The organism is Streptomyces deccanensis (assembly GCF_022385335.1).
Lineage (GTDB): Bacteria > Actinomycetota > Actinomycetes > Streptomycetales > Streptomycetaceae > Streptomyces > Streptomyces deccanensis.
The window spans coordinates 8,132,872-8,190,542 of sequence record NZ_CP092431.1 but is presented as its reverse complement, the minus strand read 5'-3'; the positions used below and the strand labels follow the sequence as shown (position 1 = coordinate 8,190,542).

Here is a 57,671-nt window from a genome sequence, read left to right as displayed (position 1 = left end):
TCGAGGACGGCTGCCTGGCGGGCGCCCTCGCCTGGTACTCCACGGTGCACACCCCGCTCACCGAACTCCCTTCGCTATTACGCGAGTTCCATCGGGTACTCGCTCCCGGGGGGCTCCTCGCGATGGCGTACAAGGTGGGCGACGAGTCCGTCCACCTGACGCACGCCTACGGTCACCCCCTCGATCTCGACGTCCACCGCTTCCCGCCGGACCGGGTCGCCGAGCTGCTGGGGGACGCCGGGTTCGTGGAGTCGGCGCGGCTGGTGCGGGAAGCGGACGGGCCCGGCACCACGGCCAACACCCCACAGGCGTACGTGCTGGCGCGCAAGCCGGCGTGAACCGCCGGCGGGTCAGGACGGGCCCGGGTCTCCGTGGCGGGTGGTGGACAGGCCGTCGCGGCGGTCCCGGTCACCGTCGCCGGTGGTGCTGAGGAGGGTGTCACAGATCTCGCGGAGCTTGTCGGTGGCCTGCTTGGAGAAGAGCCCGCAGAGCCCGGCGATGCCGGAGAAGCCGTACGGGTTGGTCGCCCCGGCGCCGGAGCTGCCGGCGAACAGGCCGCCGCGCAGCAGGAGATAGACCAGGAGCGCGAGGGCCACGCCGATGCCGGCCCGCAGGAGGTACCACCACAGCCAGCTCGCGTAGAGCCGCCGGTTGCCGACATACGTCGCGAAGGACGTGGCCGCGTGGACGAAGCTGCCGAGCGCGCTGCACACGACCACGGCCAGCAGCATCGCCGTGTCGGCGGTCAGTGACCAGTCCCCCAGGCCGAACGGCGACCACCGCGCGGTGGCCGTGGGCTCCGCCCCCGGCTCGACCGTGGCCAACACCACCGGCCAGAGCGTCACGAGGGCTCCGCAGACGAAGACGACGTCGGCGAGGAGGAAGAGGCCCAGGATCGCCGTCGAGACGGTCGACAGTCGGCGCTCGTCAGCGGTGCCGTCGCTTCCGGGGGCGGCCGCGTCGGCGACACCACCCGAGCCGCCGTCACCTGAATTGTCGTCATGCGAGCCGTCGTCGCCACCCGAGCCGCCCTCACCCGAGCCGTCGTCGCCCTCCGAGCTTCCGCTCTCCGAGCCTCCGGCACCCGCGCCGACATCGCCGTCAGCGCCGTCAGCGCCGTCAGCGGTGCGAGGCACGTCACCGCTGTCGACTTCCCCGGCGGTCCTGGTGCCGGCGTTCCCGGCCGCGCTGCCGCCCGACGGTGTGCCGTCGTCGGCGGCGGGCCCGGTGGTGGCACCCCGCCCCCGCTCGTCCGCCTCCGCGGCCGTCGCGAGTCCGTCCTGCCCCTCGGCCCCGCCCCCGTGCGGGCGCCCCCCACCGGTCATCGTGGTCAACTGTCCGCCCCCGTCGTGCTGTTGTCCTGTCGCAACGGTCGGCCCTGCCGCCCCGGGGGGTCAAGTCGGCGGCGCGGTCGGAGTCAGGAGACGCGGAGGCTCGGCAGGTCCGTGAGGGCGGGTGGGCCGTCGTGGTGGATCGGGGTGTGCGCGCCGGTCAGGGAGACCCCGCTGCCACCCCGCCGGTCGGCGACGATCTCGGCGGCGATCGACAGCGCGGTCTCCTCCGGGGTGCGCGCTCCGAGGTCGAGCCCGATCGGGGACCTGAGCCGGGCCAACTCCAGCTCGGTGACTCCGACTTCGCGGAGGCGTTGGTTGCGGTCGAGGTGGGTGCGGCGGGAGCCCATCGCGCCGACGTAGGCGACGGGGAGCCGCAGGGCGAGCCGGAGGAGCGGGATGTCGAACTTGGCGTCGTGCGTGAGAACGCACAGGACCGTGCGGGCGTCCACGGACGTGCGCTCCAGGTACCGGTGGGGCCACTCGACGACGATCTCGTCCGCCTCGGGGAAGCGGGTGCGGGTGGCGAAGACGGGGCGGGCGTCGCAGACGGTCACGTGATGGCCGAGGAACTTGCCGACCCGGACCAGCGCCGACGCGAAGTCGATCGCACCGAAGACGATCATCCGAGGCGGCGGGACCGAGGACTCGACCAGGACCGTGAGCGGCGCTCCGCAGCGTGAGCCCTGTTCTCCGATCTCCAGGGTGCCGGTGCGGCCGGCGTCCAGGAGGGCGCGGGCCTCGGCGGCGACCGTACGGTCCAGTTCGGGGTGGGCGCCGTACCCGCCGTCGTACGAGCCGTCCGGGCGGACCAGCAGGGCCCGGCCCCTCAGTTCCGCGGGGCCGGAGACGATCCGGGCCAGGGCCGCCGCCTCCCCGCCCGCCGCCGCGGCGAGCGCGGCGGCGGCCACCGGGCGGACGGGGTCGCCGGCCCGCACCGGTGTCACCAGGATGTCGATGATCCCGCCGCAGGTGAGACCGACGGCGAAGGCGTCCTCGTCGCTGTAGCCGAAGCGTTCGAGGACGGGTTCGCCGTCCTCCAGCGCCTGGCGGCACAGGTCGTAGACGGCGCCCTCGACGCAGCCGCCGGAGACCGACCCGATCGCCGTGCCGTCGGCGTCCACCGCGAGGGCGGCGCCCGGCTGCCGGGGCGCGCTGCCGCCGACGGCCACCACGGTGGCCACGGCGAAGTCACGCCCCTGCCCGACCCACCGGTGCAGCTCTTCGGCGATGTCCAGCATCTCTCGGTCTCCTCACAGACAACGGTTGCGCGGACGATACTCGGCCCGGGGCCGCGAGGCCCGGTCGGCCTAGTGCACGCCCATCCAGCTCTCGATGGGGTTGAGGGCGAAGAAGACGACGAAGACCGCCGTCAGGGCCCACATGAACGCGCCGATCTCCCGTGCCCGGCCCTGTGCGACCTTGATGGCGACGTAGGAGACGACTCCGGCGGCGACGCCCGCGGTGATGGAGTACGTGAACGGCATGATCACGACGGTCAGGAAGACCGGGATCGCGGTGGCGCGGTCGGACCAGTCGACGTGCCGGGCGTTCGTCATCATCATGGCGCCGATGACGACGAGCGCGGCGGCCGCGACCTCGCCGGGCACGATCGCCGTGAGCGGGGTGAAGAACAGACAGGCCGCGAAGAACAGTCCGGTGACGACGGAGGAGAGCCCGGTACGGGCGCCCTCGCCGACTCCCGTGGCCGATTCCACGAACACGGTCTGGCCCGAACCGCCGGCCACGCCGCCGATCGCGCCGCCCGCGCCGTCGATGAACAGCGCCTTGGACAGGCCCGGCATGCGGCCCTTGTCGTCGGCGAGCCCGGCCTCCGTGCCCACGCCGATGATGGTGGCCATCGCGTCGAAGAACCCGGCCAGCACGAGAGTGAAGACGATCATGCCGACCGTCATCGCGCCGACATCGCCCCAGCCGCCGAACTCGACCTGGCCGAAGAGCGAGAAGTCCGGCATCGAGACCGCGCTGCCGTGCAACTCCGGTGCGCCGCCCGCCCATTGCCTCGGGTCGATGACGTCGAGGGCGTTGAGGAGCACGGCGACGACGGTGCCGCCGACGATGCCGAGCAGGATCGCGCCGGGGACGCCCCGGGCCTGGAGCATGAAGATCGCGAGGAGGGTGACCGCGAAGAGGAGGACGGGCCAGCCGGCGAGTTCGCCGGCTGGCCCGAGGCTGACCGGGGTCGCCTTGCCCTGGTGCACGAAACCGGCCTTGTAGAACCCGATCAGGGCGACGAACAGACCGATCCCCATGGTGATCGCGTGCTTCAGGGCCAGCGGGATGGCGTTCATGATCATCTCGCGGAGGCCGGTGACGACCAGCAGCATGATGATCACGCCGTACATCACGCACATGCCCATCGCCTGCGGCCAGGTCATCTGCGGGGCGACCTGCGAGGCGATGACCCCGGAGACGGAGAGGCCGGCGGCGAGGGCGAGCGGGACCCGGCCGACGACGCCCATGAGGAGCGTGCTGACGGCCGCCGCGAGCGCGGTCGCCGTGATCAGCGCCTTCTGGCCGAGGGTCGCGCCGACGGCGTCCGGGCCGGAGAGGATCAGCGGGTTGAGCAGGAGGATGTACGCCATCGCCATGAAGGTGGTGACGCCGCCGCGGACCTCTCGGGCGACGGTGGATCCTCGGTGGGTGATGTGGAAGTACCGGTCGAGACGGGGCCGGTCGGCCGGGTCGACGGTGCCTTCGGCGACCGTCCTCGGCTTGAGCGACTGTTGGGTCATGGGGCGTTCTCCCAAGGTTCACAGGGACACCCGGCCGTTGCACTGGGCTTCGGCGGGATTTGGGAAGGTGCCCGACCCGGGGGACGGCCCGAGACGAACGGGGTGGTGAGTGAGTGAGCGGGGGTGCGTTGTCGGGTGCGGGTGCGTGGGGGCTGGTCGCGCAGTTCCCCGCGCCCCTTTACGGCATGGGTCGCGCCCGGGGCTTTTAAGGGGCGCGGGGAACTGCGCGAGCAACCACAGCGCACCCGCACCCGCCGACGAACCCGCACCCCCGAGCTCATAGGCGCCCGGCGGCCACTACGCCGTACCGGTCAGATGCTCCGGCCGCACCGGCGTCCGGTTCAACTCCAACCCCGTCGCCGCGCGGATCGCCGCGAGGACGGCCGGGGTGGACGACAGGGTCGGCGCCTCCCCGACCCCACGCAACCCGTACGGCGCGTGGTCGTCGGCGAGTTCGAGCACGTCGACGGGGATGGTCGGCGTGTCGAGGATCGTGGGGATGAGGTAGTCCGTGAAGGACGGATTGCGCACCTTCGCGGTCTTCGGGTCGACGACGATCTCCTCCATCACCGCGATGCCCAGCCCCTGGGTCGTACCGCCCTGGATCTGGCCCACCACGGACAGCGGGTTGAGCGCCTTGCCGACGTCCTGCGCACAGGCCAGTTCGACGACCTTCACCATGCCCAGCTCGGTGTCGACCTCGACGACCGCCCGGTGCGCGGCGAAGGAGTACTGGACATGGCCGAAGCCCTGCCCGGTCCGCAGATCGAACGGCTCGGTCGGCCGGTGCCGCCACTCCGCCTCGACCTCGACGGCCTCGTCCCCGAGGACGTCCACCAGGTCGGCCAGGACCTCACCGCCGTCGGTGACGACCTTGCCGCCCTCCAGCAGCAACTCGGCCGTGGCCCAGGCGGGGTGGTACGTGCCGAACTTGCGGCGGCCCAGCTCCAGCACCTTCTCGCGGACCAGCTCGCAGCTGTTCCTGACGGCGCCGCCCGTGACGTACGTCTGGCGGGACGCGGAGGTCGAGCCGGCCGAACCCACCTGCGTGTCGGCGGGGTTGATGGTCACCTGGGCGACGCCCAGCTCCGTGCGGGCGATCTGCGCGTGGACGGTGATGCCGCCCTGGCCGACCTCCGCCATGGCCGTGTGGACGGTGGCGACGGGTTCGCCGCCGACGACCTCCATCCGGACACGGGCGGTCGAGTAGTCGTCGAAGCCCTCGGAGAAGCCGACGTTCTTGATGCCGACCGCGTAGCCGACGCCCCGGACGACGCCCTCGCCGTGCGTGGTGTTGGAGAGGCCGCCCGGCAGCTGTCGTACGTCGGCCGCCTCGCCCGCCGCGAGCCACTGCTGCTCGGGCGGCAGGGGCATCGCCTTGACGCGGCGCAGGAGTTCGGCGACCGGGGCCGGGGAGTCGACGGCCTGGCCGGTGGGCAGCAGGGTGCCCTGCTCCATGGCGTTGATCTGCCGCAGCTCCACCGGGTCCATGCCGAGCTTCGCCGCCAGCTTGTCCATCTGCGCCTCGTACGCGAAGCACGCCTGGACCGCGCCGAAGCCGCGCATCGCCCCGCAGGGCGGGTTGTTGGTGTAGAGGGCGAGGGCCTCGATGTCGACGTCCTCGATGACGTACGGGCCCGCGCCGAGCGAGGCGGCGTTGCCGACGACGGCCGGGGAGGCGGAGGCGTAGGCGCCGCCGTCCAGGACGATGCGGGCCTTGAGGTGCGTGAGCTTGCCGTCGCGTGTCGCCCCGTGCTCGTAGTACAGCTTGGCGGGGTGGCGGTGGACGTGCCCGAAGAAGGACTCGAAACGGTTGTAGACGATCTTCACGGGCTTGCCGGTGCGCAGGGCCAGCAGGCAGGCGTGGATCTGCATCGACAGGTCCTCGCGGCCGCCGAAGGCACCGCCGACCCCGGCGAGCGTCATCCGGACCTTGTCCTCGGGCAGGCCGAGCACGGGCGCGATCTGGCGCAGGTCGGAGTGGAGCCACTGGGTGGCGATGTAGAGGTCGACGCCGCCGTCCTCGGCGGGCACGGCGAGGCCGGACTCGGGGCCCAGGAAGGCCTGGTCCTGCATGCCGAAGACGTACTCGCCCTCCACGATCACGTCGGCGCGCTTGCGTGCCTCCGCCACGTCGCCGCGGATGATCGGCTGGCGGTGCACGATGTTCGGGTGCGCGACATGGGCGACGTGGTGGTCGTCGCGGCCCTCGTGGACGAGGACGGCGTCCGGCGCGGTCGCGGAGGCCTCGTCGGTGACGACCGGCAGTTCGCGGTACTCCACCTTGATCTTGGCGGCGGCGCGGCGGGCGGTCTCCGGGTGGTCGGCGGCGACGATCGCGACGGGCTCGCCGTGGTGGCGGACCTTGCCGTGGGCGAGGACCGGGGTGTCCTGGATCTCCAGGCCGTAGTTGCGTACGTCGGTCGGGAGGTCGTCGTACGTCATCACGGCGTACACGCCGGGGGTGGCGAGGGCCTCGGCGGTGTCGATGGAGACGATCTCGGCGTGGGCCACGGTGGAGCGCAGGATCTGGCCCCAGAGCATGTCCTCGTGCCACATGTCGGAGGAGTACGCGAACTCGCCGGTGACCTTGAGGGTGCCGTCCGGGCGGAGCGTGGACTCGCCGATGCCGCCCTTGGTGCGGGAGCCCTGGGTGAGGGTGGTGGGCAGGCCGGTGGTTCCCATGGTCAGACCCCTTCGGACTGCCGGGCGGCCGCGAGGCGGACCGCGTCCATGATCTTCTCGTAGCCGGTGCAGCGGCACAGGTTGCCCGACAGCGCCTCACGGATGTCCGCGTCGCTCGGGTTCGGGGTGCGCTCCAGCATCTCGTCGGCCGCGACCAGCAGACCCGGGGTGCAGAAGCCGCACTGGACGGCGCCGGCGTCGATGAACGCCTGCTGGATCGGGGAGAGTTCGGTGCCTTCTCCGGTCTGCGAGTCCTGCCCCCGGGCCGCCCACCGCCTGGCCTCGTCTAGCGAAGTACCGCCCTCCGTGGACGAACCGCAGGCACCCGACGCGCAACCGCCTTGCTCGGCCCGCTGCTTGGCGAAGTCCGCCAGCCCCTCCACCGTGACGACCTCGCGGCCCTCCACCTGTCCGGCGGCCACCAGGCACGAACACACCGGGACGCCGTCGAGGCGGACGGTGCAGGAGCCGCACTCCCCCTGCTCGCAGGCGTTCTTGGAGCCGGGCAGGCCCATGCGCTCCCGCAGCACGTACAGCAGGGACTCGCCCTCCCACACGTCGTCGGCTTCCTGCGGACGGCCGTTGACCGTGAAACTGACGCGCATTACGCGACTCCCTCCGTGTGGGCGGCGGTGCCGCGGTAGGACTCCCAGGTCCACATGAGCGTGCGACGGGCCATGACGCCGACCGCGTGACGGCGGTAGCTCGCGGTGCCGCGTACGTCGTCGATGGGGTTGCAGGCGCCGGCGCACAGGTCCGCGAACTGCTTGGCGACCGACGGGGTGATGATCCGGCCGTTGTCCCAGAAGCCGCCCTCGTCGAGCGCCGCGTTCAGGAACTCCTCGGCGGCCTTGGCCCGGACGGGTGTGGGCGCGGCCGAGCCGATGCCGGTGCGGACGGTGCGGGTGGACGGGTGCAGGGCCAGTCCGAAGGCGCAGACGGCGATGACCATGGCGTTGCGGGTGCCGACCTTGGAGTACTGCTGCGGTCCGTCGGCCTTGTCGATGTGCACCGCGCGGATCAGCTCGTCCGGTGCGAGGGCGTTGCGCTTGACGCCGGTGTAGAAGTCGTCGATGGGGATGAGCCGGGAGCCCCGTACGGACTCGGCCTCGACCTGGGCGCCCGCCGCGAGGAGGGCCGGGTGGGCGTCGCCGGCCGGGGAGGCGGTGCCGAGGTTGCCGCCGACGCCGCCTCGGTTGCGGATCTGCGGGGAGGCGACCGTGTGCGAGGCCAGGGCGAGGCCGGGCAGCTCGGTGCGGAGGTTCTCCATGATCCGCGTGTACGGCACGGACGCGCCGAGGCGGACCGTCTCCTCGCCGACCTCCCACTCGGAGAGTTCGCCGACGCGGTTCAGGTCGAGCAGATACTCGGGCCGACGGTGGTCGAAGTTGATCTCGACCATCACGTCGGTGCCGCCGGCGATCGGCACAGCGGTGGGGTGCTCGGCCTTCGCGGCGAGCGCCTCCTCCCAGCTGGCGGGGCGAAGGAAGTCCATGGACCGGCTCTCTTCTTCGTCTCGGATCGTTCTGTTCAAGCCAGATCGTGTGCGGCGGGCCCGGCTCGTTCATGTGCTGTTCACGTGTTCCGGACCTCAGTACACAGCGCCCTCCCGCACCCCGGTCAGTCACGGAAAACATGAAGGAGTTGGCTGGCCAGGGCCCGCATCTTGTAGATTCGTATGAACAGAGGCCCTCTGCAACCTCTTGGTATTCCCCTGGAAACATCCTTGTTCTCGACACAGGAACGGCGGCGACGAGAATGCGCCTGCGCGCACTGCTGGACACGGACGCGCTGGGTCTGCGGCTGCTCGGCGGCGGGGACGAGCTGGACCGCACCGTGCGCGGTGTGATGACCACCGACCTCAGAGACCCCAGCCGCTACCTCTCCGGCGGCGAGCTGGTGCTCACGGGCCTCGCCTGGCGCCGCGACGCCGCCGACTCCGAGCCCTTCGTACGGCTCCTGGTCGCCGCCGGGGTCACCGCGCTGGCCGCCGGGGAGGCCGAGCTGGGCGACGTCCCCGAGGACCTCGTCGTGGCCTGCGCCCGCCATCGGCTGCCGCTCTTCGCGGTCAACGAGTCGGTGGCCTTCGCAACCATCACCGAGCACGTCGTACGGCAGGTCTCCGGCGAGCGCGCCGGGGACCTGGCGGCCGTGGTGGACCGGCACCGCCGGATGATGACCTCGGGCCCGGCGGGCGGCGGCCCGGACGTCGTCCTGGACCTGCTCGGCTCCGACCTGGACCTGCGCGCCTGGGTGCTCTCCCCCGCAGGCCGGCTCGTCGCGGGCCCCAAGGGCGCCGGACCGGCGCTCCCCGCCGAGCTGCGCGCACGGCTGTCCGCCGAGCACCTGGCGGCGACGCGGACCGGGCGGCGCGGACCGCACCGCGTGGCCGTCGGCACCACCACGTACTCGCTGTTCCCGATCGGCGGCGTGGGCCGGGACCCGGACTCCGGCGGCGCCCCCCGCGACGTGCGCGAGACCCTGCTGTCGGACTGGCTTCTCGCGGTCGAGGCCGATGCCGGCGACTGGCCCGCCGAACGGCTCGACCTGCTGCACGGCGTCACCCAGCTGATCGCGGTCGAGCGCGACCGCCGCGACGCGGCCCGTACGGTACGGCGCCGGCTCGCGCAGGAGGTCCTGGAGCTGGTGCAGGCGGGGGCGGCCCCGGCCGAGATCGCGGCCCGGCTGCGGGTGGCCGCGCCGGTGCTGCTGCCGGGCCTCGGTGCGGCACCGCACTGGCAGGTCGTCGTGGCCCGGGTCGAGTGGGAGGGCGGCGAGGTCGACAGCGGTCCGGTCACCCAGGCGCTCCTGGAGGAAATTCTCGTCGATCCCCTGTCCACGGGCCCCGAGCCCTCCGACCGCATCGCCGTCGCCCACACGGGTGAGGAGGCCATCGCCCTGGTCCCCCTCCCTGCGGTCTCCTCCGAGCACGACGGCTCCGAGTCCGGCATCCACGCCGACGCCCTCCTCACGGCCGTACGCGGCCCGCTGAGCGCCGGCCTCGACGACGACGGACGGCTCACCCTGGGCGTCAGCGCGGCCGTGCACTCCGCCGAGGGGCTGCGCGGCGCCCTGGAGGAGGCCCGGCACGCCCGGCGGGTGGCGGCGGCGCGCTCCGGCCGGGTGTGCGCGGCCGGGCACCAGGAGCTGGCCTCGCACGTCCTGCTGCTCCCCTTCGTCCCCGACGACGTGCGCCGCGCCTTCACGGCCCGGCTCCTGGACCCGCTGCGCGACTACGACCGTCGGCACCGCGCCGAGCTGATCCCCACCCTGGAGGCGTTCCTGGAGTGCGACGGCTCCTGGACGCGCTGCGCCGCCCGCCTCCATCTGCACGTCAACACGCTGCGGTACCGGGTGGGCCGCATCGAGCAGTTGACGGGCCGGGACCTCTCCCGACTGGAGGACAAGCTGGACTTCTTCCTGGCCCTGCGCATGAGCTGAGCCCAGGGGGTGGTGGACGAAGATCAAGTGCGCCGTCCGCACCCCATGACTTTGTGAATTCCTTCACCCACCCCCTTGGCCGGGCCCCGGAATTCGTGCTGAGATGCCGCCACCACTCAAAGCTCAAGGACGTGCTCGGGGAGGGCAACGTGGCGCATACCGCCATGTCTGGTGACGGAACGACAGCCGGTGACGATCCACTCCAGACCGCGGTATGGCGGCTGCGCTCACGCGCCTGCTGGGTCGACGCGGCCGCCCTGATCGAGCCCGACGGTCCACGGGCCTCGCTCCAGCGCACCGCGCTGCTCGTCGAGCGCTGCCTCTACACCGAGCAGGGCTGGGAGGACGCCGAGGACGCGCTGCGCACGGCCGAGGCGCAGGCCCGCACCGACGACGAGCGCGGCGCGGCGGCCTGCGAGCGCGGCCAACTGGCGTACGCGGCCACGCTGCTCGGGGTGCGGGACCGCTCCGACGAGGCGCGGGCCGCGCTCGGCCGGGCGGCGGCCCTGATCGCGCCCGGCGCGCCCGGGCGGGCCCTGCTCGACTTCCGCCGGGGCCTCATCGCGGAGAACCTCGCCCGTTCCCCGCAGGCCGCGCGAGCCGCCTACCGCCGGGCCCATGCCGGTGCCACCGCTCATGACGACCTGCTCCTGCAGTCCTTCACTTGGCGCCATCTCGCCGGGCTCGCGCTGCGGGAGGGCGAGTTGGCCGAGGCGCGGCACGGTTTCGCCGAGTCCCTGCGCATCCGGGAGGAGTTGGGCTATCTGGTGGGCACCGCCCCGGCGCTCGTCTCCCTCGCCGAGACGGAGTCCGAACCGGAGGCGTCGCGACTGCGGGAGGAGGCGGGGCGGTTGTTCCGGCTGCTGGGTGGTGTGCCGACGTGGTTGGCGCGGCAGCTGGCACCGCCGCCGGCGGCGACGGCGTGACGGTTTGACGGCGCCTCATGGCTCGGGGGTGCGGGTGCGTCGGCGGGTGCGGGTGTGTGGGGGCTGGTCGCGCAGTTCCCCGCGCCCCTGAAAAGCCGGGGCTGCGCCCCGCGCTTTTCAGGCCGGCAGGGCCTGGGTTTTTTAGGGGCGCGGGGAACTGCGCGAGCAACCACGGACCACCCGCAGCCGCCGACGCACCCTCAGCCCCCCACCCCGAAATGCCGCTCCACCAGACAGCACGCGGCCTCCAGGTCCCCCGCCACCAACGCGTCCAACAACGCGATGTGCTCCGCGGCGTCAGCCATCAGTTCCACCCGGCCCCCGCTGCCGGACGCCCCCACGGGGCCACCCCCCAGCGGCAGTTGTGTCCGCCGGTGGAGGTCGTCCGTGATCTGCAGCAGCTGCTCGTTCCCGGACAGCCCCAGCACCCCACGGTGGAAGGCCCGGTCCGCCTCCCCGTACGTCGCACGGCACCCGGAGGACGCCGCCCGCGCCGTCTCGTCGGCGAGGGGCCGCAGCTCGCCCCAGCGGTCCCCCGGCAGCGTCCGCGCGAGCCTCATGATCACCGGCACCTGGAGCAGCGCCCGTACCTCCGCCAGCTCTGCCAGTTCCCGGGCACCCCGTCGTACGACCCGGAAGCCCCGGTTGGGCACGACCTCGACCGCGCCCTCGATGGCGAGTTGCTGCATCGCCTCGCGGACGGGCGTCGCGGAGACCCCGAACCGCTCACCCAGCGCGGGCGCCGAGTAGACCTCGCCCGGCGTCAGCTCCCCACCGGCTAGCGCGGCCCGCAACGCGTCGAGGATCTGCCCGCGCACGGAGGCGCGCTGGACGACGGCGCGCCCCTCGGCGCGCGGCAGCGGGATCGGGACCTCGCTGTGCGTGTGCTCGCCCCGCGCGGCGTCGGCGCGAGGCCCGGTGTCGGCGTGGCGCGCGGCCGCGGTGCCGTCGGCCGCGATGCCCCGCTCCCGGTCGACGTCCGCGACCCCGGGCTGCGCGGGCACGCGATAGGCAGACGCCGGACGCGCCGTGGCGGGGTCCGGCGCGCTCATGGCCGTGGCCTCGCGCGGGCGCGGTCCGGCCTGCTCCACGGGTCCTCCTCCGAGCCGAGTCGAGTGTCGAACGGGTCGAGTAGCGCGGCCGACGGGGTACATGGGGGCGGTTAGGTCACTACTCGGGTTGTTACCGGTCGTAAAGCACCATAGGCGCACATGCCCTCAGTTCAAACCTCGACCACCTCGGGTAAGGTAAGCCTTAGTTGGCAGCGACGGCGAAACGGCGGTCTCCGTATGCCCCGGACAGCACCGGCACCGGCACCCACTTCACGCAGGTCGCCCGTGGCGGCGTCGTACGCGCGCCTCACCGAGGTCCTGCCGGTGATGAGCGTGACAGAACTCTCCCCCACGGATCCCCTGCCCGACGGTGAGGGGTGGGTCTCCGCGGCCGGGCTCGCGGCGGCGGGGGCCGAGCTCGACGCGTTCCTGGCGTGGGACGAGGCCCAGATACTGCGGGACCACGGCCGCAAGGGCCGCCCGGACGTGGTGGCGACCTTCGGACTGCACCGCTACTCCTGGTACGCCTGTCTGCTCTTCACCGTCCCCTGGTTCCTCCAGCGCCGGGTGCCGCGCTTCCCCGCCGAGCACGTGGCGTTCCAGCGCGAGCAGAGCCGACTGGTGGTGCGAGGGGAAACGTTCAGCTGCCTGCCGGACGATCCGGCGGCCGGCGAACCCGGCGCCCGTGTGGTGGCGGACGAGGAGGCCCTGCGGGCCGAGGTGCGCTCCGCGTTCGCCGAGCACATAGAGCCGGTGCTGGGCGGCTTCGGCCCGCGGATGCGGCGGCGCGGACGCGCGCTGTGGGGCATGGCGACCGACGAGATCGTCGAGGGCATCTGGTACATCGCCGAACTCCTGGGCCCCGACGAGCAGGAGCGCTGCCGACGCGAGCTGGAACTGCTGCTCCCGGGCGCGACCCGCCCGTACGTGGGCACGGCGGGCTTCCGTGAACTGACCGGCCCCGGCGGCGAGTCACTGCCCACCCGGGACCGGGCGAGCTGCTGCATGTTCTACACACTGGTCCCCGAGGACACCTGCGTCACCTGCCCGCGCACGTGCGAGACGGAGCGGATCGCCAAACTCACGGCCGTCGCCACGGGTTGACGGCGCCTCATCGCCGTCGTGGAGGCCGGGTGCAGGGCGACCCCCCGGCGATCGCCTGCGGCATGTGTCGTAAGATCCACTCCGGGTGGGAGCCTCGTTGGGTTACAGGTGGTTCACAAATTCCTCACTTGTCGCAGGAACTTTCCGTGGAACCACTCGAACGGGTAATCTCACTCGCACTCAACTCCCGTCCCTCGCGCGGTAGTTCGAGCAGAATGCCGCCTAGCGTCACTCATTGCACTTCTTTGGCGGTCTCTTGCCCCGAAACCCCCTGAGGGCCGCGAGGATTGGGCCACTATGGCGGGCGTTACGCCCTATCCCAATGCAAGGGACCCCTGATGAGATTGACCGACATATCGCTGAACTGGCTGCTTCCGGGCGCCGTACTGCTCCTGGGCATGCTGGCGGCGGTTGCGGTGCTCGCGCGCGGCAAGCGCTCCGGGGAGCACGCGAAGACAGAGGATTCGTGGGAACGCAGCGAGGAGCGCCGTAGGCGCAAGGAGGCCCTCTACGGCACGGCTTCCTACATCCTCCTCTTCTGCTGTGCCGCGGTCGCCGCCGCGCTCTCCTTCCGCGGCCTGGTGGGCTTCGGTGAGCAGAACCTGGGCCTCACCGACGGGTGGCAGTACCTGGTCCCGTTCGGCCTGGACGGTGCCGCCATGTTCTGCTCGGTCCTCGCCGTGCGCGAGGCCAGCCACGGTGACGCGGCCCTCGGCTCCCGCATACTCGTGTGGACGTTCGCCGGTGCGGCGGCCTGGTTCAACTGGGTGCACGCGCCCAGGGGCCTCGGCCACGACGGCGCCCCGCAGTTCTTCGCCGGCATGTCCCTGTCCGCCGCGGTGCTGTTCGACCGCGCGCTGAAGCAGACCCGCCGGGCCGCGCTGCGCGAGCAGGGCCTCGTACCGCGTCCGCTGCCCCAGATCCGTGTCGTGCGCTGGCTGCGGGCCCCGCGCGAGACGTACAGGGCGTGGTCGCTGATGCTCCTGGAGGGCGTGCGCAGCCTCGACGAGGCCGTGGACGAGGTGCGCGAGGACAAGCGGATCAAGGAAGAGAACCGGACGCGCAAGCGCGAGCAGGAGCGTCTGGAGCGCGCCCACCTCAAGGCGATCAGCCGGGGCCACCGGGGTCTGCCCGGTCGTGGCGGCGGCGGTGGCGGTGGTGGACGCCAGGTCGACACCACCGTGGAGCGCGTGCCCGCGGCCCAGGTGGCCTCGGACTCCGCCATATCCACGCCCGAGCAACTGCCCGTGCGTACGCGTCCCTCCCTGCAGCCCGTCCGCAACGGCGCTGACAAGTCGATCACGGTCGACCTCACCGCGGAGGACGACACCATGGCCCTGCCGCGGCTCGACTCCCTGGAGCGCAAGCTCAAGGACCTGGAGCAGCAGTTCGGCTGAGCGGTACGAGCCACACATCGGACAGGGGCGCGGCAGCGAGCCGCGCCCCTGTCCGTTGCCCGTCTCATGTCCGTTGTCCGTCCAACGGTTGTCCCTCTGTCCGTCGCGGCGGCTCCGTTGTCCGTCGCGGCGACCTAGGTCAGACCGCCGTCGAGGTCGAACCACACCGCCTTGCCCACCCCGTGCGCCCGTACCCCCCAGGCGTCGGCGAGGGACTGGACGAGGAGAAGGCCGCGTCCGTTCGTGCTGTCGTCGGCGGGCGCGACCCTCGGCCGGGGCCTGCGGCCCACGAAGTCCCGTACCTCCACGTGCAGTCCGCGGGGCGAGACGGTGGCGGTCAGCACCGCGTCGTGGTCGGTGTGGATGATCGCGTTGGTGACCAGCTCGCTCGTCAGCAGCTCCGCTATCTCCGATCTTCCCGGGCGCCCCCATTGCCGCAGCAGCTCCCGCAGCGCCCTGCGGGCCTCGGGCACCGCCCTCAGGTCGGCCCGCCCGAGTCTGTGCCTCAGCTGGCCGGCACCGGCCTTGTCCGCCGCTTCGCCGACCGCCTCCTCCGTCTCCGCCGAGGAGGCCCCGATCGCCGTGGGACCGCCCCCTCGTGCCTGCCTCTTCATGACCCCCGCCCACGCGCCGATGACGTTTCCTTCCTGCTCGAACACGTACACGGGGATCCATGCCCCCGTCCGGATCGCGGCACTCATGTCGAATCGTCAACGACCGTCCGTACGCTTTCAAACGCACAGAGTCAAGCCAGCTGTCGGTACCTTGTGAGAGCGCTTCCCCTGTCGTGAAACCCCCGCACAGCCCTACGAACCCGACGCCCGGCCCTGCTCCGGGCAGCCCTGAACGGCCCCGGCCGCCGGCCCCAACTGCCCATGCGAGGCTGCCGATCCGGCCGTGTGCCCACGGGGCGCGACTGGCGTACGGGCGCCGTGTACCCCGGGCCGGGCAGGCCACTCGCCCCGATGATGTTGATTGGCCGGAATCGCGCGCCGATACCGGCCAACTCAGGCCCCGGTGCGGCTGATTGACGCCCCTCCCGCCCGCCGGTGGTCGCCGTCAGGCCTCCCACACGGCGGCGGCCGTACGGTCGTCCGCGTACCCCTTGACCCTGACCTGGGCGTCGGCGAGGAAGGCGGCGAGGCCGGGCGGTTCGGCGGCTCCCCAGCGGGCCGCCAGATGCGCGGCGAGCGGTGGCTCCCCGCGCAACGGTTCGGCCAGACCGCCCGTGCACAGCAGCAGGACGTCGTCCTCGCGGGCAACGGAGGCACGGAACCGGAAGGGTTCGCGGGGCGGGGCCGAAGCGGGTTCGTACGGGCTCGGGGGTGTCGTGATGCCGAGGTCCATGGTCAGGCGGTCGCCGTCCGGGGTCTCGTGCGGCAGCGAGCCGAAGCCGACCACCGGGGCACCGGCCGTGTCGGCGACGCGGGGCTCTATGTCCTGCCACTCGCCGCCCCGCAGCCGGAACAGCCCGCCCGCGCCGACGCCGAAGAACACCCGCGTACGGCACCCCGGGTCGGCCGGGAGCAGCAGACAGCGCAGGCTCGCCGTGTACTCCTCCGGGTCCAGCCCCTGTTCTACGGCGCTGGCGCGGAGCTTGCCGAGGCTGCGGTCGGTGAGGCGGTGCAGCCCCGACTTCAGATCGCCGCGCCGGGCGGCCCGGATGTCCTCCACCAGCCGCACATGGCTCAGCCCTACGGCCCGGCCGATCCACCGGCACGCCTCCCCCGCCGCGCGGTGCGCGCCCGGGGTGGCACGGGCGCCCGTCGCCATGGCCACCAGGACCAGTGCCTGTTCGCCGAGGCCGAAGCGGGCGGTGAGGAGCGCGTCGCGGCGTGGCTCGCCCCGGTAGCGCGCGGAGTCCCCGCGCAGCGACGCGGCGCGCAGCGTGCACGCCCCGTAGCGCGCGCCGTCCAGCACCGTGTCCGCCACCAGGTCGCCCAGGTCCTCGGGGTCCGCCGGCGGCAGCGCGGTCGGCTCCGCGTCGTAGGTGGGCGGGCCGGACCCCACGTACTCGACCCGCGTCCGCCCGCTCTCGTCGACGAGCGACACCTCGTCGGCCTGGGGGGTGGGCAGGTCGAGCCGGGCGTCGGAGGGCTCCGAGGCGGGTCCGGGGGCCGGGGACGGTGGCTGAGCGGGGATGGGGGGCTGCGCCCGGTGGGGGCTCCGGGCGGGCGTGCGGCGCCAGGGCGCGGCCGTGCGGAACCCCGGTGGCGTGGGCCCGGGCGGAAACGTCACGGGCCCCGACGGCTGAACGCCCGGCGGCTCCCACGGCGCGGGCTGCGGAGTGAGCCCACTGAGCCGGGGGTCCCTGGCGGGCGGGGAAGCCGAGGAGCCGCCCGGTTGACGCGGAACGACCCCGAAGGGCGACCGCTCCCCGGACGCCCCGCCCCCGGCGCGAGACGACCCACGCGGGTCGGCGTCGACAGGAGCGCCGACATCGGGACGCGACAGCGGCCGCGGGGGAACACCGGGCGGCGCGGAGCCGACACCCGCACCGGAGGGCCCACGCGAGCAGACATCAACAGGCGGTACCGGATCCGGACTGGACCACGGCCGCGGAGGAACAGCGGGCGGTGCGGGCGCGGGAGGGGCAGCCCGGCGCGAGCCTTGGTCGCCCTGGTGCCCTCGGCCGTCGCGTCCGGCCGGGTCGCCCGGTGGGCTCTGGGGCGACACCCGGTCCGAGTAGGCCCCCGGCGAGCCCTGCGGCGGCACCCGGTCCGAGGGGCCACCGAGAGTGCCCGAGCCGTCCGAACCGTTCGACGCACCCGCAGAACGCATCGGCGCAGGCGCGTCCGGCGCACCCCACGGGCCCGTCTCGTCCCGCCCACTCGGCGCACCCGGCCTGCCCGACGCACCCGGGACGCTCGGCCCGCCCGGGACGCCGGGGTGTCCCCCGCTCGCCCCTGCCGGGGCCTCTCCCGGGCTCGTCGTCTCGGTCGGGCCGCCCGGTGGCCTCGGGGGCTCCGGCGCCGGCGCCCGCACCGTGTTCGCCGCCGAGGCGAAGCGGTCGTCGAGGGAATCGGCCGCCACCGAGGGGCCCGTGTCCCCACTCGCGTCGTCGTACAACTGCCGCCACCAGTCGTCCTCGTGACCGGTCGGCCTCTCCCCCTGCTGGCTCATGCCCCTAATTGTCCACCTCGGGAGCCGTATGAAAACGGGGCATCCGGAAAATCGGCCCGCGGAGCCGACGCACCGTCGGCGTGTCGGACTACACGCCGAACTCCGGTGCGAGACAAGGGAGTCGAGAGGATGGCGGGAGATGAGGGAAATGCGGGGGATCGGGAATTATGGGAGGTGAGGGCGTCGAGGCCGGGGCGCCCGGTGTGCGCGCCGGGGGTACGTCACTCGGGGACCGCCGGACGGTGCCACCCCCCACAGGAGAGACCGCCCGGCGGCGCCGGAGCGACCGGGGCGCGGTGCGGGCGCGCGGGCCGGACGGCCCGAGTGTGCGGCGCGTTCCTGGGATTCCGCTGTGCGACCCCGCGTGCCGGTGGGAGACGCGGTGCGGTGATGATGGGCCGACGCGGAAGTGCGCCGAGGAGGCGCGGCGAGTGAGGGGCGGCGTCGCCGGATGCTGGGAGCGATCGGTCTCGACGAGACGCACGAGTCGGCGTACCGGGCCCTGGTGTCCGTGGGCGCCGCCGACGTACCGGACCTGGCGCGCCGGCTCACGCTCGGGGAGCGCGACACCGAGCGCGCGCTGCGCAGGCTGGAGCGGCACGGTCTCGCCGCCCAGTCCTCCGCGCGCCCCGGCCGCTGGGTCGCCGCGCCCCCCGGTGTGGCGCTGGGCGCCCTGCTCACCCAGCAGCGGCACGAGCTGGAGAAGGCCGAGCTGACGGCGGCGCTGCTCGCCGAGGAGTACCGGGCGAGCGCGGCCGAGCCCGCCGCGCACGACCTGGTCGAGGTGGTGATCGGCTCGGCCGCGATAGCGCAGCGCTTCCTGCAGCTCCAGCTCGGCGCCACCGAGGAGGTCTGCGCCATGGTCACCGGCGCCCCCATCGCGGTCTCCGGGCCGGAGAACAACCCCGCCGAGGAGCAGGCGACCGGGCGCGGCGTCGGCTACCGCGTGGTGGTCGAACGGGCCGTCCTGGACGAGGACGCCGGCCTCACCGAGCTGTCGGCCGCGCTGGGCCGGGAGGAGCGGGTGCGGGTCATGGACGAGGTGCCCACGAAGCTCGTCATCGCCGACCGGACGCTGGCCATGGTTCCCCTCACCACGCACACCGCCGAGCCCGCCGCGCTGGTCGTGCACGCGAGCGGGCTGCTGGAGCTGCTGTCGGGCCTGTTCGAGTCGGTCTGGCGGCAGGCCATCCCGCTGCGCCTGGGCTCCGGCCGGGTCACGGAGGACATCCCGGACGCCCCCGACGACACCGATCTGGAGATCCTCTCGCTACTGCTGGCCGGCATGACCGACGCGAGCGTCGCCAAGCAGCTGGACCTGGGCCTGCGGACCGTACAGCGCCGGGTGAAGCGCCTGATGGAGCTCGCCGGGGTGACGACCCGGCTGCAGCTGGGCTGGCACGCGTACGAGCGGGCCTGGGTGACCCGGGACTGACCTCACGGACCTGCGCCCCCTCTCGCGGTCCGGCACCCTGGGCAGATGGGAGCGTGGGAACTCCTGCTGGTCGGGGTCGTACTGCTGCTCGGCCTGTGCGGAGTGCTGGTGCCCGGTGTTCCGGGGTCCTGGCTCGTGTGGGCCGGGGTCATGTGGTGGGCGCTGGAGGAGCCGCGGCCCATCGCCTGGTGGGTGCTGGTGGGCGCCACCCTCGTGCTGCTGCTGTCCCGGGCGGTCCGCTGGGGTCTGCCGCCCCGGCGCCTGGCGGAGAGCGGTGCCACCCCGCGCATGGGCGTGTACGCCGGGGCGGGGGCCCTCCTCGGTTTCCTGCTGGTCCCGGTCCTCGGCGCGATCCCCGGCTTCGTCGGCGGTATCTACCTCTCCGAACGCCTCCGCCTGGGCCACCCCGGCGCGGCGAAGGCGGCGACACGCACGGCGATGCGCTCGGGCGGTTCGAGCGTCCTGACGGAACTCTTCGCCTGCCTGCTGGTGACGGGGGCGTGGGTGGGGGTGGTGTTCGGCGGCTGAGCCGGAGCGTCGTACGGCGTGGTCATGCGGTCGCGCTGAGTGTCCGTCCACTGCTTCCCGGTGACGTCGGCGGCCGTGTCGGCTGGAGCACGCCCTCTAGGCCGAGGAGGAGGCGTTTGCGGTCGAGGCCGCCGGCGTATCCGGTGAGGGTGCCGTCCGCGCCGATCACCCGGTGGCAGGGGCGGACGATGAGGAGGGGGTTCGCGCCGATCGCGCCGCCCACGGCCCGGACGGCGGCGCGGGGCGCGCCGATCCGGGCGGCGACGGCGCCGTACGTGATGGTCGCGCCGTACGGGACGTCGTCGAGCGCGGCCCAGACCCGCCGTCGGAACTCGGTGCCCTCGCCGCGCAACTCCAGCCTGAATTCCTTGAGTTCACCGGCGAAGTAGGCGGCGAGCTGTTCCTCGGCCGCCCGGAAGGGTGCCGGGTCGCGCAGCCAGCCCGGCAGCGGGACCCTGCCGCCCTTCTGCTCCGGCACGGACAGGGAGGTGAGGGCGCCGACCTCGTCGGCGGTGAGGAGGAGTTGCCCGACGGGGCTGTCGACGACGGTGTAGTACGTCCGCTGCTCGGTGCTCACGACTGAACTCCCTGCTCCTGTGTCTGAAGATGTCGAAGGGCGTACGACCGCCAGGGCCGCCAGGCCTCCGGCACGGTCTCGCCCGGGGGTGCCACGTCCGGGTCGCCGAGGGCGCGGGTGCGGATCTCGGCGACGGTACGGGCGTCCAGACCCGGCAGCGCGCGCAGGGCCGCCTCGGTGGCGTCCCGGTCCGCGCCGACGTCGAGGCGGCAGGTGCCGTCGGCGAGGGCGGTGGCGAGGGTGCCGAGCGGGCCGTCCGCGTCGGCCAGCGCGGCGGGTTCGGGGAACAGGTGCGTGAGCGTCCCCTGCGGGGCGTCCAGCGTCTTTCCGTACGCCTGTACGAGCCGGGCCGCCTCCGTGCGCCCGACGAGCGCCCGTACGGCGAACTCCTCCGGGTCGGCCGTGCCCGGCGAGCGCAGCCCCGGCCCGGCGGCGACGAGCGGGGCGAGCCGGGGGTCCTGGCCGAGGCGCTCGTCCACGGCGTACGGATCGGCGTCCAGGTCGAACAGCCGACGCAGCCGCTGCACGGCGGTGGTGAGGTCCCGGAGGTCGGTGAGGTGGAGCCGGGCGTCGAGCCAGCCGCCGCAGCGGTCGGCGGGACGGCCTCCCGGTCGCTCGTCGACCTCGGTGATGCCGGTGCCGTACGGAAGGCGGAGGGTGCGCCGGTGGGTGCGGTGCCCGCGCTCGCCGGTGACCTCCTCCACGCCGGTGACGGCCTCGGCGGCGAGGACGTCGAAGAGGGCGGTGGACCGGTACGGGCCCCGATACGCGAGCCGGAGCGGGATCCCGGCCGTGCGCGCCCCGGCGGACCGCCGGGGCGCGCCGGCGCGCAGAGCGCTGGGTGTCATGGCGTACACCGCGCGGATCGTGTCGTTGAACTGGCGCACGCTGGCGAAGCCGGACGCGAAGGCGATCTCGGTGACCGGGAGGGCGGTGGTCCGCAGCAGGACGCGGGCGGTGTGCGCCCGCTGGGCGCGGGCCAGGGCGACGGGTCCGGCGCCGACCTCGGCGGTGAGCTGCCGCTGGACCTGGCGCGCGCTGTACCCGAGCCGTACCGCAAGGCCGGCGACGCCCTCCCGGTCGACGACCCCGTCCCCGATGAGCCGCATGGCACGGCCCACGGAGTCCGCGCGCACGTTCCACTCGGCGGAGCCGGGCACGGCGTCGGGCCGGCACCGTCGGCAGGCCCGGAACCCGGCGCCCTGGGCGGCGGCCGCGGTGGCGTAGAAGCGGACGTTCTCCCGTTTCGGCGTCACCGCCGGGCAGCTCGGCCGGCAGTAGATCCCGGTCGTCTCGACGGCGAAGAAGAACTCCCCGTCGAACCGGCCGTCCCTGCTCCGCACCGCCTCGTACCTGGTGTCCTCGCCCCCCGTGCCGTCCTTGATGCCGTCCTCCATGCCGTCCTTCATGTCCTCAAGTGTCGACGACGCGGAGGCGGCGGGCTGGCGGTATTCGGACACGGGGCTGCGCCCCTGCGACGGCAGAGGGCGCAGCCTCTGCCGTCGCAGGGGCGCGGGGGAACGGGGCGACAAGCCCCCACCCCCACTCACCCGCGCCGGGCACTCACCGCAGACCACCCCGCTTCGCCTCCATCGCCGCGCGCCCCTGCGCACCCTTCCGCTTCCACTCCTTGCGGATCTCCGCCCGCAGCCGCGCGTCGCTCTTCGCGACGATCCGCTGGTTCTCGCGGAGCAGCTTGCGGTAGCTGTCGAGCCGCCGCTCGGGCAGTTCACCGGACTCGACCGCGCCGAGGACCGCGCAGCCGGGCTCGGCGACGTGCGCACAGTCGTGGAAGCGGCAGTCCGCGGCCAGTTCCTCGATCTCGGCGAAGACCTGCCCGACCCCGGTCTCGGCGTCCCAGAGGCCGACGCCGCGCAGCCCGGGTGTGTCGATGAGGACTCCGCCCCCGGGCAGGGCGAGCAGGTTGCGGGTGGTGGTGGTGTGCCGTCCCTTGCCGTCCACGTCGCGGGTGGCCTGGACGTCCATGACGTCGTCGCCGAGCAGCGCGTTGGCGAGGGTCGACTTGCCGGCGCCGGACTGCCCGAGCAGAACGGAGGTGCCGCCGGCGAGCACCGCGGCGAGGACGTCGAGACCCTCGCCGGTGGTGGAGCTGACCGTCAGCACGGGGACGCCGGGCGCCACGGTCTCCACGTCCTGCACGAGATGCCCCAGGGTGGCGGCGTCCGGCACGAGGTCGGCCTTGGAGAGCACGACCACCGGCTGGGCCCCGGACTCCCAGGCCAGTGCGAGGAACCGTTCCACGCGGCCGAGGTCGAGTTCCACGGCGAGCGAGACCGCGACGACGGCGTGGTCGACGTTGGCGGCGAGGATCTGCCCCTCGGCGCGCTTGGAGGAGGTGGAGCGGACGAAGGCGCTGCGGCGGGGCAGGTACGTGCGGACGTAGCGGGGGTCGCCCGCGGGTTCCACGGCGACCCAGTCGCCCGTGCAGACGACCCGCATGGGGTCGTGGGGGGTGACGAACGCGGTGTCGGCCCGCAGCAGGCCGTCGGCGGTGACGACGTCACACTGCCCGCGGTCGACCCGCACGACCCGCCCGGCGAGCAGGCCCTCGGCGGTGTACGGGGCGAAAGCGTCCGCCCAGGAGTCGTCCCAGCCGTACGGCACGAGGGGGTGCGAGGAGAACGGGGACGAGCCCGGAAGAGAGGACGAGCCGGAGGAAGAGGAGAGAGACAAGGGGTGACCCTTCACAGGGGTGGCCCCGGCACCGCGTCCACGGACGCGGGAGAAGAGAGAAGTCAGCCGGTGGCCACGGAGGTGGACTGGATGGATTCCTGGATGCGGGCAGCGCCCATCGCAATGACAGCCATCGGTCGACACCTCCTGTCTCACTCGTCGTCGTCGGCGACGGTGGCCTGAACGGCCGCCGTGCTCGGTGGTCTCACCCTAGCGGGGGCCCGAGGGCCCCCGTCAATCGATTTGTCGCGGCGCTCCCCGCGCCGCGCCCCGCGCTCAGTCCGCCCGGTCGCACTTCTTCCCGTTGAGCGTGAAGGACGCGGGAACGGGGTTGTCGTAGCCCTCCCAGATGCCGAGGAAGCCGACGCCGAAGGTGCCGCCGGCGGCGACGGTCTTGTTGTAGTCGGCGGAGGTGGCGACGACCTTGGAGCCCTCCTGGTCGAAGGTGCCGTCCCACATCTGGGTGACGCGCTGGTTCGCCGGGTAGGTCCAGGCGATGTGCCAGCCGTCGAGGGCCTTGGTGGAGGTGACGGTGACGGCGCCCTGGAAGCCGCCGGGCCATTCGTTGACGACCTGGTAGCGGACGTGGCAGGTGGCGTCGGACGACTTGCCCGGGTCGACCGGCTGGTGGGTGACGCGGGCGGGCGTCGAGGCGTCGCCCTGGGGTTCCTCGTGGCTGTTGCCGCCCTTGTCCTTCTTGTCGCCGTCGTCCTCGTCGCCCGAACCGGCCTCCTCCGGTCGCGACGTGCTCTGCAGCTCGGACGATTCGCCGCCGGACGGGGCCCCGGTCACCGGGAACCTCGGGTCCTGCTGCACCACCGACGACTCCCCGGCGGACGAGCCCTCCACAGCGGTGTCGTCGTCGCCGAACGGCATGAGGGAGACGGCGAGCGCCAGGACAGAGACCAGGCCGGCTCCGGCGAGCAGCCCGTTCCGGCTGAACCGAGGCCTCGGTTCCCTGCCCGGGGAGAAGCCCCGGTCGGTGCCGGTGGAGTCCGCGCGCCCGGGGAGCAGTCCGGCCTCGGCCGCGCGGCGGCGGCGTTCCAGATAGGCGAGGCCGCTCCAGCCGATCACGCCGCCGGCGAGTGCGGCGGGCAGTCCGCCGCCGTGCAGACCGAGGCAGGCCGCGGCCTCGGCGCACTGCACACAGGTGGCGAGGTGGCGGGACAGGTCGTCGGGGGTGTCGGTGCCGGGCGAGCGGGTCACCGCGTCCAGCAGCCGGGCGTAGGTGCGGCAGTCGGCGTGCAGGGGCGCGTCGAGCTGGCCGCGGTGGCAGCGGTCCCGGAACAGTGCCCGTACCTGGTCGAGTTCGGATCCGGCGACCGCCGGGTCGAGGCCGAGCCGGCGGGCCACCGAGCCCAGCGGCAGCGACTCGACCTCGGCGAGCCACAGCAGGGCCGCGTCGGGTTCCTGCATGTCCCGCAGGGCACGCAGGGCGAGCGGGCGGTACAGGGGCGGGCCGGTGTACCGGGCGGCCTTGTCCGAGTTGAGCCAGAGGCGCAGTTCGGGGTCGAGCCGGTGGCCCTGGCCACCCGTCTCCCAGGCGGCGGCGCTGGTCCTGACCCAGGTCAGGAGGAACGGTATTCGAGGCAGGCGCTGGGCACGCCGTCCGGCACCGCGTTCGGGACCCGCCTCGAACTCCAGGGCGCGTGCCTCGTGCATGCCGTTCGTGAAGGCCTCGGTGGCCAGTTGGGTCGCCGCGGCCGAACCGGACGTGCACAGGTCGGCGTACGACAGGACCGCGTCCCAGCACTCCGAGAACAGCGCGGCCTCGGCGGCGTCCTGGGGCTTCGGCAGGTCGGGCATGGGTCTCCTGCATCCAACAGAGCGAGGGGGGAAGTGTGCAAAAGTAGTCAACTGCCCTTTAAATCCAAGGGAGTTGGGGGGACCACCTTGCGGTACCCAGAGCTTTTCACGCTTCCCACACAACTGACAAGCTGCGTCTTCTCATGCGGTTACCAGCGGTCACACTGTTGAGTTGTACGTACGCCGACCCCGATCGACTCAACCGCCACAGGAGTTACCCGGCGGGAACCTCCTCGACGGCCGGGAGACTGTCCATGAAGGAGCTGACGGAGAAGACGGCGCGACCGGGTCCGGGCGGGCCGTATCCGGGCGGCGACGACAGCCCGAACTCGTCCATCGTGGCGCGGTAGGCCTGCAGCAGCCGGATGTGGTACTCCAGCGGCGCGCCCTGCGGGTTGGCCTTGCCGAGGGGGGTGGTGGGCTCCGGGCACCAGGTGGTGAAGCGGGGCGTGATGCCGTGCGACATGAAGAACCGCAGCCCCTCCGTGGTCGACGCGATCGCCTCGTCGACCGTCTTGAAGCCGAACGGCTCGGCCATCTCCACGCCCGCCACGAAGTTGGGGATCACGTTGCGCGCGCCGAAGACACCGGCCGAGTCCAGGATGCGCTTGTGCCACTCGTCGCGGCCGACGTACCGCTCCTTGCCGGGGCAGTACATCTTGAAGAGGTACTCGTCCCAGACCTCGTAGTTGGGGTGGTAGATCTTCACGCCGTAGTCGTGGAAGCGCTTGACGTCGTCCAGCGGCAGCGCCTGCGCGACGACCTTGCCGATCCAGCGGTCCGGGAACCGCTCCTCGATGGCCTTGGCGTAGTGGCCGTAGAAGTCGGCCTCGTCACGGCCCGCGACCGTCTTGGTGATGGCACCGCCGGTGAGCGTGTACGCGGTGGACGTCTTCGCCGTGTCGTACCGGTCGATGATCTCCAGGGCCTCGAGAACCTCGTCGACGTCCTTCACGCCCGTGTACGGCCGGCCCGCCGCCTTGTGCTGGCGCCAGTTGTGGTTGATGTCGCAGTACTGGCACTCCTCCTTCGCGCCGAAGTACTGGCAGACGCGGAAGACGGTCAGATAGATGAGGTAGCCCCACTGGATGGTGGGGGCCACCTCCATCACGGACTTCCCGTTGGAGAGAGTGTGCTTGTAGTACTCCGGCATGGGCGGGACGCCGACGTCCGCGATGCGCTTGCCGTCGAGGTACAGACCGAGGAGGCCGTCCTCGTCGGACGCCACCCGGTAGGGCGAGGACGGGTTGACCCGTACGGAGACGACCGTGCGCCGCAGGTCGTACGGGCCGCCGGTGAGGATGATCTCCTCCGGCGGGCGGCGCAGGGCGGCCTCGCCGAGCTCGGGGAGGGTGCCGTGGTCGAAGGAGAAGATGAAGTACGACTTCGGCTTGACCTCGCCCTTCTCGTTGTCGCTCAGCGCGGAGGCGTCGAAGGCCACGCCGCCCCTGAGCAGGTCCTCCTTGAAGACGGCTTCCCGTGGCACGTGGGGGAACCTCTCCATCAGGTCCTCCACCAGTGCGGTGCGGCTGCCATCCATCCCGTTGTCTCCTCGCTCCCGACGTCGCGTGGGGGTTGCCCGTGCGCGTCCTCCACGGTATGCCTCCGGCGGTCAGGGGGAGGGAGCGGGGGGTTGTTCGGGGGTGGCGCCTACCGGGGTGGGAGTGGGGGTGCGTCGGCGGGTGCGGGTGCGTGGGGCTTCTCGCGCAGTTCCCCGCGCCCCTGAAAAAGCGGGGCTGCGCCCCTGCTTTTTCGTCCGATTCACTCTTCCGCCGCGTAGTACCAGAACTCCACCTCGGTCAGGTTGCAGCGCCCGTTGTGCGTGTCGTGGAGGCGGAGCAGGGGGTACGTCGCCGTGGTCGGGAGGGTCGCCTCGTACCAGGCGCCGTCGGTCGTCGCCCCGATCGTGTGCAGGTCGGTCCAGGTCGTCCCGCCGTCCGTGGAGCCGCGCAGCACCGTGCCGGTCGCCCGCGAAGCGAAACCGGCGCGTGGCAGGACGCGGAGCCTGTCGACCCGCAGGGCCCCGCCCGCGCCCGCGTCGATGTCGATCCAGCTGTCGGCGGCGAGGGTGTCCGTGTACGTGGCGGTGTCGCCGTCGAAGGCCCGCCAGCCGTTGCCGGCCTGCGTCCCGGTGCCGGGCCAGGCGATGGTCGAGGCCTTCACCATCGACGCGGTGACCTCGGTGCGCCGCAGCAGCGTCTCCCGGGAGACGAGCAGCTCGTACGCCGCGTACACCGCGTCGATCCGGGCGTCCTCGTCCTTCCCGGTGTCCCCCTCCACCCGGTCGAGCTCGGCGGTGAAGGCCGCGTGGCTCTTCTTGGTCCACCCGGCCTCGTCGGTCGCCCGCGCCCGCGCGAGGACGTCCGCGAAGGTCTCGGCGACGGCCACGGCGGGCGCGGAGACCCGGCTGCCGCCGCCCACCAGGGCCGCCGTGACCCGGTAATGGCGCCTGCCGTGCCGCAGTCCCTTGTCGGCGTGGGCGAGGGACCGGGTGTCCTTCACGAGCGCCTCCCAGGTGTCGCCGTCCACGGAACGCTCCAGCGTGAACGTGAGCGCGTCCTCCGGCTTGCTCCAGCGGGCGGTGACGGTGTCGCCGTCCCGCTCCAGGGCGACCACCAGCGGGGCGTCCCCGAGCCCGTCGACGCCGACCTCCGCGAAGGCCGCGTCGCCCGTGGCCACGACCCCCGCGTGCACCGCGTACGGGAAGGGGCAGAAGAGGCTTCCGACGGTCACCCAGGTACGGCCGTCCGCGGAGACCTGGGCGTGCACGCGGTGGGTGGTGAGGTCGCGGACGAGCCGGAGGTACGGGGTGGCGGCCAGGGTGCGGCCGGGGAGGCCTCGGGTGATCGGGGAGCGGATGTCGTCCTGCCAGTCGTGGCGGCTGTCGCGGGCGCGGTCGTGCAGGACGAGCCGTCCGTCGGCGTCCGCGCCGAAGTACACGTGCCGGGTGTCGGCGGTGAGCCGGTCGCGGAGCATCAGACCGGTCGCGGGGCCCCGGGCGCCGTCCACGCGCGCCGTGAGCGTGAAGCCGCCCACCGCCGGGCGGTTCACGAAATGCAGCGCGTCCTCGATGTCGCGGGACAGCACCCGGTAGTCGTCGCCCTCGCCGAGGCCGTCGCCGTGGGCGCCGAGGACGCGGACGGTCGAGCCGCGCACGATCGCACTGCCCTTCCGGGCGTGGTGGAGGGCGTCGTCGCGCCAGCCGGTCCGGCGCACCCCGGGCGAGGCGGGCCGCTTCAGCTCCGTCTCGATCGCGTACGACGGCAGGCCGCGGCCCGCCGGGTTCACCGCCGTGACCGTGTAGAAGTAGGTCTCGCCCGGTCGTGCGGACGCGTCGAGGAGGTGACGGCCCTTCGTCGCGGTGCCGATCAGCTCGTACGGGCCCCGGCGTCGTGTCGCCCGGCGTACCTCGTAGTGCGTGGCGCCCGCCGTGGTCTGCCAGGTGACCAGGACCGAGGCGTCGCCGGGCAGGGTGTGGACGAAGTCGACGTGTGAGGGCGGGAGTTGGGCGATGTCCTCCGACTCCAGGCGCAGCACGAGTCCCGTCCTGGGCGGCACGCTCACCCGGCCGCCGCGCACCGGCAGCTCCCGGCCGCTCACCAGGTCGAGGACGCTCGCGCCCGCACCCGGCACCTCCACCCGGTACGCGCGCTCGTTCCCGTACGCCTTCCGCGTCGTGTTGAGGACGAAGAGGTAGCGGCCGTAGCGGGCGGTGAGGAGGTCGGGGTAGCCCGAGTAGGCGTGGTCGGCCTCGAAGTTCTCGCGGTGGACCGTTCCCACGCCGGGCTGGAAGGTGATGGGGGCGATCTCGCCGGCGAGGGCCTGGAGGGCGGTCGAGTCGCCCGTCTGCTGGTCCTCCATGAAGTCGACGTCGATGTTGTCCATGCGGGCCCAGTAGTCCTCGTACCGGAAGAGCCCCTCGGTGTGGAGCTGGACGATGTGGTCGCGGTCGGGGTGGCGGACGTGCAGGCGGCCGTTGCGGGCGAAGCCGCGCTGGCGTTCGTTGAGGTGGCCCCACAGATGCGTGTCGCCGTCGCGCAGGGAGACGAACATGCAGTCCACGTCCACCCAGGCGAACCGCTCGTAGTCGGCGGTGCGCACGGCGAGCGCGGTGAGTTCGGCGGGGGTGTAGTAGGCGAAGTCGGTGTGCGGATGGACGATGCCGGTCGGTTGCTGGTTCTTCAACCAGCCCCAGGTCTCGCCGAGTTCGAGGTCGTACTTGTTCTTCGACTTCACGGCGGCGAAGTTGGCGAAGTACTGGTGGTCGGCGATCTGCTGCTGGGCGAAACCCACCGCCTCCCGGGCGTACCGGCGGGTGCGGCTCCACTGCTCGCCCGCGTACCGCTCGGGGTGCTCGGCGATGTGGTGGGCGAGGGAGACGTAGTGGAGGAGCTTGCCCTCGGAGACGCGCAGCACGTAGCCGGGGAATCCGGGGAAGTTGGTGTTGCGCTCGTCGACGACCATCTCCATGCGCATGGTGCGCTTGAGGTCGTCGTCGAGGTCGGTCATGCGGGCGTGCGAGCGGGCGTGCAGGTTGCGGAGCGCCAACTCCAGGATTCTGTCGTTGAGTTCCTCGTCGCCCTGGTGGCCCCGGGTGCGGTGGAACCACTCGGGGAGGTAGTTGGTGGCCTCGCCGTAGTTGGCGACGTAGCCGTTCTCGCGGGTGTGGCCGGCCTCGGTCATGGTCGTGTAGTGGGTGCCGAGCGGGAGGCGGCGTACGACGTTGCCGTCCTTGTCGAGCTTGGAGCGGGCCAGGCCCTTGATGACGTAGTCGACGTAGTCGTCGGTCCAGCGGGCCGTGGTGTCGTGCTGGAAGAGGGAGTGGAAGAGGTCGAGGTCCTGTCCGTCGGGGCCGACCAGCACCTCCTCCCCGAGGAAGGGCTCCCAGCCGAGGGCCTCGCCGACGATGCGGTGGCTGCGGGCCCGGCCCTCGTAGTACGAGGACCCGATCACCCGCAGGCCTTCGTGGGCCTCCCAGGCGCCCTCGTACGTGTACATCACCTGGTTGTAGATGTAGGAGAGCCGGGAGCGGGCGTAGTCGAAGTTGGCCTTCAGGACGCGTTCCCACGCGGCGCGGCGGGTGAGGGGGCCGCCGTCCCAGCCGACGCCCGCGAGGGAGGTGGGCCCTTCCTCGGTGCCGGTGACGAACGGCTCGTCGAGGAAGTCCTCGAAGGCCGCCCGACCGTGGACATCGTTGTCGGCGATGACGTTCTCGACCAGGTACAGCGCCTGTCCGAGGGCCCCGTAGTAGCCGCCCCAGTCGCCCTGGTGCCCGCCCCAGGCAAGGAGCTTGGTGTTGCCGTAGTAGTCCCTGGTGTGGTTGTCCACGCACTTGAAGACCCGCAGCAGCGCCGCCTTCTTCTCGGCCGGGGTCTTCGCCGGACACCAGGAAGCACGGGCCAGCGCGCCCGCGTAGAAGAACAGTTCCTCGACGTACCGGACGATCGACAGCTTGCCGGTGCTGGCCGCGTCCACCTTCGCCGAGAGGGAGTTGAAGAGTTTCACCTGCTCGGCGACATAGCCGTCGACGAGCGCCTGCTTGGCCGTGTCGTCGAGGGCGGCGACGGTGGCGGTGGGCGGGGTGAACTCGGTCCGGGGATCGTCGCTCAGGTCGAGGTGGCTGCCGGTGTGGGTGTAGGCGCGGTAGTAGCCGCGGGAGTTCGCGGTGACCTTGCCGGAGAACGCGCTGTCGTAGGTGCGCAGGGTGATCTCGGCCCGGGTACGGCCCCGGGTGTGCTCCAGCGGCAGCATGATCGTCGCGTAGAAGAAGCGGCCGGGCAGGGGCCGGTTGGTGCCGGTGTTCAGGGCCTCGTAGTCGCCGGAGCGGCGGTAGCCGATCTGCTCGCCGTTGATGTACGCGATCGTCTTGTACGTCGAGGTGTCGCCGCCCCAGAACTTCACGGTGAGGTGGTTCTGGTGGACCGGGTCGACGGCGACGGTGAAGCGGAGGTCGCCGCCCTTGATGCCGGGGGTGGCGAGGGGCCTCGCGACCCGTGCCCTGTCCCCCGCGTGGCCGTCGACGACCTCGGTGTCCGGGCCGTGGAAGTCGTGGGCCGCCTCGGAGTCGGGGTCGCCGAAGTCGACGAGGTCCAGCCGTCCGGCGCCGCCCGCCGTCGCGTCGGCCTGCCGGCCCGCCGCGTCCTCGGCGGCGACCGCCGGGGACCAGCCGCCGGAGAGGGCGAGCGCACTCGTGCCCGCCGCGGCCGTGGTCAGGACGGATCTTCTGGAGATGGGCATGCGGAGTCCTCCCGGCCGGGGCACCTGGCAGTAAACGTTCTCTGCGGAAGGTAGGGGGCTCCGGTCGAGGTCGACAAGATGTCGTGCGGAAGAAAGACTTTCGATCACCCCGGAAAACAGACAACGGTTGTCGGCGTGATCATGCCGACAACCGTTGTCTGTTTTCCGCGACTCACGTGACGCACGTGACGCACTCGACGCGCGTGCGTGTCCGCACGGTCAGCAGTCGCGCAGCGGGTCCGTCTCGCTGTAAATGGCGGTGTCCTTCATCCAGCCGAGCTGACCGTTGTCGGCGACGGTCTTGATCCAGCGGTTCGGGTGCGGTCCGCCCACCCAGGCCTGGTTGTCCATCTTGCAGAAGAACCAGCTCGGATTGGTGTTCATGGTCCCGACGACCTGATGGGGGTTCGGGTACAGCGGGTTGTTGCCCACCGAGCCGTACACCGAGGCGCCGGCGACGTTGTTGCACCACCACCTGATGCCGTCCTCGTGCCGCCAGCAGGCGGACGCGGCGGACGCGGACGGCGCCGCGAGGGTGGTGCCGAGCGCGGCGGCCAGGCCGGCGGTGGCGACCAGCCATCGAAACCTCATGTGCGTGTTCCTCTCCTGTCAGCACGTGCGTGTCCCGCACCGAAGCCTGCCGACCGGCGAGGCGCCGTCGCGCCCCCTTTCGACCAGGGTCGAAAACCGCTGGTGGAAGCGTCACCGACCACCAGCCGGCCGCCACCCACCGACCGCTACGCGGCCCCGGGGCCCACGCTCACGCCATCCGCTCCAGCGCCCCCCGGTCGAGCTCGTACGCCAACTCCTCCCCGGCGGCCAGCCGTTCGGCCTCCTCCGTGACCGCGAGGCCGAGGCGGGCGACCTCGTTGCCCTGGGAGCCGGCCAGATGGGGGGTGACGAAGGCGTTCGGGAGGTCGAAGAGGGGGGAGTCGGCGGGCAGCGGCTCGGGGTCGGTGACGTCGAGGATCGCCGAGAGGCGCCCCGCGCGCAGCTCGTCGACGAGGGCGTCATGGTCGACGAGGGCACCGCGCGCGGTGTTGATCAGGGCGGCCCCGTCGGGCATCAGGGAGAGGGCTCGGCGGTCGATGAGGCGGTGCGTCTCGGGGGTGTCGGGGGCGTGCACGGTGACGATCTCCGAGGTGCGCAGCAGGTCGTCGAGCGGGAGCAGGGGGACGCCGAGGGCGGCGGCCCCGGTCTCGTCGACGTAGGGGTCGGTGAGGCTCACCCGCAGGTCGAAGGGGCGCAGCAGTTCGATGACGCGGCGGCCGATGCGGGAGGCGCCGATGACGCCGACGCGGCGGCCGTGGTTGCCGATGCCGGGGACGAACCCCCAGCCCGGCGAGACGCGCTCGGCGCGCAGGCGTTCGCGGCGGCCGAGGATGTCCTTGCCGGCGAGCAGGATCATGGCGAGCGTGTACTCGGCGACGGGCAGGGCGTTGGCGGCGGCGGCCGTGGAGACGGTGATGCCGCGTTCCCAGACGGCCGGGGTGACGAAGCCCTTCACCGAGCCCGCCGAGTGCAGCAGCGCCCGCAGCCGGGGGGCCGCGTCGAGGACCGTCTCGTCGACGCGGGGGCAGCCCCAGCCGGTGACCAGCACCTCGACGTGCGCCAGCGCCGCCCGCACCTCGGGATCGGCGAAGTCCTCCGCGATCAGGGCGGGGTCGATGTCCAGGGTCTCCCGCAGGCGGGCCAGCACGTCCGGCGGGAAGACCTGCGGAACGTTCTCGGCGGTCATGGCGAACAGGGCGAGCGGACGCTCGGGCAAGGAGGGACCTTCCGGCTGGGCGGGAGCAAGGGGGAACACGGGCGCGGCAGGGGGACAGTAAGCGGTATCTACGGTAGGCAGGCGCTGGTGGGGAGGTCAATGAACCGGCCCGGGCACCGGGCGGAGAGGATGGCCCTCCACAGCTACAGCCGGCGGAGGGCACCAGGCATGACCACCGAGACCATCACCAACTGGGCCGGGAACATCACGTACACCGCCGGGGAGCTGCACCGGCCGGACTCGGTCGACGCGCTGCGGGCCCTGGTCACGGGCAGCGAGCGGGTGCGGGTGCTGGGCAGCGGCCACTCGTTCAACGAGATCGCCGAGCCGGGTCCCGAGGGTGTGTTGCTGTCGCTGACCGGGCTGGCCCCGGAGATCGAGGTGGACACGGCGGCCCGTACGGTGCGGGTCGGGGGCGGTGTCCGGTACGCGGAGCTGGCCCGCGCGGTGCACGCCCACGGCCTCGCCCTGCACAACATGGCCTCCCTGCCGCACATCTCCGTCGCGGGCTCGGTGGCCACCGGTACACATGGCTCGGGTGACGGCAACGGTCCGCTCGCGGCGGCGGTGCGCGAGGTCGAGCTGGTCACGGCGGACGGGACGACGCTGACGATCTCGCGCGGCGACGACCGTTTCGGCGGGGCGGTGACCTCTCTCGGCGCGCTGGGCGTGGTCACCGCGCTCACCCTCGACCTGGAGCCGGCCTTCGAGGTCGGCCAGCGGGTCTACGGTGAACTCCCCCTGACGGGGCTGGACTTCGACGCGGTGTCGGCGGCGGCGTACAGCGTGAGCCTGTTCACCCGCTGGCAGCACTCCGGCTTCGACCAGGCGTGGGTCAAGGGGCGCGTGGACCGGGCCGAGGCGGACTTCCCGTGGGCGGCGCCCGCGACCGAGGCGACGCATCCGGTGCCGGGGATGCCGGCGGTGAACTGCACCGAGCAGTTCGGGGTGCCCGGTCCCTGGCACGAGCGGCTGCCGCACTTCCGGGCGGAGTTCACGCCGAGCAGCGGGGACGAGCTCCAGTCGGAGTATCTGCTGCCGCGTGCGTTCGCCCTGGAGGCGTTGCACGCCCTGGACGGGGTCCGGCATGTCGTCGCGCCGGTGCTCCAGGTCTGTGAGGTCCGTACGGTCGCCGCCGACGAGCAGTGGCTGAGCCCCGCGCACGGCCGGGACACGGTCGCGCTCCACTTCACCTGGATCGCGGACCCGGCGCCCGTGCTGCCGGTGGTCCGGCGGGTCGAGGAGGTGCTGGCGCCGTTCGCGGCCCGGCCGCACTGGGGGAAGGTGTTCACGGTCTCGGCGGCGGACCTGGGGGCGCTGTACCCCCGGCTGGGTGATTTCCGGGCGCTGGCCGAAGTCCTGGACCCGGCGGGCAAGTTCCGCAACACCTTCGTACGGGAGGTGCTCGGCGGCTGAGGCGTCGGGGGACTTCGTAAAGCCCCTTTCCTAACCCCTTGTAGAAAGCCCCTCCGCGCCATAGCCTTGGCGACCGCGCCGGGGCAACAGGCCTCGTCATGGCCTGGAGGGATCGAGGGCATCATGTCGTCGGTGAAGCGCACCTCACGCGACATCCGTACCGCGAACCGCTACGAGGTGCTGCGCCAGATCATCGCCAAGTCTCCCACCTCCCGGCAGGAGCTGGCGGCGGCGACGGGGCTGAGCCTGGCCACGGTCGCCACGCTCGTCGGCGAGCTGCTCGACCTCCGCATGATCACCGAGGTCGGGTTCGAGGACTCGGCGGGCGGCCGCCCCCGTGGACTGGTGGCCGTCAACGCGTCGGGGGGCGCGTTGATCGGCGTCGACATCGCGGAGACGTACGTCCACGTCGAGCTGTTCGACCTGGCGCTGAACGTCCTGGCCCGCGCGGAGGAGAACGTCCGCCCGGGTGAGAGCCTGCCCGAGCAGATGGTGGGGCACGTCGCCGCCGCCGTCGGCTCCGTCGTCGCGCAGGCCGGCACCGAGGGCGCCCGGGTGCTCGGCGTCGGGGTGAGTGTGCCGGGGCAGGTCGACCGCGCCACCGGCATCTCGGAGTACGCGCCCAACTGGGACTGGCACGACGTGCCGCTGCTCGACCTGCTGACCGAGCACATCGCCTACCCGCTGTACCTGGACAATCCGCTGCGCGCGGTCGCGGTGGCCGAGCTGTGGTTCGGTGCCGCCCGCGGCCGCGGGGACGCCGCGGTGATCACCCTCGGGACCGGTGTGGGCGCCGGGCTCGTCCTGGACGGCGGGCTGCACCGGGGGGTGAGCAACAGCGCCGGCGAGTGGGGCCACACGACGATCGTGCTGGACGGCCGGCTGTGCCACTGCGGCAACCACGGCTGCGTGGAGACGTACGTGGGCGCCCCGGGGATCATGCTGAACCTCCGGGAGCTGAGCCCGCGCAGCCCCCTGCTGCATCCCGAGGACCAGACGGCCACCATCGCGGCGCTCGCGCGGGGCGCGGCCCGGCACGATCCGGTGGCGGTCAAGGTGGTGCGGGACACCGCCCGATATCTGGGCGCCGGGATCGCCGACCTGGTCAATCTGTTCAATCCCGAGGTGGTCGTGCTCAGCAGCTGGGTCGCGGCCGCCCTGGGCGAGCCCCTGGTCACGGAGGTGCGCGAGGCCGTCGCCCGGCACGCGCTGCCGCGTCCGATGGCCGCCACCGAGATCGTGCTCTCCCAGATCCCGAGCGATCCGGCGTGCCTGGGCGCGGCGACGTTCGCGCTGGAGGGCGCGCTCCAGTCGGTCGGGCAGAAACCGGGCACCCGGGCCGCGCCGGCCATGTCGCGGAGCAGGCCCGCCGTACGCCGCCGAGGGCGGTCCGAAGAGCGCGACAGCCTGCGCGAACACCCCTGAGCCGAGGGCCGCCGGACCCTGACCCCGGCGGCCCTCTACCCCACACCAACCCCTTTGCGCCGCACGGACGTTCGGAACACCGAACCGAATACAACGCTTCGAACAGACTTCGTCCAACCCCTTGCCGAAGCCTTAGCCGAAGGTTAACGTCCCGCACCGCAAGCCTCTTTGAGCCACTGAGCCAACAGGCACTGAGCCGCCGAGCCATCGGCGCAGAGCCGCAGCCGTACTCGAGACAAGGACGTCAGCATGTCGGCATTCAGCAACAGGAACTTCGACCGACGCACCGCACTGCGCGCCGCGCTGGGTCTGGCCGCCGCCGGCGGACTGGCCGCGTGCGGCGGCAACACCGGCAGGAGCGGCAGCGGTGGCGGCGCCGGCCTCACGCAGTACTTCCACGCGTACGGCGAGGCGGGCACCGAGCAGGCCATCAAGCGCTACGCGAAGGCCTACAAGGAAACCAACGTCACCACGCAGTGGATCACCGGCTCCAACTTCGAGAGCAAGCTGTTCGCCTCGCTGCTCACGGACAAGGCCCCCGACTGCTTCGAGTTCCACCCGCAGCTGCAGATGATCGAGAGCGGCCAGGTCGCGGACCTGACCGACCTGATAGACCCGGTCAAGGACGACTTCAACCAGGCCGACATCCAGTCGCACACGGTCGACGGCAAGATCTACGGCATCCGGATGATCGACGACCCGCAGTTCTTCTTCTACCGCAAGTCGATGTTCGAGAAGGCCGGTGTCGAGGTCCCGCAGACGCTGGAGGAGCTGGCCGAAGCCGCCGCCAAGCTGACCACCAGCAAGGTCAAGGGCGCCTACCTCGGCAACACCCTGCACTCGATGGTCAACCCGCTGATCTGGTCGGCCGGCGCCCAGCACCTGGACGAGAAGAACCAGATCGCCTACCACACGGACGCGGTCGTCGACGGCTTCAAGCAGCTGCGCAAGCTGTTCACCAGCGGTGACCTGCTGCTCGACGCCCCGACCGACTTCTGGGACCCCTCCGCGCTCAACCAGGGTCTGACCGCCATGCAGTGGTGCGGCATGTGGGCGATGCCGCAGATGCAGGAGGCGCTCGGCGACGACCTGGGCATCTTCCCGTTCCCGAAGGTCGGCAGCGCCGGCAAGCAGTCCGTCTACAACGGCGGCTGGTCGATGTTCGTCAACGCCAAGGGCAAGAACGTCGACGAGACCAAGGAATACGTGAAGTGGCTGTGGATCGACCAGAAGGACTACCAGGAGGACTGGGCGCTCTCCTACGGCTTCCACATCCCGCCGCGCACGTCGATCGCCGAGTCCGCCGACAAGCTGAAGTCGGGTCTGCCCGCTGAGGGCGTGAAGCTCTTCAACGAGTTCGGCCACTTCGACAACATCGGCTGGACCCAGGCGAGCATCACCGCGCTGGAGGACGTCCTCGCCAACTCCGTGCGCAAGGGCGGCGACCCGGACAAGGAACTCACCAAGGCCGACGCCAAGGTCAACAAGGAACTGAAGAAGCTCTTCGGCTAGGCCGGCGGACAGGTACTCACGACATGTCGACCATCACCAAGGACGGCGTCTCCAGCCCCGCCCCGGCTCTGGCCTCCCCGGCCAAGCCGCGGCGGGGGCTGCGGGGCTCCCCCACCTTCAACTTCTGGCTCTTCACGGGGCCGTTCCTGATCGGCCTGGCGATCTTCGTCTATCTGCCGATCCTGTGGAGCCTCTACCTGTCGTTCTTCGAGGCCCGCTTCACGGTCACGCCGAGCGAGTTCATCGGCCTCGACAACTACGTGACGATGCTGACCGACGAGGACTTCATCGGATCGCTCGGCACCTTCACCGTCTTCGCCGCGTTGATCGTGCCACTGACCTGGGCGACCTCGCTCGGCCTCGCGCTGATGGTGAACCGGCTGCGGTTCATGCGGGCGTTCTTCCGCTCGGTGTTCTTCCTGCCGACGGCGGTCAGCTACGTCGCCGCCTCGCTGATCTGGAAGATGTCCATCTTCAACGGTGTCCGCTTCGGTCTCGCGAACACCTTCCTGGGCATCTTCGGCATCGACAACACCGCGTGGCTGGCCAGCCCCGACCCGCCGTGGTACTGGCTGCTCATCGTGACCGTACGTCTCTGGCTCCAGGCCGGCTTCTACATGATCCTCTTCATCGCGGCCCTGCAGAACATCCCGCAGGAGATGTACGAGGCCGCCTCGATCGACGGCGCCAAGCCCGGCTGGCAGACCTTCTGGCACATCACCCTGCCGCAGCTGCGGGCGACCTCCACCGCCGTGATCCTGCTGCTGCTCGTGGCGGCCTATCAGGGCTTCGACGAGTTCTTCAACCTGCTGAACAAGACCACCTGGGGCAGACCGCCGCTGGTGGAGCTGTACTACAAGGCGCTCGGTGAGAGCCAGGACTACGGCGCGGGCAGCGCGGGCGCGCTGATCCTCACCGTACTGATCTGCCTCGTGACCCTGCTCCAGGGCAAGATCATGGGATTCGGAAGGGGTGAGGAGTCCAAGTGACCACCACCACGACACCTCCGGCGGACCGGGTCGACCGGGTCGACGTATCGGCCAAGCCGCGCCGGGTCCGCACCGGTAGTGTGATCGGCTCGACGGGGCTGTACCTCGCCACCGGCATCGCCGCGATCCTCTTCCTCATCCCCTTCTATCTGATCGTCCGCAACGCCTTCATGACGGACCCGGAGATCACGGGCGAGGAATGGAAGTGGTTCCCCACCGACATCCAGTGGGGCAACATCAGCGAGCCGTTCGACGACCCGTCGGTCGACTTCGCGCGCTCCCTGTGGAACTCGGCGGTCGTCGGCGTCCTGCACACCGTCGGCACCCTGCTGGTCTGCTCGCTGGCCGGCTACGGCCTGGCCCGGATCCCGTACAAGCACGCCAACAAGGTCTTCTACGCCGTCCTCGGCACCCTGATGGTCCCGACCGCCGTGACGTTCGTGCCCAGCTTCGTGCTGGTGTCGTCCCTCGGCTGGATCGACACCTACCGGGGTCTCATCATCCCGGGCCTCTTCAGTGGTTTCACCTGCTTCCTGTTCCGGCAGTACTTCCTGGGGTTCCCCAAGGAGCTGGAGGAGGCGGCGCGGGTGGACGGGCTCGGCTACATGGGCGCGTACTGGCGGGTCGTCGTACCCAACTCGTTGAACTTCTTCGCGGCGATGGCGACGATCACGTTCATCAGCGGATGGAACTCCTTCCTGTGGCCCCTGGTCATCGGCCAGGACCCGAGCGCGTGGACCGTCCAGATCGCGCTCTCGAACTACACGACCGGCCAGACCGTCAACTTCCATCTGATCTTCATGGCCACGGCCATCTCCATCCTGCCCCTGGTGTTCGTCTTCCTCTTCCTCCAGCGCTGGCTGGTGCAGGGCATCGCGCAGACTGGCATCAAGGGCTAGGGACCAAGCAAGGAGACCGATGTCTTTCCGCACCACCGGCACCACCGCCACGACCGGCGCCGCCACCTCGTCCGTCGACTACGTCGAGGACGTGTCGCCGGGCCGCGGGGCCCTTCCGCCCCGCGCCTGGTACGCGTCCTCCGACGCCCGGACCCTGTCGCTGAACGGCGTCTGGCGCTTCCGGCTGTCGCCGACCGCCGACACGGAGGACGACTCGTTCGCCGCCGAGGGGTACGACGCCGAGGGCTGGGGCCGGGTGGCCGTCCCGGGTCACTGGGTGATGCAGGGCCACGGGGCCTACGGGGCGCCGATCTACACCAATCACCTGTACCCGTTCCCGGTGGACCCGCCGAGGGTGCCGTCGGAGAACCCGACCGGTGACCATCTGCGGTACTTCGACCTGCCGGACGGGTGGCCCGCTCTCGACGAGGGCGGGGCGGTGCTCCGCTTCGACGGGGTGGAGTCGTGCGCCCGGGTGTGGCTGAACGGCACGGACATCGGTGAGTTCAAGGGCTCCCGGCTGCCGCACGAGTTCGCGGTCGGGCATCTGCTGAAGCCGGCGGGGAACGTCCTCGCCGTCCGGGTCCACCAGTGGTCCGCGGGCTCCTATCTGGAGGACCAGGACCAGTGGTGGCTGCCCGGCATCTTCCGGGACGTCACCCTGCTGCACCGCCCGGCGGGCAGCGTCGCCGACTTCTTCGTGCACGCCTCCTACGACCACGTCGGCGGCATCGGGACCCTGCGTGTCGACTCCGACGTCGACGGCCGGGTCCTCGTGCCCGCCCTCGACATCGATGTCGCGACCGGTGAGCCGGTGACCGTCCCGGTGGAGCCGTGGACCGCCGAGACGCCCCGGTTGTACGACGGCGAGCTGGTCACGGCGGGCGAGCGCGTCCCGCTGCGGATCGGTTTCCGTACGGTCGTCCTGGAGGACGGTCTGCTCAAGGTCAACGGGAAGGCGATCCTCTTCAAGGGCGTCAACCGGCACGAGTGGCACCCCGAGAAGGGCCGCTCCCTCGACCTGGAGACCATGCGCGAGGACGTGCTGCTGATGAAGCGGCACAACCTCAACGCCGTGCGCACCTCGCACTACCCGCCGCACCCCGCCTTCCTCGACCTGTGCGACGAGTACGGCCTCTGGGTGATCGACGAGTGCGACCTGGAGACCCACGGTTTCACCGAGCAGAACTGGCGGGACAACCCCGTCGACGACGACCGCTGGACACCGGCCCTCCTGGACCGCGCGGCCCGCATGGTCGAGCGCGACAAGAACCACCCCTCGGTGGTCATGTGGTCCCTCGGCAACGAGGCCGGCACCGGCCGGGGCCTGACCGCCATGGCCGAGTGGATCCACGGCCGCGACGGCTCGCGCCTGGTGCACTACGAGGGCGACTGGGACTGCCGGGACACCGACGTCTACTCCCGGATGTACGCCGACCACGCCGAGGTCGAGCGGATCGGCGAGCGCCTGGACGGCGGCACCCACAAGCGGCGGCAACTGCCCTTCATCCAGTGCGAGTACGGGCACGCCATGGGCAACGGCCCCGGCGGGATCGCCGACTACCAGCGGATCTTCGAGGCGCACGAGCGGCTCCAGGGCGGCTTCATCTGGGAGTGGATCGACCACGGCATCAAGCACCCGACGCTGGGCTACGCCTACGGCGGCGACTTCGGCGAGGAACTGCACGACGGCAACTTCGTCTGCGACGGCCTCGTCTTCCCGGACCGGACGCCGTCGCCCGGTCTGATCGAGTTCAAGAAGGTCATCGAGCCGGTCCGCATCGACGGCGACGGCACGGCCGGCACGGTCCGGGTGCGCAACGCGTACGACTTCCAGGACCTGTCCTCGCTGGCCTTCGAGTGGGCGTACGAGGTGGACGGGAAGACGATCGAGGCCGGGGCCCTCTCCGTGCCCGCCCTGCGGCCCGGCGAGTCGGCCGAGGTGAAGCTGCCGCAGCCGCCGGTCGGCGGACCGGCGGGCGAGGCGCTGTGGACCGTACGGGCGCTGCTGGCCGAGGACACGGCGTGGGGGAAGAAGGACCACCAGGTGGCGTGGGTCCAACTCCCGGCGGTGGAGCGGCCGTTGCCGACCGTGGGCGCCGGTGACGGCCCCACGGCGAGCGAGAAGTTGATCTATCTCGGCCCGGCCTCCTTCGACGTCCGCACGGGCGCGCTGAAGACCATCGGCGGCGTCGACGTGACCGGGCTGCGCCTGGACGTGTGGCGGGCGACCACCGACAACGACGAGGGCGCCTGGAACGGCAACACCTGCTACAGCAGGCTGTGGCGGGACCTCGGCCTGCACCGCGTACAACACCGCCTGGATGCCGTGGAGTTGGGCGCGGACGCGCTCACCGTGCGGACGCGGGTGGCACCGGCCGCCCGGGAGGTCGGACTGCGCACGACGTACCGGTGGACCGCCGACGACACCCGGCTGAAGCTGACCGTGTCGGTGGAGCCCGAAGGCGACTGGACCGTCCCGCTGCCGAGGCTGGGCCTCCGCTTCGGGCTGTCGTCGGCGGACGCGGTGACCTGGTACGGCGGTGGTCCCGGCGAGGGCTACCCCGACACCAAGTCGGCCTCCATGGTGACCCGTCACCACTCCACGGTCGACGACCTGCAGACCCCGTACCTCCGCCCGCAGGAGAACGGCACCCGTCCCGACGTACGGTGGGCGGAGCTGGGCGGACTGCGCATCGACGGCGACCCCGAGTTCTCGTTCACGGCCCGCCGCTGGACCACCGAACAGTTGGACGCCGCCACCCACCTGACGGACCTTCAGGCGGGCGACACGGTCTGGGTCACCCTCGACCACGACCAGATGGGCATCGGCTCCCAGTCCTGCGGCCCGGGCCCCCTGCCCCAGTACCACCTGACGGCGAGGCCCACGGAGTTCTCGTTCGTGTTCTCGGCGACCGGAGCGTAGGACGTCGTCGGACGTCGATGCCGGGCACACACTCTCGTACCGGACGTACGTGGGTGTGTGCCCGGCGCGGTCAGTGGTCGGCGCAGCAGGGCGTCGGTTCCGGGACCTCGAACGGGACGAGGGTGCCGCCGACGGCGGGCATGGCGGTGAGGACCAGTTCGCCGTCGTGCCAGTGCGGGCGTACGTGGTCCTGGGTCATCAAGGGTGTGTCCGGGGCGGGCCGGGCCGGTGAGCCGAGGACCGTCACCCGGGTGATCGCGGAGCGGTCGAGGACGTCCGCGACCGTCAGGGTGCCGGTCAGGGCCGTGACGCCGGGGTAGATGACGGCACGGCCCATGGCGTCCGGGGTGCCGGGCGCCACCTGGTGGGCACGGGCCGCCAGCCGCTCCTGGACGGTGCTCAGGAGCGGCCGGGACGGCACCGCGAGGGACAGGGCGACCCGTGGCCGGTCCCCCCGTATCAGGTGGGTGCAGCCGAACGTGCCCTCGGGGAGGTCGAGTTCGGCCGCCAGCGTGTGGAGCAGATGATCTGCGGCGCGCAAGTCCCTGACCTCCGCGTCCACGGTGAGGGCGTGCGTCGTCACCGTCACGAGGGCAGGACCCAGACCGGGTTGGAGTAGAACCACAGGTCGCGCCACGGGTCGGCGTCACCGACGACGTCGATCGCGGGGCCCGCCGGGTCGACGGCCGCGCCCAGCGCGCCGACGGCCGAGCGGTTGCCGTCGCTGCCCCGCAGCCGGACGTAGAGCGGGCGGTCGACCTTGCCGAGTTCGTAGGTGAGCCGGACCGTGCCGGTGGACTTGTTCACCTCGTACGACTTCACGACCTTGGCGGTCGGCGCGGTGAAGGTGTCCTTGTCGGCGGGTGTGCCGGTCACATCACCCCGGATGACGTCCACGCGGGCCAACTTGGGGACGAATCCGGCCCAGTTGGGTCCCCCGGCCAGGGCCACGTCCACGGTCAGGGTGACCTTGGTGCCCTTCTTGACGTGCAGCGCGCCGCCGAGGGTGGCCCAGCGGCTGCCGCCGGAGACCCGGACGTCGAGGCCGCTGAGGAGCCCGCCGTGGTCGACCCAGATCCGGCCGGCGCGGATGCCGTCCATGACGGCGGCGTAGGAGAAGCCGTCGGCGCCGACGTGCGTACGGCTGTACTGGCCGGGCCAGTAGTCGCCCTGGGTGATGTCGATCTTTCCGCCGTAGACGGGGTCGGTGTGCTTGCCGTTGGCGGTGAAGTCGCTGTCCGGGCCGCCCCGTACGGCGGTGTCCGCGTACACCTGGTGGGAGTCCGAGTTGGCGGTGATCCACCAGGGCTTGCCCTCGGCGAGGAGGCTGTCCCAGAGGCCGCCGACGGTGGCGGTCATCCAGTCGAAGCCGCCCCAGGTGCGGTAGCTCTCCAGGGGGTAGCCGGGGAAGGAGTTGGCGCTGGGGTTGTTGTCGTAGATGCCCCGGGCGCGGGCCATGCCGAGCGGTGCGGGCAGGCCGGCGGCCTGGTGGCCGGGGGCGCCCTCGAAGCCGACGGCTATCTGGCGGCCCGTACCGGTCGCGTCGCGCCAGCCGCGGATCTCGTGCGGGGAGTCGACACCTCGCCGTGCCGGGTGGTTGGCGAGCATCAGGGCGTCCTTGACCTTGCGGCGGCGGACCTGGTCACCGAGGAAGGCGAGACCCGCGATCGCCAGGGCCTCGTTGGCGGGCGTGGAGTCGGAGGCGCCCTTCACACTGCCGTCGTAGTCGGTCTCGAACTGCTTGAGGACGGAGACCTCGTTGCGGCCCGGGTGGACGAAGACCGTGCCGTGCTCGGCGCCCGGGATGTTCCATTCCAGGCCCTGGAAGACGAGCGTGTCCTCGTGCGCGGCACGGGCCGCCTTGATGTCCGGGTTGACCTTCTCCACACCGATTTTGGCGTGCGTGGCGCTGCCGTGGTCGGTGATGACCAGCCAGTCCATGCCGTGCTTGGCGCCCTGGCGGACCTGGTCGACGACCCGGTACTTGCCGTCGCTGCTGTACTGGGTGTGGATGTGGTGGTCACCGGCCAGCCACAGGAAACCGCCGCTGCGCCGCCCGCCGGAGGACGCGTGGGCCGGGGCGGTCGCCGCCGCCTGACCCAGGACGCTCGCGGCCGTCAGACCCGCGCCCAGCAGGCCCGCGCGGCGCAGCAGGGAGCGGCGCGACCGCTGCTCGGGGCTCAGCTCCTCGTCGGGCACGGCGGCGTCGAAGGCCGCGGGGAGCGGGGCCGCCGCGGCCCCGTGGTCATGACCGTGGTCGTGGTCGTGGTCGTGGCCGTGATGGTGATGACCGTGCGCATGCCCGTGCCCCATGTGAAACGCCTCCCGGATGCCGCTGCCTTCGGCGGCTGCCTTCGCGACGCGACCACGCCGCCTGTGGAGGATCGGGGTGAGACATGAACGTCGAACGATCACGGCATGGCCACCGGGTGCCATGGATGCGGCGGATCGCCACGTCCCTCACTGTTTCCCCAACTGCCCTTGCACGTCACACTGGTTGGCGTCGAACCTGAGCACCGCTCACTTCCCCACGCCCTCCGGAGAGCCCCATGAGTCCTACGAGCCCGACGCGTCCCCTGAGACGACTGCTCGGCGCCCTCGCCGCCGGTGCGCTGGCCGTCACCGGTCTCGCCACCACCGGTGCCACGCCCGCCGCGGCCGCCACGAGCGGCACGTTCAACGTGCTGACGTACAACGTCGCCGGCCTCCCGGAGGGGCTGAGTTCCGGGAGCCCGGAGAAGAACACGCCGCTGATCTCGCCGCGTCTCGGGGCGTACGACATCGTGAACGTGCAGGAGGACTTCAACTACCACGCGGCGCTGTACGCGGGTGACAACCACCCCTACCGCACCGCCACGAGTGGCGGAGTGCCCTTCGGCGACGGCCTCAACACGCTGTCGGACTACGCGTTCGACGACTTCCAGCGGGTGAAGTGGAACAGCTGCACCGGCACCAACTGCCTCACCCCGAAGGGCTTCTCGCTGGCCCGCGTGCGGCTCGACGAGGGCGTCTACGTCGACCTCTACAACGTGCACACCAACGCCGACTCCGACGACGCGGCCCTCGCCGCCCGCCGCGCCAACGTCACCCAGCTCTCGCAGTTCATCCAGGCGAACTCGGCGGGCAACGCGGTGATCGTCATGGGGGACACCAACACCCGCTACACGCGCACCGGCGACAACATCCGCTCGCTCGTGTCCGAGAACGGGCTCACGGACCCCTGGGTGCAGCTGGTCAAGGGCGGTGTCGCCCCGGCCCTGGGCGCCGACGCGCTGGTCTGCCCGACGACCGCGCCGACCAACGACTGCGAGGTCGTCGACAAGGTCTTCTTCCGCGACAGCAACGTGGTGAACCTGACCGCCACCCGCTACAACAACGACTGGGCCAAGTTCCTCGACTCCGCGGGCGCCAACCTCTCCGACCACTTCCCGCACACGGTCGACTTCTCCTGGACCCTCAACTCCCGGCTCCGGGCCAGCGACTTCGCCGGCGGCCCGCACGGCACGGCGTTCACCGACGCCGACGACCTGCCCTCGACGGTCTCGCCCCGCACCCTGACCCTGCGCGGCAGCTCCCGCCTCGACGCGGTCTCGCTCACGCACGACGGCGGTACGACGCTGACCCACGGCGGCACCGGCGGCACGGCGACCTCGCTCACCCTGGCCGCCGGCGAGCACCTCACCTCCGTGAAGCTGACGCAGGGCCAGAAGGACGGCCGTACCCGGATCTTCTCCGCCTCCTTCGGCACCGACAAGGGCCGCACCCTCGCCTCCGGTACGCCCACCTCGAACACGAAGACCTTCACCGCGCCCGCCGGCTGGCAGATCGTGGGCTTCACCGGCCGCTCGGGCGACGAGATCGACAAGCTGGGCGTCCTGTACGCTCCGATCGGCTGACCTGCGCTCCAGCGGTCGCACAGCCTCCGGGCCCTTGATCACCGTGGCGGTAGCCTTGGCGTCCCGGGTCCCCGAGGTGAAGAGGTGGTCTCCATGGCCCGTGCCGGGCTCACCGTCGACCGGGTCGTGGAGGCCGCGGCCGATCTCGCGGACGAGATCGGGTTCGAGAAGGTCACCCTGTCCGCCCTGGCGCGGCACTTCGGGGTGAAGGACGCGAGTCTGTACTCCCACGTCAGGAACCTCCAGGATCTGCGGACACGGGTCGCGTCGCTGGCGGGCGGCGAGATGATCGACCGGATCGCCGAGGCCGTGGCCGGGCGCGCGGGCAGGGACGCGCTGGCCGCCTTCGCCGGGGCCTACCGGGAGTACGCCCTCGATCACCCCGGCCGGTACGCGGCCACGCAGATCCCCGTCGACCAGGACCTCGTCGCCGCCTCCCCCGCCTTCCGGCGCACCGCCGAGATCACCTACGGCATGCTCCGCGCCTACGGCCTCGACGAACCCGACCTCACGGACGCCGTACGCCTGCTGCGCAGCACCTTCCACGGCTACTGCGCTCTGGAGGCGGGCGGCGGCTTCGGCGCGGCACGGGACGTGGACCGGTCGTGGGCCAAGGCCGTCGAGGCACTGCACGTGGCGCTGACGCACTGGCCCGGGGAGGGCCCGGAGGGGGCGTAGTCGGAGCGGCCCGGTCGGCCACGACGTACCTCCCCTTCCGTCGGACCTTTGGCCGCCCGTTCGACGCTAGATCGTCACGACCGGCTCGCCGTCGAGGAAGATCGCGTGCGTGTTGTAGAACGCGTCGAGACCCTCGGGGCCGAGTTCGCGCCCGTATCCCGACTGCTTGACGCCGCCGAACGGCACCCCGAGATCGATGGTGATGCCGTTGTTGATCGAGACCGTGCCGCTGCGGATCCTGCGGGCGACCTCCAGCGCGTGCTGCTCGTCCACGCTGAAGACGGAGGCGTAGAGCCCGAACTCGGTGTCGTTGGCCAGCCGGACCGCCTCGTCCTCGTCCTCGTCGCGGTAGGTGAACACCGCGGTCACCGGGCCGAAGATCTCCTCCTGCGCGATACGGGAGCCGGGCGACACGTCGGTGATGATGGTCGGGGAGACGTAGTAGCCCTTGTCGAACCCGGGCGCGCGGTCACCGCCGACGGCGAACGTCGCGCCCTCCTGGCGGGCCGTCTCGAAGAAGCCGAGGACCTTCTCGTAGTGCGCCTTGTTGATCATCGGGCCGACCGTCGCGACCGGGTCGGTCGGATCCCCGACCGTGACGCGTGCGAACGCCTCGGCCAGCGCCCCGACGATCTCGTCCTTGCGGCTCTCCGGAACGATCAGCCGGCTCGGATTCGCGCACACCGCACCGTTGTTGTTGCAGACATTGATCGTGAGCGTGTGGACGATCCGGTCGAGATCCGCGTCCGGAAGGATCACCGCCGGGGACTTGCCGCCGAGTTCGAGCGTGACCTGCTTGAGGGTGGGCGCTGCGGACGCGGCGATCGCGCGCCCGACGCCCGTCGAGCCGGTGAAGGTGACCTTGTCCACGCCGGGGTGGCTGACGAGCTCCTGGCTCTGCTCGGGACCGGCGGTGAGAACGTTGATCACACCGGCCGGCAGGCCGACCTTGAGCGCGGCGTCCGCGACGTAGCCGGCGCTCAGCGGAGAGAAGTCGGACGGCTTCATGATGACCGTGCAGCCGGCCAGGAGCGCCGGGGGAACCTTGAAGGCGGCGAGACCCAGCGGCGCGTTCCACGGCACGATCGCGGCCACGACACCGACGGGCCGCTTCTCGATACGCGCGGTGGCGCCGGTCAGACCGGTGCGGACCTCGTGGAGCCCGGCCGAGTCGGCGAGGCTCGCGTAGTAGCGCAGCAGACCGGCGAAGGCGAGCGGGTTGCCGCGGGCGGCACCGAGGACCAGCCCCGTCTCGGCGGTCACCACCTCGGCGATGGCATCCGTGTGCCGCTCGAGCTCGTCGGCGAGCGCGAGCATGTGGTCGGCCCGCTCCTTCACGGAGAGCCGGGGCCAGGGCCCCTCGTCGAACGCCGTCCGCGCGGCCCGCACAGCGGCGTCCACGTCGGCGCTCGACGCCAGCGCGACCCGGCCGAACTCCTCTTCCGTCGCCGGGTTGACCAGCGCCTGCGAGCGACCGTCCGCGCTCGGGCGCCACTCGTTGTCGATGAACAGGTCCCGCTCGACGACGGGGGCCGACTGATCCTGCGGTGCCATGGCTGACTCCTCTTCCGATCCGCTTCCGATCCACGCGTTCCGTGTGAAAGGCGCGGGTCCGACGTTCGTCCACCGGCGAACCGCGAGGAAGGTCCGCTGTCGCCTGGGTCCAGCAGGGCCAGGCAGGGCTGCCGGCGGCGGCGTACCGTCGACGAGGTGGAGACGACCATCGGTGAGTTCCTGCGCACCCGGCGCGAGCGCATCACGCCCGAACAGGCGGGGCTGCCGCCCAGCCTCACACGGCGGCGGGTGCCGGGGCTGCGACGCGAGGAGGTCGCGCTGCTCGCCGGGGTCAGCCCGGACTACTACCAACGCCTGGAGCAGGGGCGTGCCGCGCAGGTCTCCGACCAGGTGCTCGACGCCGTCGCGCAGGCGCTGGCCCTCTCGGACGTGGAGACCGAGCACCTGCGCAACCTGGCCCGCCCGCGACGAGCCGACACCGGGGCGAGAACCACGCGAAGGGCATCGCGAGCAGTGCCCGACGAGCCGCTGGTCCGGCTGCTGGACGCGATGGGGGACGCGCCCGCCCTGCTGCTCGGCGCCCGCCTCGACATCGTGGCGGCCAACGCCGCGGCCGAGGCCGTGTTCGACGTGAGCGGCATGCCCCAGCCCCGCAACGCGGCACGACAGCTGTTCCTGCACCCGGAGGCCCGAGCCCGGTACGCGAACTGGGAGGCGATGGCCGCGGAGACGGTCGCCCAGCTGCGGCTGCTGACCGGGCGCCGGCCCGACGACGCCGAGCTGGCGGCGCTCGTCGGTGAGCTGGCCATCCGCAGCGAACCGTTTCGGCAGCTGTGGGCGACCGGTGACGTACGGGAGAAGCGGCTCGGCGTCACCCGCGTCGTGCACCCGGTCGTCGGCACGCTCGAGTTCGACTACCACATGCTGACCGTGCCGGCCCGCCCCGATCGCTCACTGATCACCTACCTGCCCCAGCCCGGCTCACCCACCGCCGAGGCCCTCAAGATGCTGCTGAGCTGGGTCGCCGACCGACCCGGCCCGACCGGCCGGGAAGTCCCCAGCGCGGCATCGGAGTCCGACGGACAGACCCGCTGAGGGCCCTTGAGGTATCAATTATCTTGCTCCCGAACGGCAACCTCGTGCCGTTCGGCGGCGACCTCAGGGCATGACACCTGCAACACCCTCCCCCTCCGCCCCGCCCAGACACCGTCGCCGCCGCCTCGCGCGCAAGCCCGTCATCGGGTCGCTCGTGGCCGCGTCCGTGCTGGCGGGGGCCTGGTACGCGACCGCAGGGGCCGCGCCCTCGGCGGCCGGTGATCTCACCGTCACGAACACGACCGTGAGCCTGTCGGCGAAGTTCCCCTACCTCTCGGCGGGCTACAACAACAGCCGGGAGTGGACGCGGACGGCGACGGCCGTCGCGCCGAACGGCACCCTGCGGGTCGCCTGGCCCGCCTCGGACGGCATCCATGTCACGCCGCTGACGGCGGCCGGCAAGCGCTCCGGTGCCGACACGGTCGTCAAGGGGACGAAGGAGGTCGGGGGGCTCGTCGCGCACAACGACGGCTTCGCGCTGCTGACCCGGGTGGCCGACACCAACAAGTGGAAGGAGACGGCCGCCGCGCTCGTCCGCTACAAGAACGGCAAGCAGGCCTGGCGGACCAAGCTCACCGGCGCGTCCTCCGACGACACGGCCCCGCTGCTCGACGGCCAGCTCGCCTGGAACGGCAAGAAGTACGGCGCCTACTTCGTCGTGCACGGCGCGGGCGGCTTCGCCGACGGCCACTTCGGCGACAAGCTCGCCTACGTCGGCTCCACCGGCAAGAAGCTGACCGGCGGCTGGGGCTGGGGCTGCTCCCACAACGAGGGCATAGCCCTGCGCGCCGAGACCAGCGGGAACTTCACCTCCCTCTGCTTCGACGACTGGCGGTCGGGCCTCTTCGTCTCCACCGGCATAGGCGCGCCCGACAACGCGCCCGTCGTCCAGCGCGAGCAGTGCTGGGCCGGTTACTGCGGCGGCACCTTCGCGGGCCGCACCGGCGACCTCGTGAAGTCCTCCAGCGGCCGTTACGCCACCGCGTTCGCCTCGCGCGGCGCGGCCTCCGCCAAGAAGAACCCGGACGACGCGAGCGGACGGGGCTGGACGGTCAAGCCGAGGACCAGTACGCACCAGGTCGCCCTCGCGTTCCTCAAGAACCGGAACACCCCGTCGGGCAAGCCGGTCTACCTGACCTCCGCCAAGGGCACCGAGCACGTCAACGTGCGTGTCGCCCCGTACGGCAAGGACCGGCTCCTCGTCTCCTACGAGACCCTGAAGAACGCCAAGTGCGCGAGCGGTACGTGCACCGGCACGTTCACGGGCACCCACTTCCGGCTCGTGGACTGGAACGGCAAACTCCAGGGCGCCGACAAGGTCGTGAAGGCGCGTATCTCCGGTGACATCGCCGTCCTCAAGGACGGGACGCTGACCTGGGCCTACGCGCCCGTCACCCCGTCCTACACGACCGCCCTCACCGGGGCGTCACCGACCACGAAGACGCTGAAGATCGCCCGTCTGACGCCGTAGCCCCGCGGTCGAAGCGGAACGCCGCCCGTTCCCCGTCGGCCCAGGTCACGACCACGTCGTGCGCCCCCTCCACCGCCACGGACACCAGCTCCGTGAGCGGCAGGGGGTCGGGGTCGGCGGTGAGACGGGCGAGCGCGACGAAGAGGGTGGCGTCCCCGGCCGTCGTGCCCTCGCATCCGGAGCCGTCCGTCTCCGACAGGCCGTGCGCGGGCGCGAGTTCGGCCCGTACGCCCTCCGCCGCCGCCCACCCCGTGATCCGCACGGGGGTGCCGGGCGCCGCGCCGCTCACCAGGTGGGCACGGACCTCGACCGCGCCGCGGGCCACGACGAGGCTGGTGACCCGCACGCCACTGTCGCCGACCGCGTGGCGGGACGCGGCCCACCCCTCCCCCACACCCAGCGGCTCGATGTCGACGCGGCTCGCGTCGCCGCCGACGATCACGCTGTTGTCGTACGTCGCGGCCGGCTCCGCCAGGGGCACGGGCTCCGTCACGGTCGAGTACGCGAGCCGGGTGTAGAAGGGGTCGTAGCGCACGTCCTCGCTGCCGTGGTTGTGGAGGCGGACCAGCCCGTCCGAACGCGTGGACTGCAGGAGCCAGTTGGGCGGGCCGACGGGGCGCTGCTCGTCCTCGCGCTCCACCGGTCCCGGCTCCTCCGTCGCCGTCCACACCTCGTGGTCGGGCGGCAGGAGCAGGCCGAGGAAGCCCTTGCTGGCCCAGTACGGGGAGGCGGGCCCCGAATAGCCTTGCAGGACAGCGGAGTTCGGGCCGTGCCAGCCCAGCGACAGCAGGCCCCGGTCGTCGACGGCGCCCCGGTCGAGGAAGTACTTCAGCGCGCCCGAGGCCAGCCGCCGCGTCTGCCCCGGCGACAGCGGCGTACGGCCGGTGAGGGCGCCCAGCCAGAGCGGGACGGTCGTCGCGAAGCGGTAGGTGAGGGAACGGCCCTGGTGGAGGGGGGCGCCGTCGCCGCCGAACAGACGGGCGTAGTCGCCGAGATGGGTCGCCAGGCGGTCGCCGTAGCGGGCGAGGAGGCGGTCGTCCTGGGCGAGCCAGGCGTGCAGCACCGGGTAGAGGTGCATGGCCCAGCCGTTGTAGTAGTCGAACTTGCGGCCGTCGCCGTCGGTGTACCAGCCGTCGCCGAGGTACCACTGCTCGATCCGGTCGAGGCGCTGCTCGACGACGCGGCGGGACAGCTCCGGTTCGTACCCGATCTCTTCGAGGAAGCCGCCGACGGTCACCGGGAACAGCTCCCAGTTGCAGGGCCAGGGTTCGGCGGTGAGCGCGTCGCCGAGCCAGGCCGCCGCGCGCCGGCGGACGCCGTCGTCGAGGCGGTCCCAGAGTTCCTTCCGGGTCACGCGCAGCGCGAAGGCGATCGACGCGGCCTCCACGAGGGGCTGACTGCGGTCCTCGATGCGCGGCCAGACGCCCGCCACGCCGGCGGCGAGGCCGTCCGCGTAGCGGGCGAGCGCGGTCTCGTCCCGGCGGAAGGCGGCGAGGAGGAGGGTGCGGGCGTAGCCCTCCAGGCCGTCGGAGAGCCGACCGGACCAGCTGGTGCGGTCGCCGGGCAGGTGGTAGAGGGCCCCGTCCGCCGTCGCGTACGGCTCGACGGCGGCCAGCAACGTGTCGGCCGCGGTCTCCCAGTGGGCGCGGGTGTAGCCGGTGTACGGGCTGAGGGTGCGGTCGGCTTGAGGCTGGGGGTGCATGGCGCTGCGCTTTCTGACCGGGGTGAGTTCTTTTCGGGGCGGCTGGGGTGGGTTGTCGTGTGCGGGTGCGTGGGGCTTCTCGCGCAGTTCCCCGCGCCCCTGAAAAGCAGGGGCTGCGCCCCGTGCTTTTCAGGCCCGCAGGGCCGTGGTCTTTCAGGCCCGCAGGGGCCTGATGCTTTTAGGGGCGCGGGGAACTGCGCGAGAAGCCCCACCGGAGCCGCACCCGACAACGCACCCCGCCCGCCAAAACCTGAGGCGCCCCGGTTCCGGTCGGGACGCCCCAGGCGTCTTATCCCACCCTGGTCTTCCCCTCCGGCACCAGCCCCTGGGCGACGAGGGCGTCACGGACGAGGTCGGCGTAGACCGTCGCTCCGTGCACGGACGTGTGGGTGTTGTCCCGCTTCTCGTTGTAGAGGTACAGCGCCTTCGACCCCTCCGTGCCCAACGACTCCACCAGCGCCTTCGTCCCGGCGGTGAGGTCGATCAGCGGCACACCCCCCGCCGCCGCGACCTCCCGCGTGACCGCCGGATGGTCGACACCCAGGCCGTTCACCAGCAGCGCCGTGCCGTTGTTCAGCGTGCCGTCGGCGTTGAACCAGCGGCGGACGATCGGGGTGACCAGGACGGGCCGGCCGCCCTTCTCCCGGACGCCCGCGACCAGTGTCTCCAGGTTGGCCCGGTACGTGGCCTCGTCCGTCTGCTTGTCGTTGTGGGCCAGCTGGATCAGCACCAGGTCACCCCGCCGGATCTGCGGCTGGACGGTGGCCCACAGCCGGGAGTCGGCCAGGTAGGACACCGTGCTCTCGCCGGAGTCGGCGTAGTTGGCGACCGAGAGGCCCTTGCGCAGGTACTGCGGCAGCTGCTGGCCCCAGCCGGAGTAGGGGTCGCCGGGCTGGTCGCAGACGGTGGAGTCGCCGACGAGGAAGATCTGGCGGGCCCGCTTCGCGGGGGTCACCCGGATGTCGGCCAGCGCGGGCGCCGACCCGCCGACGACCAGGTCGAGACCGGGCGTGCCCGCGGGGCCGGTCGGCTCGCCCTCGGGGGTGCGGACGTTCACGGTGAAGCTGCGGAGGACGGTGTCCCCGGCCTCCGTGGCCGTCTCGGCGAGCAGTGTGCGGCGCGTCTCACCGGTGATCTTCGTGCTCGCCGCGGCCTCCCCGCCGAGGCGGACCGTCACGTCGTACGTGCCGTCCGGGACGTCGAAGTGGCAGGCGTTCGCGGCGCAGTTCTCCAGGCCCAGCGCGGGGCGGCCCCGGTGCGCCTCGGCCGGCGCGGCCGCGAGGACCGTGCCCAGGGTCGCGGCCGCCGTCAGCGCGGCGACGGTGAAACGTCTCATTGCGGCTCCTCCGAGGGATGACATGACCCGGCGGCTGGACGGTACATCGTTTGGCAAGCGCTTTCTAGATGTCGGTGCACTTTCACAAGATTGTCAACTTCCCCATCGCGAAAGCCCTTTCGCGAAAACGATTCAACTGTCACCCTTCCGAATCACCCGCACTCCCCCCACGCACCTCCGAGGAGGCACCCCCATGTCCGGATCCCCCGACCGCACGACGCTCGGCCGACGCGGCTTCGTCGTCGGTACCGCCGCCACCGCCGTCGGCGCCGCACTCGCCGTTCCGCTGGCCGGCACCGCCCGCGCGGCCACGTTCGGCTACACCGACGACGGCACCAACTACGTGATCGACACCGGCGCGAACCTCGTGTTCAAGGTCAGGAAGAGCAACGGCGACCTGTCGTCGCTGGTCTACCGGGGCGTGGAGTACCAGGGCTACGGCGGCATGAACTCGCACATCGAGTCCGGCCTCGGCACCTCCACCGTCACCATCCGCCAGTCCGGCTCGACGATCCTCGTCTCCGTCGCCTACGGCACGCTGAGGCACTACTACGCGGCCCGCAGCGGCGAGAACAACGTCTACCTGTGGACCAACAAGGCCGACACCTCGGTCTCCGCGACCCGCTTCATCCTGCGGGTGAAGGCGGGCCTGTTCCTCAACGACGAGCCCGACTCCTACACCTACGCGCCCAGCACCATCGAGGCATCGGACGTGTTCAGGAAGTCCGACGGCCAGACCCGCTCGAAGCACTTCTCCAGACTCCGCGTCATGGACTACGACTACGTCGGCTGGTCGGCGAACGGGGTCGGCCTGTGGATGGTGCGCAGCAACCACGAGAAGGCCTCCGGCGGCCCCTTCTACCGCTCCCTCCTGCGCCACCAGAGCGCGGACGGCGGCGGCCTCTACGAGATCCTGTACTACGGGCAGAACCAGACCGAGGAACAGCGGTTCGGCCTCCAGGGCCCGTACGTCATCGCGTTCACGGACGGCGGGGCGCCCTCCTCCTCGCTGTTCCCGGGGACCCTGACCACCTCGTGGGCGGACTCGCTCGGCCTGTCCGGGTACGTCTCCGCGAGCGGCCGGGGCCGGGTGGCGGGCGTCGGCATCACCGGGCGGAACACGGCGTACGCGTACACCGTGGGGATCGCCAACTCGACGGCGCAGTACTGGGGTTCGGCTCGGGCGTCGGACGGCTGGTTCTCCATCTCCGGGGTGCTGCCGGGGACGTACACCCTCACGGTGTTCAAGGGTGAGCTGGCGGTGTACACCACCTCGGTGACGGTCACGGCGGGCGGGACGACGACCCTGAACTCGATCGCGATCCCGTCCACCAACGACCCGTCGAACGCGTCCGCGATCTGGCGGATCAACGACTGGAACGGCACGCCGAGCGGGTTCAAGAACGCCGACCTGATGACGTACGCGCATCCGTCGGACACGCGGGCCGCCGCCTGGACCGGCAACGTGGTGATCGGCAGCGGGAGCGAGACCTCGGCCTTCCCCTGCTACCTCTGGAAGGACGTGAACAGCGGTCTCCTCGTCTACTTCCGGCTGACCGCCGCGCAGGCCGCCGCCGCCCACACCCTGCGCATCGGGGTGACGACGGCCTACGCCAACGGCCGGCCGCAGGTCGTCGTGAACGACACCTGGACCTCGGCCATCCCCTCGCCGCCCACCCAGCCGAACACGCGGTCCCTGACCAACGGGTCCTACCGGGGCAACAACCACACGTTCACCTACAGCGTCCCGGCGTCCGCCTGGCTGACGGACACGAGTCAGTACAACGTGCTGAAGATCAACGTGGTGAGCGGTTCGGGGACGACCTCCTACCTCAGTGCGGGGACGGCGATCGACGCGATCGACCTGCTGAGCTGATCGTCCGTCATGTACCGCGCGTCCACTGCTGGTTGGTGCCGCTGTTGCACGTGTACGTGATGATCGCGGCACCGTCGGCGGTGGACGCGCCGTTGACGTCCAGGCACTCCCCGGTCGCGCGGGACTTGACGTTCACGTAGGAGCCGGTGGTGGTGAGCGAGAACTGCTGGGCGGTGTTGGAGGAGTTGCAGTTCTCCTGGGTGACCGTGTTGGCGTTCTCCTGGACGCACAGGGAGCTGTGCCGGGTCATCAACTGGTAGTAGCCGCCGCCGACGGACTTGAACCAGTACTTCTGGTTGTTGCCGCCGTTGCAGGCGTACTGCTTGATCTGGGCGCCCGCCCACTGGGACTGGCTGGTGACGTCGGCGCACTTGGAGGAGTGTCGGGCGACCAGCGTGTTGTAGGTGGCGCTCGTCCCGCTGACCGTGCCGGTGGCCGTGTCGATCGTGACCTCGGGGGTCCAGGACATGGACATCGTGGTGGAGGTCGGGAAGGTCAGCGGCAGCCAGACGTAGCGGGAGTCGTTGACCGTGCCGCCGATGGAGTTGCCCCAGCGGTCGCCCATGTAGAGGTAGGAGGTGGTCGACGTGCCCTGTACGGGCAGGACGTAGGCGGTCTGCGAGCCGAAGGTCGTGGAGTCGCCGACGTTGGCCATGGCGGTCCAGGGGCCCGCGATGTTGGTGGCGGTGGCGTACTGCTGCTGGTTGGGGTTCCAGCCGGTGGCGCCCGAGGTCAGCATGAAGTAGACGTTGCCCCGCTTGAACAGGGCCGGGGCCTCGCGGTGGCCGCCGTGCCAGGGGTCGGCGACGAGGGCGGCGATGCCGGTGTAGTCGGCGGTGAGCCGGTAGATCTGGAGGTCGTAGTTCTCGCGGGCGGCCGAGATCATGTAGCCGGTGCCGTCGGTGTCCACGAACGTGGTGATGTCACGGGACATGTGCTGGCCCAGCGGGCGGAAGCTGCCCCGCCAGGTGTAGTTGCCGTCGACGGTGTCGGAGACGGCGACGGCCGCGCGGGCCTCGCTGTAGTCGACGCCGTTCTCCTTGTGCATCCACATCACGAACTTGCCGGTGGCCGCGTTGTAGATGACCTTCGGACGCTCGATGTTGGCGGTCGCCAGTTCCGGGTCGGTGGCCTCGGTCAGGACGTGGTTGCGGAACTCCCAGTTCTTCAGGTCCGTGGAGCGGTAGGCCGAGACGTACCGGAAGGTGTTGTCGGCGTTGCGGTTCTCGCCGAACCAGTAGTAGTAGTTGCCGACCTTGAGGACGCCGCCGCCGTGGGCGTGCAGGGGGTTGCCGCCGCTGTCGGTGAACTGGGTGCCGTTGGTGATGGTCTGCGGCGCCGCCTGGGCGGGGCCGGCCGTGACGAGGGCGCCTGCCAGCGCCAGACAGAGCGCGAGGAGCATCGCGTACGCACGTCTCATCTCAGCTCTCCTTACCGGGTGTGCGGGGTGGGTGAGTCGGCCACGGGAACGCCGAAGTCGGGGGTGCCGTCGGGCTTCCAGCCGAGGCGCTGGATCCGGGTGTGGCGGTTGGGGTCGTTGAGCGGGTCGCCGACGATGTCCTTGTACTGGCGGGCGTGGTAGACGAGGACGTCGGTGCGGCCGTCCTCGGCGACGGTGAAGCTGTTGTGGCCCGGCCCGTACTGCTTGGTCGTGTCGTTGCTGGTGAAGACCGGTGTCGGGGACTTCGACCAGTTGGCGGGGTCCATGAGGTCGGCGTCCGCGTCGATCGTCAGCAGACCCATGCAGTAGTTGAAGTCGGTGGCGCTCGCCGAGTAGGTCATGAAGAGGCGGCCGTTGCGCTTGATGACCGACGGCCCCTCGTTGACCTTGAAGCCGATGACCTCCCAGTCCAACTCGGGCGTGGTGAGCCGCACCTGAGGACCCGTCAGGGTCAGCGGGTCGGCCATCCTCGACAGCCAGACCGCGGTGTTGTTGTTCATCCCGGGCTCGTGCTGCGCCCACGCGAGATAGCGGGAGCCCCGGTGGGTGAAGGTGGTGGCGTCCAGGGAGAAGGTCTCCCAGGCCGTCTTCAGCTGGCCGCGCTCGACCCAGGTGCCCTTGAACGGGTCGCGGT

42 protein-coding genes (2 of these 42 only partly in view) are annotated in these 57,671 nt (G+C 71.7%); 18 read left to right on the top strand and 24 right to left on the bottom strand.

Going from position 1 to position 57,671, the window contains the following annotated elements:
* Positions 1–338: the 3' portion of a class I SAM-dependent DNA methyltransferase gene (locus tag L3078_RS36180; protein WP_239758140.1), read on the top strand. The gene continues 313 nt to the left of window position 1, outside the view; only the last 338 of its 651 coding nucleotides appear in the window; the start codon falls outside the window, past its left edge; its stop codon occupies positions 336–338.
* 12 nt (positions 339–350) lie between these two features.
* Here L3078_RS36180 and L3078_RS36175 read toward each other — a convergent pair whose 3' ends face one another.
* The 6 genes from L3078_RS36175 to L3078_RS36150 all read right to left on the bottom strand — a co-directional run bounded on the left by L3078_RS36175 (position 351) and on the right by L3078_RS36150 (position 8,267).
* Complete coding sequence (locus L3078_RS36175) at positions 351–1,325, bottom strand: hypothetical protein (protein WP_239758139.1); 975 nt, start codon at positions 1,323–1,325, stop codon at positions 351–353.
* Between the two features lie 92 nt (positions 1,326–1,417).
* The gene (locus L3078_RS36170; protein ID WP_239758138.1) at positions 1,418–2,572 is read right to left on the bottom strand and encodes an XdhC family protein; all 1,155 of its coding nucleotides are present in this window, start codon (positions 2,570–2,572) and stop codon (positions 1,418–1,420) included.
* Positions 2,573–2,641: 69 nt separating this feature from the next.
* The gene (locus tag L3078_RS36165) at positions 2,642–4,087 is read right to left on the bottom strand and encodes an NCS2 family permease (protein ID WP_239758137.1); all 1,446 of its coding nucleotides are present in this window, start codon (positions 4,085–4,087) and stop codon (positions 2,642–2,644) included.
* Between the two features lie 297 nt (positions 4,088–4,384).
* Positions 4,385–6,772, bottom strand: a complete 2,388-nt coding sequence (locus L3078_RS36160; protein ID WP_239758136.1) for a xanthine dehydrogenase family protein molybdopterin-binding subunit — start codon at positions 6,770–6,772, stop codon at positions 4,385–4,387.
* A gap of 2 nt (positions 6,773–6,774) precedes the next feature.
* A complete protein-coding gene (locus tag L3078_RS36155; protein WP_239758135.1) occupies positions 6,775–7,377 on the bottom strand; it encodes a (2Fe-2S)-binding protein in 603 nt (200 codons plus the stop codon).
* A complete protein-coding gene (locus tag L3078_RS36150) occupies positions 7,377–8,267 on the bottom strand; it encodes an FAD binding domain-containing protein (protein WP_239758134.1) in 891 nt (296 codons plus the stop codon). Before L3078_RS36150 ends, L3078_RS36155 begins: the two co-directional genes overlap by 1 nt.
* 263 nt (positions 8,268–8,530) lie before the next feature.
* Between L3078_RS36150 and L3078_RS36145 the strand changes: the two genes are divergently transcribed.
* Positions 8,531–10,213, top strand: a complete 1,683-nt coding sequence (locus tag L3078_RS36145; protein WP_239758133.1) for a PucR family transcriptional regulator — start codon at positions 8,531–8,533, stop codon at positions 10,211–10,213.
* A 149-nt stretch (positions 10,214–10,362) separates the two neighbouring features.
* A complete protein-coding gene (locus tag L3078_RS36140; protein ID WP_239758132.1) occupies positions 10,363–11,139 on the top strand; it encodes a hypothetical protein in 777 nt (258 codons plus the stop codon).
* Between the two features lie 200 nt (positions 11,140–11,339).
* Here the strand turns inward: L3078_RS36140 and L3078_RS36135 are convergent, their stop codons facing one another.
* Entirely contained in the window at positions 11,340–12,230 is an 891-nt protein-coding gene (locus L3078_RS36135; RefSeq protein ID WP_392312619.1) for a GntR family transcriptional regulator, read from the bottom strand.
* 198 nt (positions 12,231–12,428) lie between these two features.
* Here L3078_RS36135 and L3078_RS36130 point away from each other — a divergent pair, with 198 nt between their 5' ends.
* Together L3078_RS36130 and L3078_RS36125 are read left to right on the top strand one after the other, a co-directional pair.
* Positions 12,429–13,295: a (2Fe-2S)-binding protein gene (locus L3078_RS36130; protein WP_239758131.1), complete on the top strand. Its 867-nt coding sequence runs from the start codon at positions 12,429–12,431 to the stop codon at positions 13,293–13,295.
* A 338-nt stretch (positions 13,296–13,633) separates the two neighbouring features.
* Positions 13,634–14,692: a DUF2637 domain-containing protein gene (locus L3078_RS36125; RefSeq protein WP_239758130.1), complete on the top strand. Its 1,059-nt coding sequence runs from the start codon at positions 13,634–13,636 to the stop codon at positions 14,690–14,692.
* 134 nt (positions 14,693–14,826) lie between these two features.
* Here the strand turns inward: L3078_RS36125 and L3078_RS36120 are convergent, their stop codons facing one another.
* Together L3078_RS36120 and L3078_RS36115 are read right to left on the bottom strand one after the other, a co-directional pair.
* The gene (locus tag L3078_RS36120) at positions 14,827–15,306 is read right to left on the bottom strand and encodes an ATP-binding protein (protein ID WP_239760598.1); all 480 of its coding nucleotides are present in this window, start codon (positions 15,304–15,306) and stop codon (positions 14,827–14,829) included.
* A 445-nt stretch (positions 15,307–15,751) separates the two neighbouring features.
* On the bottom strand, positions 15,752–17,815 hold the full coding sequence (locus L3078_RS36115) for a protein phosphatase 2C domain-containing protein (RefSeq protein WP_239758129.1): 2,064 nt from the start codon (positions 17,813–17,815) through the stop codon (positions 15,752–15,754).
* A 451-nt stretch (positions 17,816–18,266) separates the two neighbouring features.
* Here L3078_RS36115 and L3078_RS36110 point away from each other — a divergent pair, with 451 nt between their 5' ends.
* On the top strand, positions 18,267–19,250 hold the full coding sequence (locus L3078_RS36110; protein ID WP_239758128.1) for a helix-turn-helix transcriptional regulator: 984 nt from the start codon (positions 18,267–18,269) through the stop codon (positions 19,248–19,250).
* 45 nt (positions 19,251–19,295) lie between these two features.
* Positions 19,296–19,778 (top strand): DUF456 domain-containing protein, encoded by a 483-nt coding sequence (locus L3078_RS36105; protein WP_239758127.1) that lies wholly within the window; start codon positions 19,296–19,298, stop codon positions 19,776–19,778.
* Positions 19,779–19,800: 22 nt separating this feature from the next.
* Here L3078_RS36105 and L3078_RS36100 read toward each other — a convergent pair whose 3' ends face one another.
* From L3078_RS36100 to L3078_RS36065, 8 genes are all read right to left on the bottom strand, one after another.
* Positions 19,801–20,355, bottom strand: a complete 555-nt coding sequence (locus L3078_RS36100; protein WP_239758126.1) for a methylated-DNA--[protein]-cysteine S-methyltransferase — start codon at positions 20,353–20,355, stop codon at positions 19,801–19,803.
* The gene (locus tag L3078_RS36095) at positions 20,352–21,764 is read right to left on the bottom strand and encodes a bifunctional transcriptional activator/DNA repair enzyme AdaA (protein ID WP_239760597.1); all 1,413 of its coding nucleotides are present in this window, start codon (positions 21,762–21,764) and stop codon (positions 20,352–20,354) included. The genes L3078_RS36100 and L3078_RS36095 overlap by 4 nt, the downstream gene beginning before the upstream one ends.
* A 154-nt stretch (positions 21,765–21,918) precedes the next feature.
* The gene (gene rsgA / locus L3078_RS36090) at positions 21,919–23,049 is read right to left on the bottom strand and encodes a ribosome small subunit-dependent GTPase A (RefSeq protein ID WP_239758125.1); all 1,131 of its coding nucleotides are present in this window, start codon (positions 23,047–23,049) and stop codon (positions 21,919–21,921) included.
* A 276-nt stretch (positions 23,050–23,325) separates the two neighbouring features.
* A complete protein-coding gene (locus tag L3078_RS36085; protein WP_239758124.1) occupies positions 23,326–24,855 on the bottom strand; it encodes a cellulose-binding domain-containing protein in 1,530 nt (509 codons plus the stop codon).
* Positions 24,856–25,069: 214 nt separating this feature from the next.
* The gene (locus tag L3078_RS36080; protein ID WP_239758123.1) at positions 25,070–26,395 is read right to left on the bottom strand and encodes a radical SAM protein; all 1,326 of its coding nucleotides are present in this window, start codon (positions 26,393–26,395) and stop codon (positions 25,070–25,072) included.
* A gap of 221 nt (positions 26,396–26,616) precedes the next feature.
* Complete coding sequence (locus L3078_RS36075; protein ID WP_239758122.1) at positions 26,617–31,092, bottom strand: fibronectin type III domain-containing protein; 4,476 nt, start codon at positions 31,090–31,092, stop codon at positions 26,617–26,619.
* 219 nt (positions 31,093–31,311) lie between these two features.
* A complete protein-coding gene (locus L3078_RS36070; protein WP_239758121.1) occupies positions 31,312–31,683 on the bottom strand; it encodes a hypothetical protein in 372 nt (123 codons plus the stop codon).
* A gap of 169 nt (positions 31,684–31,852) precedes the next feature.
* A complete protein-coding gene (locus L3078_RS36065; RefSeq protein WP_239758120.1) occupies positions 31,853–32,860 on the bottom strand; it encodes a hydroxyacid dehydrogenase in 1,008 nt (335 codons plus the stop codon).
* 168 nt (positions 32,861–33,028) lie between these two features.
* Here L3078_RS36065 and L3078_RS36060 point away from each other — a divergent pair, with 168 nt between their 5' ends.
* The 6 genes from L3078_RS36060 (at position 33,029) to L3078_RS36035 (ending at position 42,027) form a co-directional block, all read left to right on the top strand.
* Positions 33,029–34,276, top strand: coding sequence for an FAD-binding protein (locus tag L3078_RS36060; RefSeq protein ID WP_239758119.1), 1,248 nt, complete (start codon positions 33,029–33,031; stop codon positions 34,274–34,276).
* Between the two features lie 123 nt (positions 34,277–34,399).
* Positions 34,400–35,701 (top strand): ROK family transcriptional regulator, encoded by a 1,302-nt coding sequence (locus tag L3078_RS36055; RefSeq protein WP_239758118.1) that lies wholly within the window; start codon positions 34,400–34,402, stop codon positions 35,699–35,701.
* Positions 35,702–35,950: 249 nt separating this feature from the next.
* Positions 35,951–37,213 (top strand): ABC transporter substrate-binding protein, encoded by a 1,263-nt coding sequence (locus L3078_RS36050; protein WP_239758117.1) that lies wholly within the window; start codon positions 35,951–35,953, stop codon positions 37,211–37,213.
* A 23-nt stretch (positions 37,214–37,236) separates the two neighbouring features.
* Positions 37,237–38,202 (top strand): carbohydrate ABC transporter permease, encoded by a 966-nt coding sequence (locus L3078_RS36045; protein ID WP_239758116.1) that lies wholly within the window; start codon positions 37,237–37,239, stop codon positions 38,200–38,202.
* The gene (locus tag L3078_RS36040) at positions 38,199–39,101 is read left to right on the top strand and encodes a carbohydrate ABC transporter permease (RefSeq protein ID WP_239758115.1); all 903 of its coding nucleotides are present in this window, start codon (positions 38,199–38,201) and stop codon (positions 39,099–39,101) included. Before L3078_RS36045 ends, L3078_RS36040 begins: the two co-directional genes overlap by 4 nt.
* Positions 39,102–39,120: 19 nt before the next feature.
* The gene (locus tag L3078_RS36035) at positions 39,121–42,027 is read left to right on the top strand and encodes a glycoside hydrolase family 2 TIM barrel-domain containing protein (RefSeq protein ID WP_239758114.1); all 2,907 of its coding nucleotides are present in this window, start codon (positions 39,121–39,123) and stop codon (positions 42,025–42,027) included.
* Positions 42,028–42,097: 70 nt separating this feature from the next.
* Here L3078_RS36035 and L3078_RS36030 read toward each other — a convergent pair whose 3' ends face one another.
* Both L3078_RS36030 and L3078_RS36025 read right to left on the bottom strand, forming a co-directional pair.
* Positions 42,098–42,610: a hypothetical protein gene (locus L3078_RS36030; protein WP_239758113.1), complete on the bottom strand. Its 513-nt coding sequence runs from the start codon at positions 42,608–42,610 to the stop codon at positions 42,098–42,100.
* Between the two features lie 2 nt (positions 42,611–42,612).
* Positions 42,613–44,340: a PHP domain-containing protein gene (locus L3078_RS36025; RefSeq protein ID WP_239758112.1), complete on the bottom strand. Its 1,728-nt coding sequence runs from the start codon at positions 44,338–44,340 to the stop codon at positions 42,613–42,615.
* A gap of 263 nt (positions 44,341–44,603) precedes the next feature.
* Between L3078_RS36025 and L3078_RS36020 the strand changes: the two genes are divergently transcribed.
* Together L3078_RS36020 and L3078_RS36015 are read left to right on the top strand one after the other, a co-directional pair.
* Positions 44,604–45,923 (top strand): jacalin-like lectin, encoded by a 1,320-nt coding sequence (locus tag L3078_RS36020; RefSeq protein WP_239760596.1) that lies wholly within the window; start codon positions 44,604–44,606, stop codon positions 45,921–45,923.
* A 93-nt stretch (positions 45,924–46,016) separates the two neighbouring features.
* Entirely contained in the window at positions 46,017–46,601 is a 585-nt protein-coding gene (locus L3078_RS36015) for a TetR/AcrR family transcriptional regulator (RefSeq protein ID WP_239758111.1), read from the top strand.
* A gap of 66 nt (positions 46,602–46,667) precedes the next feature.
* Here L3078_RS36015 and L3078_RS36010 read toward each other — a convergent pair whose 3' ends face one another.
* The gene (locus L3078_RS36010) at positions 46,668–48,155 is read right to left on the bottom strand and encodes an aldehyde dehydrogenase family protein (protein ID WP_239758110.1); all 1,488 of its coding nucleotides are present in this window, start codon (positions 48,153–48,155) and stop codon (positions 46,668–46,670) included.
* Positions 48,156–48,311: 156 nt separating this feature from the next.
* Between L3078_RS36010 and L3078_RS36005 the strand changes: the two genes are divergently transcribed.
* The gene (locus L3078_RS36005) at positions 48,312–49,211 is read left to right on the top strand and encodes a helix-turn-helix transcriptional regulator (RefSeq protein WP_239758109.1); all 900 of its coding nucleotides are present in this window, start codon (positions 48,312–48,314) and stop codon (positions 49,209–49,211) included.
* Between the two features lie 70 nt (positions 49,212–49,281).
* Entirely contained in the window at positions 49,282–50,682 is a 1,401-nt protein-coding gene (locus tag L3078_RS36000) for a hypothetical protein (protein ID WP_239758108.1), read from the top strand.
* Here the strand turns inward: L3078_RS36000 and L3078_RS35995 are convergent.
* Both L3078_RS35995 and L3078_RS35990 read right to left on the bottom strand, forming a co-directional pair.
* The gene (locus L3078_RS35995; protein WP_239758107.1) at positions 50,627–52,384 is read right to left on the bottom strand and encodes a DUF2264 domain-containing protein; all 1,758 of its coding nucleotides are present in this window, start codon (positions 52,382–52,384) and stop codon (positions 50,627–50,629) included. The genes L3078_RS36000 and L3078_RS35995 overlap by 56 nt on opposite strands.
* Positions 52,385–52,673: 289 nt before the next feature.
* A complete protein-coding gene (locus L3078_RS35990) occupies positions 52,674–53,720 on the bottom strand; it encodes a rhamnogalacturonan acetylesterase (protein ID WP_239758106.1) in 1,047 nt (348 codons plus the stop codon).
* 193 nt (positions 53,721–53,913) lie between these two features.
* Between L3078_RS35990 and L3078_RS35985 the strand changes: the two genes are divergently transcribed.
* Positions 53,914–55,596 carry a rhamnogalacturonan lyase B N-terminal domain-containing protein gene (locus L3078_RS35985; RefSeq protein WP_239758105.1) on the top strand — a complete coding sequence of 561 codons (1,683 nt, stop codon included), beginning with the start codon at positions 53,914–53,916 and terminating at the stop codon, positions 55,594–55,596.
* Between the two features lie 7 nt (positions 55,597–55,603).
* Here the strand turns inward: L3078_RS35985 and L3078_RS35980 are convergent, their stop codons facing one another.
* Positions 55,604–57,016 carry an RICIN domain-containing protein gene (locus tag L3078_RS35980; protein WP_239758104.1) on the bottom strand — a complete coding sequence of 471 codons (1,413 nt, stop codon included), beginning with the start codon at positions 57,014–57,016 and terminating at the stop codon, positions 55,604–55,606.
* An 11-nt stretch (positions 57,017–57,027) separates the two neighbouring features.
* Positions 57,028–57,671, bottom strand: the 3' portion of a protein-coding gene (locus L3078_RS35975) for a glycoside hydrolase family 43 protein (protein WP_239758103.1). 430 nt of this gene lie beyond the right edge of the window; only the last 644 of its 1,074 coding nucleotides appear in the window; the start codon falls outside the window, past its right edge — the gene reads right to left on this strand; the stop codon is at positions 57,028–57,030.

What these genes read in the sequence shown, in the direction of transcription:
- L3078_RS36170 (WP_239758138.1), bottom strand. Translation starts at nt 2,572, where the DNA reads ATGCTGGACATCGCCGAAGAGCTGCACCGGTGGGTCGGGCAGGGGCGT.
- L3078_RS36145 (WP_239758133.1), top strand. Translation starts at nt 8,531, where the DNA reads ATGCGCCTGCGCGCACTGCTGGACACGGACGCGCTGGGTCTGCGGCTG.
- L3078_RS36015 (WP_239758111.1), top strand. Translation starts at nt 46,017, where the DNA reads ATGGCCCGTGCCGGGCTCACCGTCGACCGGGTCGTGGAGGCCGCGGCC.
- L3078_RS36120 (WP_239760598.1), bottom strand. Translation starts at nt 15,306, where the DNA reads ATGAAGAGGCAGGCACGAGGGGGCGGTCCCACGGCGATCGGGGCCTCC.
- L3078_RS36045 (WP_239758116.1), top strand. Translation starts at nt 37,237, where the DNA reads ATGTCGACCATCACCAAGGACGGCGTCTCCAGCCCCGCCCCGGCTCTG.
- L3078_RS36035 (WP_239758114.1), top strand. Translation starts at nt 39,121, where the DNA reads ATGTCTTTCCGCACCACCGGCACCACCGCCACGACCGGCGCCGCCACC.
- L3078_RS36070 (WP_239758121.1), bottom strand. Translation starts at nt 31,683, where the DNA reads ATGAGGTTTCGATGGCTGGTCGCCACCGCCGGCCTGGCCGCCGCGCTC.
- L3078_RS36105 (WP_239758127.1), top strand. Translation starts at nt 19,296, where the DNA reads ATGGGAGCGTGGGAACTCCTGCTGGTCGGGGTCGTACTGCTGCTCGGC.
- L3078_RS36125 (WP_239758130.1), top strand. Translation starts at nt 13,634, where the DNA reads ATGAGATTGACCGACATATCGCTGAACTGGCTGCTTCCGGGCGCCGTA.
- L3078_RS36080 (WP_239758123.1), bottom strand. Translation starts at nt 26,395, where the DNA reads ATGGATGGCAGCCGCACCGCACTGGTGGAGGACCTGATGGAGAGGTTC.
- L3078_RS36115 (WP_239758129.1), bottom strand. Translation starts at nt 17,815, where the DNA reads ATGAGCCAGCAGGGGGAGAGGCCGACCGGTCACGAGGACGACTGGTGG.
- L3078_RS36095 (WP_239760597.1), bottom strand. Translation starts at nt 21,764, where the DNA reads ATGAAGGACGGCATGGAGGACGGCATCAAGGACGGCACGGGGGGCGAG.
- L3078_RS36010 (WP_239758110.1), bottom strand. Translation starts at nt 48,155, where the DNA reads ATGGCACCGCAGGATCAGTCGGCCCCCGTCGTCGAGCGGGACCTGTTC.
- L3078_RS36175 (WP_239758139.1), bottom strand. Translation starts at nt 1,325, where the DNA reads ATGACCGGTGGGGGGCGCCCGCACGGGGGCGGGGCCGAGGGGCAGGAC.
- L3078_RS36155 (WP_239758135.1), bottom strand. Translation starts at nt 7,377, where the DNA reads ATGCGCGTCAGTTTCACGGTCAACGGCCGTCCGCAGGAAGCCGACGAC.
- L3078_RS36060 (WP_239758119.1), top strand. Translation starts at nt 33,029, where the DNA reads ATGACCACCGAGACCATCACCAACTGGGCCGGGAACATCACGTACACC.
- L3078_RS36085 (WP_239758124.1), bottom strand. Translation starts at nt 24,855, where the DNA reads ATGCCCGACCTGCCGAAGCCCCAGGACGCCGCCGAGGCCGCGCTGTTC.
- L3078_RS36055 (WP_239758118.1), top strand. Translation starts at nt 34,400, where the DNA reads ATGTCGTCGGTGAAGCGCACCTCACGCGACATCCGTACCGCGAACCGC.
- L3078_RS36150 (WP_239758134.1), bottom strand. Translation starts at nt 8,267, where the DNA reads ATGGACTTCCTTCGCCCCGCCAGCTGGGAGGAGGCGCTCGCCGCGAAG.
- L3078_RS35980 (WP_239758104.1), bottom strand. Translation starts at nt 57,016, where the DNA reads ATGAGACGTGCGTACGCGATGCTCCTCGCGCTCTGTCTGGCGCTGGCA.
- L3078_RS36075 (WP_239758122.1), bottom strand. Translation starts at nt 31,092, where the DNA reads ATGCCCATCTCCAGAAGATCCGTCCTGACCACGGCCGCGGCGGGCACG.
- L3078_RS36050 (WP_239758117.1), top strand. Translation starts at nt 35,951, where the DNA reads ATGTCGGCATTCAGCAACAGGAACTTCGACCGACGCACCGCACTGCGC.
- L3078_RS35995 (WP_239758107.1), bottom strand. Translation starts at nt 52,384, where the DNA reads ATGCACCCCCAGCCTCAAGCCGACCGCACCCTCAGCCCGTACACCGGC.
- L3078_RS36000 (WP_239758108.1), top strand. Translation starts at nt 49,282, where the DNA reads ATGACACCTGCAACACCCTCCCCCTCCGCCCCGCCCAGACACCGTCGC.
- L3078_RS36110 (WP_239758128.1), top strand. Translation starts at nt 18,267, where the DNA reads ATGCTGGGAGCGATCGGTCTCGACGAGACGCACGAGTCGGCGTACCGG.
- L3078_RS35990 (WP_239758106.1), bottom strand. Translation starts at nt 53,720, where the DNA reads ATGAGACGTTTCACCGTCGCCGCGCTGACGGCGGCCGCGACCCTGGGC.
- L3078_RS35985 (WP_239758105.1), top strand. Translation starts at nt 53,914, where the DNA reads ATGTCCGGATCCCCCGACCGCACGACGCTCGGCCGACGCGGCTTCGTC.
- L3078_RS36165 (WP_239758137.1), bottom strand. Translation starts at nt 4,087, where the DNA reads ATGACCCAACAGTCGCTCAAGCCGAGGACGGTCGCCGAAGGCACCGTC.
- L3078_RS36025 (WP_239758112.1), bottom strand. Translation starts at nt 44,340, where the DNA reads ATGGGGCACGGGCATGCGCACGGTCATCACCATCACGGCCACGACCAC.
- L3078_RS36160 (WP_239758136.1), bottom strand. Translation starts at nt 6,772, where the DNA reads ATGGGAACCACCGGCCTGCCCACCACCCTCACCCAGGGCTCCCGCACC.
- L3078_RS36130 (WP_239758131.1), top strand. Translation starts at nt 12,429, where the DNA reads ATGCCCCGGACAGCACCGGCACCGGCACCCACTTCACGCAGGTCGCCC.